This window comes from Vibrio sp. V01_P9A10T6 (genome assembly GCF_963877065.1).
Lineage (GTDB): Bacteria > Pseudomonadota > Gammaproteobacteria > Enterobacterales > Vibrionaceae > Vibrio > Vibrio anguillarum.
Map to the genome: position 1 here is coordinate 1 of NZ_CAWNTB010000044.1, position 44,289 is coordinate 44,289.

At 45.0% G+C, this 44,289-nt stretch carries 41 protein-coding genes, 14 tRNA genes and 3 pseudogenes; 30 read left to right on the forward strand and 28 right to left on the reverse strand.

Annotation, left to right across the window (positions count from 1 at the left end):
- The 4 genes and pseudogenes from AACQ21_RS02570 to arsJ all read left to right on the forward strand — a co-directional run.
- Positions 1-149, forward strand: a pseudogene (locus AACQ21_RS02570) (metalloregulator ArsR/SmtB family transcription factor); the annotation flags it as partial.
- Between the two features lie 21 nt (positions 150-170).
- Complete coding sequence (locus AACQ21_RS02575; protein ID WP_094132668.1) at positions 171-1,172, forward strand: ArsJ-associated glyceraldehyde-3-phosphate dehydrogenase; 1,002 nt, start codon at positions 171-173, stop codon at positions 1,170-1,172.
- Positions 1,173-1,184: 12 nt separating this feature from the next.
- Positions 1,185-1,682 carry a cyclin-dependent kinase inhibitor 3 family protein gene (locus AACQ21_RS02580; RefSeq protein ID WP_094132670.1) on the forward strand — a complete coding sequence of 166 codons (498 nt, stop codon included), beginning with the start codon at positions 1,185-1,187 and terminating at the stop codon, positions 1,680-1,682.
- 49 nt (positions 1,683-1,731) lie between these two features.
- Positions 1,732-2,958 (forward strand): organoarsenical effux MFS transporter ArsJ, encoded by a 1,227-nt coding sequence (gene arsJ / locus AACQ21_RS02585; RefSeq protein WP_176429049.1) that lies wholly within the window; start codon positions 1,732-1,734, stop codon positions 2,956-2,958.
- 134 nt (positions 2,959-3,092) lie between these two features.
- Here the strand turns inward: arsJ and AACQ21_RS02590 are convergent, their stop codons facing one another.
- A complete protein-coding gene (locus AACQ21_RS02590; protein ID WP_094129690.1) occupies positions 3,093-3,563 on the reverse strand; it encodes an arsenate-mycothiol transferase ArsC in 471 nt (156 codons plus the stop codon).
- A 488-nt stretch (positions 3,564-4,051) separates the two neighbouring features.
- Here AACQ21_RS02590 and AACQ21_RS02595 point away from each other — a divergent pair.
- Positions 4,052-4,189 (forward strand): annotated as a pseudogene (locus AACQ21_RS02595) (thioredoxin-dependent thiol peroxidase); the annotation flags it as partial.
- Positions 4,190-4,270: 81 nt separating this feature from the next.
- Here AACQ21_RS02595 and AACQ21_RS02600 read toward each other — a convergent pair.
- The 3 genes from AACQ21_RS02600 to AACQ21_RS02610 form a co-directional block, all read right to left on the reverse strand.
- Positions 4,271-6,142, reverse strand: a complete 1,872-nt coding sequence (locus AACQ21_RS02600; protein WP_017045754.1) for a methyl-accepting chemotaxis protein — start codon at positions 6,140-6,142, stop codon at positions 4,271-4,273.
- A 213-nt stretch (positions 6,143-6,355) separates the two neighbouring features.
- Positions 6,356-7,432, reverse strand: coding sequence for an AI-2E family transporter (locus AACQ21_RS02605; protein ID WP_017042765.1), 1,077 nt, complete (start codon positions 7,430-7,432; stop codon positions 6,356-6,358).
- On the reverse strand, positions 7,433-7,660 hold the full coding sequence (locus AACQ21_RS02610) for a sulfurtransferase TusA family protein (protein WP_017042766.1): 228 nt from the start codon (positions 7,658-7,660) through the stop codon (positions 7,433-7,435).
- Between the two features lie 194 nt (positions 7,661-7,854).
- Between AACQ21_RS02610 and AACQ21_RS02615 the strand changes: the two genes are divergently transcribed.
- Genes AACQ21_RS02615 through AACQ21_RS02630 form a run of 4 tightly spaced genes read left to right on the forward strand, consistent with a single transcriptional unit; the run spans position 7,855 to position 10,689 of the window.
- Positions 7,855-9,312, forward strand: a complete 1,458-nt coding sequence (locus AACQ21_RS02615; protein WP_105977202.1) for a beta-barrel assembly-enhancing protease — start codon at positions 7,855-7,857, stop codon at positions 9,310-9,312.
- 23 nt (positions 9,313-9,335) lie between these two features.
- On the forward strand, positions 9,336-9,686 hold the full coding sequence (arsC, locus tag AACQ21_RS02620; protein WP_017042768.1) for an arsenate reductase (glutaredoxin): 351 nt from the start codon (positions 9,336-9,338) through the stop codon (positions 9,684-9,686).
- Positions 9,683-10,255 carry an NAD(P)H:quinone oxidoreductase gene (gene wrbA, locus AACQ21_RS02625; protein WP_105977203.1) on the forward strand — a complete coding sequence of 191 codons (573 nt, stop codon included), beginning with the start codon at positions 9,683-9,685 and terminating at the stop codon, positions 10,253-10,255. Before arsC ends, wrbA begins: the two co-directional genes overlap by 4 nt.
- 8 nt (positions 10,256-10,263) lie before the next feature.
- Positions 10,264-10,689, forward strand: coding sequence for a DUF2069 domain-containing protein (locus AACQ21_RS02630; protein WP_374956406.1), 426 nt, complete (start codon positions 10,264-10,266; stop codon positions 10,687-10,689).
- Positions 10,690-10,790: 101 nt separating this feature from the next.
- Here the strand turns inward: AACQ21_RS02630 and AACQ21_RS02635 are convergent, their stop codons facing one another.
- Positions 10,791-11,936 carry a DUF2066 domain-containing protein gene (locus tag AACQ21_RS02635; protein WP_041769128.1) on the reverse strand — a complete coding sequence of 382 codons (1,146 nt, stop codon included), beginning with the start codon at positions 11,934-11,936 and terminating at the stop codon, positions 10,791-10,793.
- Positions 11,937-12,125: 189 nt separating this feature from the next.
- Here AACQ21_RS02635 and AACQ21_RS02640 point away from each other — a divergent pair, with 189 nt between their 5' ends.
- Positions 12,126-13,385 carry a uracil-xanthine permease family protein gene (locus AACQ21_RS02640; RefSeq protein WP_010320498.1) on the forward strand — a complete coding sequence of 420 codons (1,260 nt, stop codon included), beginning with the start codon at positions 12,126-12,128 and terminating at the stop codon, positions 13,383-13,385.
- A gap of 45 nt (positions 13,386-13,430) precedes the next feature.
- On the opposite strand, the gene ybaK is transcribed toward AACQ21_RS02640, so the two are convergent.
- From ybaK to hemA, 8 genes are all read right to left on the reverse strand, one after another.
- A complete protein-coding gene (gene ybaK / locus AACQ21_RS02645; RefSeq protein WP_026027304.1) occupies positions 13,431-13,907 on the reverse strand; it encodes a Cys-tRNA(Pro) deacylase in 477 nt (158 codons plus the stop codon).
- A gap of 106 nt (positions 13,908-14,013) precedes the next feature.
- Entirely contained in the window at positions 14,014-15,675 is a 1,662-nt protein-coding gene (gene ushA, locus AACQ21_RS02650; protein ID WP_105977205.1) for a bifunctional UDP-sugar hydrolase/5'-nucleotidase UshA, read from the reverse strand.
- Between the two features lie 360 nt (positions 15,676-16,035).
- Positions 16,036-16,887, reverse strand: coding sequence for a 3-deoxy-8-phosphooctulonate synthase (gene kdsA, locus AACQ21_RS02655; protein WP_026028071.1), 852 nt, complete (start codon positions 16,885-16,887; stop codon positions 16,036-16,038).
- Between the two features lie 22 nt (positions 16,888-16,909).
- Positions 16,910-17,719 carry a SirB1 family protein gene (locus AACQ21_RS02660; protein ID WP_088732768.1) on the reverse strand — a complete coding sequence of 270 codons (810 nt, stop codon included), beginning with the start codon at positions 17,717-17,719 and terminating at the stop codon, positions 16,910-16,912.
- Positions 17,720-17,737: 18 nt separating this feature from the next.
- A complete protein-coding gene (locus AACQ21_RS02665) occupies positions 17,738-18,121 on the reverse strand; it encodes a SirB2 family protein (RefSeq protein ID WP_094127687.1) in 384 nt (127 codons plus the stop codon).
- Positions 18,106-18,987, reverse strand: coding sequence for a peptide chain release factor N(5)-glutamine methyltransferase (prmC, locus tag AACQ21_RS02670; RefSeq protein WP_105977206.1), 882 nt, complete (start codon positions 18,985-18,987; stop codon positions 18,106-18,108). Before prmC ends, AACQ21_RS02665 begins: the two co-directional genes overlap by 16 nt.
- A 4-nt stretch (positions 18,988-18,991) precedes the next feature.
- Positions 18,992-20,080, reverse strand: a complete 1,089-nt coding sequence (gene prfA, locus AACQ21_RS02675; RefSeq protein WP_013856266.1) for a peptide chain release factor 1 — start codon at positions 20,078-20,080, stop codon at positions 18,992-18,994.
- A gap of 30 nt (positions 20,081-20,110) precedes the next feature.
- Positions 20,111-21,370, reverse strand: a complete 1,260-nt coding sequence (gene hemA / locus AACQ21_RS02680; RefSeq protein WP_105977207.1) for a glutamyl-tRNA reductase — start codon at positions 21,368-21,370, stop codon at positions 20,111-20,113.
- 161 nt (positions 21,371-21,531) lie between these two features.
- On the opposite strand from hemA, the gene lolB reads away from it, so the two are divergent.
- The 19 genes from lolB (at position 21,532) to AACQ21_RS02775 (ending at position 27,832) form a co-directional block, all read left to right on the forward strand.
- A complete protein-coding gene (gene lolB, locus AACQ21_RS02685) occupies positions 21,532-22,164 on the forward strand; it encodes a lipoprotein insertase outer membrane protein LolB (protein ID WP_017045762.1) in 633 nt (210 codons plus the stop codon).
- Positions 22,161-23,033: a 4-(cytidine 5'-diphospho)-2-C-methyl-D-erythritol kinase gene (gene ispE / locus AACQ21_RS02690; RefSeq protein WP_019280893.1), complete on the forward strand. Its 873-nt coding sequence runs from the start codon at positions 22,161-22,163 to the stop codon at positions 23,031-23,033. The genes lolB and ispE overlap by 4 nt, the downstream gene beginning before the upstream one ends.
- 29 nt (positions 23,034-23,062) lie before the next feature.
- Positions 23,063-24,007: a ribose-phosphate pyrophosphokinase gene (locus AACQ21_RS02695; protein ID WP_010320509.1), complete on the forward strand. Its 945-nt coding sequence runs from the start codon at positions 23,063-23,065 to the stop codon at positions 24,005-24,007.
- Positions 24,008-24,156: 149 nt separating this feature from the next.
- On the forward strand, positions 24,157-24,747 hold the full coding sequence (pth, locus tag AACQ21_RS02700; protein ID WP_105977208.1) for an aminoacyl-tRNA hydrolase: 591 nt from the start codon (positions 24,157-24,159) through the stop codon (positions 24,745-24,747).
- Between the two features lie 10 nt (positions 24,748-24,757).
- A complete protein-coding gene (gene ychF, locus AACQ21_RS02705; RefSeq protein ID WP_013857965.1) occupies positions 24,758-25,849 on the forward strand; it encodes a redox-regulated ATPase YchF in 1,092 nt (363 codons plus the stop codon).
- Between the two features lie 282 nt (positions 25,850-26,131).
- A tRNA-Met gene (locus AACQ21_RS02710) sits at positions 26,132-26,208 on the forward strand.
- Positions 26,209-26,248: 40 nt separating this feature from the next.
- A tRNA-Leu gene (locus AACQ21_RS02715) sits at positions 26,249-26,333 on the forward strand.
- A gap of 25 nt (positions 26,334-26,358) precedes the next feature.
- Positions 26,359-26,433 (forward strand) — tRNA-Gln (locus AACQ21_RS02720).
- A gap of 81 nt (positions 26,434-26,514) precedes the next feature.
- Positions 26,515-26,599, forward strand: a tRNA-Leu gene (locus tag AACQ21_RS02725).
- A gap of 25 nt (positions 26,600-26,624) precedes the next feature.
- Positions 26,625-26,699, forward strand: a tRNA-Gln gene (locus AACQ21_RS02730).
- Positions 26,700-26,777: 78 nt separating this feature from the next.
- Positions 26,778-26,854: transfer RNA gene (locus tag AACQ21_RS02735), tRNA-Met, on the forward strand.
- A gap of 45 nt (positions 26,855-26,899) precedes the next feature.
- Positions 26,900-26,984: transfer RNA gene (locus AACQ21_RS02740), tRNA-Leu, on the forward strand.
- A 19-nt stretch (positions 26,985-27,003) separates the two neighbouring features.
- Positions 27,004-27,088 (forward strand) — tRNA-Leu (locus AACQ21_RS02745).
- A 24-nt stretch (positions 27,089-27,112) separates the two neighbouring features.
- Positions 27,113-27,187: transfer RNA gene (locus AACQ21_RS02750), tRNA-Gln, on the forward strand.
- A 63-nt stretch (positions 27,188-27,250) separates the two neighbouring features.
- Positions 27,251-27,335, forward strand: a tRNA-Leu gene (locus tag AACQ21_RS02755).
- Between the two features lie 25 nt (positions 27,336-27,360).
- Positions 27,361-27,435, forward strand: a tRNA-Gln gene (locus tag AACQ21_RS02760).
- 80 nt (positions 27,436-27,515) lie between these two features.
- Positions 27,516-27,600: transfer RNA gene (locus AACQ21_RS02765), tRNA-Leu, on the forward strand.
- 19 nt (positions 27,601-27,619) lie between these two features.
- Positions 27,620-27,696, forward strand: a tRNA-Met gene (locus AACQ21_RS02770).
- A gap of 51 nt (positions 27,697-27,747) precedes the next feature.
- Positions 27,748-27,832, forward strand: a tRNA-Leu gene (locus AACQ21_RS02775).
- Positions 27,833-28,003: 171 nt separating this feature from the next.
- Here the strand turns inward: AACQ21_RS02775 and AACQ21_RS02780 are convergent.
- The 15 genes from AACQ21_RS02780 to AACQ21_RS02850 form a co-directional block, all read right to left on the reverse strand.
- Positions 28,004-29,137 (reverse strand): flagellin, encoded by a 1,134-nt coding sequence (locus AACQ21_RS02780; RefSeq protein ID WP_026029038.1) that lies wholly within the window; start codon positions 29,135-29,137, stop codon positions 28,004-28,006.
- 506 nt (positions 29,138-29,643) lie between these two features.
- Positions 29,644-30,783: a flagellin gene (locus AACQ21_RS02785; RefSeq protein WP_017045944.1), complete on the reverse strand. Its 1,140-nt coding sequence runs from the start codon at positions 30,781-30,783 to the stop codon at positions 29,644-29,646.
- Between the two features lie 395 nt (positions 30,784-31,178).
- Entirely contained in the window at positions 31,179-32,372 is a 1,194-nt protein-coding gene (gene flgL / locus AACQ21_RS02790) for a flagellar hook-associated protein FlgL (protein WP_013856259.1), read from the reverse strand.
- Positions 32,373-32,382: 10 nt separating this feature from the next.
- Positions 32,383-34,257: a flagellar hook-associated protein FlgK gene (gene flgK, locus AACQ21_RS02795; protein ID WP_017045945.1), complete on the reverse strand. Its 1,875-nt coding sequence runs from the start codon at positions 34,255-34,257 to the stop codon at positions 32,383-32,385.
- A gap of 142 nt (positions 34,258-34,399) precedes the next feature.
- Positions 34,400-35,323 carry a flagellar assembly peptidoglycan hydrolase FlgJ gene (gene flgJ / locus AACQ21_RS02800; RefSeq protein WP_013856257.1) on the reverse strand — a complete coding sequence of 308 codons (924 nt, stop codon included), beginning with the start codon at positions 35,321-35,323 and terminating at the stop codon, positions 34,400-34,402.
- A 9-nt stretch (positions 35,324-35,332) separates the two neighbouring features.
- Positions 35,333-36,424, reverse strand: a complete 1,092-nt coding sequence (locus AACQ21_RS02805; RefSeq protein WP_013856256.1) for a flagellar basal body P-ring protein FlgI — start codon at positions 36,422-36,424, stop codon at positions 35,333-35,335.
- A 47-nt stretch (positions 36,425-36,471) separates the two neighbouring features.
- Positions 36,472-37,251 (reverse strand): flagellar basal body L-ring protein FlgH, encoded by a 780-nt coding sequence (gene flgH, locus AACQ21_RS02810; protein ID WP_017045947.1) that lies wholly within the window; start codon positions 37,249-37,251, stop codon positions 36,472-36,474.
- Between the two features lie 23 nt (positions 37,252-37,274).
- Positions 37,275-38,063, reverse strand: coding sequence for a flagellar basal-body rod protein FlgG (gene flgG, locus AACQ21_RS02815; RefSeq protein WP_010319379.1), 789 nt, complete (start codon positions 38,061-38,063; stop codon positions 37,275-37,277).
- A 21-nt stretch (positions 38,064-38,084) separates the two neighbouring features.
- Positions 38,085-38,834, reverse strand: a complete 750-nt coding sequence (flgF, locus tag AACQ21_RS02820) for a flagellar basal-body rod protein FlgF (RefSeq protein WP_026027903.1) — start codon at positions 38,832-38,834, stop codon at positions 38,085-38,087.
- A 197-nt stretch (positions 38,835-39,031) separates the two neighbouring features.
- Positions 39,032-40,336 carry a flagellar hook protein FlgE gene (gene flgE, locus AACQ21_RS02825; protein ID WP_026027395.1) on the reverse strand — a complete coding sequence of 435 codons (1,305 nt, stop codon included), beginning with the start codon at positions 40,334-40,336 and terminating at the stop codon, positions 39,032-39,034.
- A 43-nt stretch (positions 40,337-40,379) separates the two neighbouring features.
- Positions 40,380-41,087: a flagellar hook assembly protein FlgD gene (gene flgD, locus AACQ21_RS02830; RefSeq protein WP_013856252.1), complete on the reverse strand. Its 708-nt coding sequence runs from the start codon at positions 41,085-41,087 to the stop codon at positions 40,380-40,382.
- 16 nt (positions 41,088-41,103) lie between these two features.
- Positions 41,104-41,520, reverse strand: a complete 417-nt coding sequence (gene flgC / locus AACQ21_RS02835; protein ID WP_010319383.1) for a flagellar basal body rod protein FlgC — start codon at positions 41,518-41,520, stop codon at positions 41,104-41,106.
- Positions 41,521-41,524: 4 nt separating this feature from the next.
- Entirely contained in the window at positions 41,525-41,920 is a 396-nt protein-coding gene (gene flgB / locus AACQ21_RS02840; protein ID WP_013856251.1) for a flagellar basal body rod protein FlgB, read from the reverse strand.
- Positions 41,921-42,185: 265 nt separating this feature from the next.
- Positions 42,186-43,013: a protein-glutamate O-methyltransferase gene (locus tag AACQ21_RS02845; RefSeq protein WP_013856250.1), complete on the reverse strand. Its 828-nt coding sequence runs from the start codon at positions 43,011-43,013 to the stop codon at positions 42,186-42,188.
- Positions 43,014-43,023: 10 nt separating this feature from the next.
- On the reverse strand, positions 43,024-43,950 hold the full coding sequence (locus AACQ21_RS02850; RefSeq protein WP_013856249.1) for a chemotaxis protein CheV: 927 nt from the start codon (positions 43,948-43,950) through the stop codon (positions 43,024-43,026).
- A gap of 77 nt (positions 43,951-44,027) precedes the next feature.
- Here AACQ21_RS02850 and AACQ21_RS02855 point away from each other — a divergent pair.
- Positions 44,028-44,289: pseudogene (locus tag AACQ21_RS02855) on the forward strand (flagellar basal body P-ring formation chaperone FlgA); the annotation flags it as partial.

The window sequence follows — 44,289 nt, forward strand, 5'->3', positions numbered from 1 at the left end:
GGGTGTTTTATCGGCTCTCGGACCAACTGCCCGGATGGATGAGAAAACAAATTCAAGGGCTGGTGGAGTCCAACTGCCTGAAACAAGAATACCAACAGGATATGCAAAGGCTGGCAGAGATGAAATCTCGCCCAGAATGCTGTGTTTAGAATGGATAAAAGGAAATAAAAATGTCTATTAAAGTCGGAATTAACGGGTTTGGTCGTATTGGTCGTTTAGCATTAAGAGCCTCATTTGATTGGCCTGAGATCGAATTTATCCAGATTAACGATGTTGCGGGTGACGCGGCGACCTTGGCTCATTTGCTCGAATTTGATTCAATACAAGGCCGTTGGCATCATGAAGTGACAAGCGACGGTAATGCGATCATTGCCAACGGTCAGGTTATTCGTACCTCACAACAAAAAGCGATCAGTGATGTCGATTGGTCTGGTTGTGATGTGGTCATCGAAGCAACAGGCAAACACCGCAAATCTGAGTTTTTGAATCAGTATTTAGCGCAAGGTGTTAAACGCGTGGTTGTTTCCGCGCCAGTCAAAGAAGATGGGATTGCTAACATTGTGGTTGGTGTGAACGATCACATTTTTGATCCAGAGAAACACCAGATTGTGACCGCTGCGTCTTGTACTACCAACTGCATTGCGCCTATCGTCAAAGTGATTCACGAGCAACTTGGTATTGAACACTCATCGTTTACGACCATTCACGACTTGACCAACACGCAAACCATTTTGGATGCACCGCATAAAGACCTTCGCCGTGCGCGTGCTTGTGGTATGAGTTTGATCCCAACGACCACAGGTTCTGCGAAAGCGATTATCGAAATTTTTCCTGAACTTAAAGGAAAAATTGATGGTCATGCAGTGCGTGTGCCGTTAGCTAACGCCTCATTAACCGATATTATTTTTGATGTTAAGCGTGACACCACGGCTGAAGAGGTGAACGATTTACTTAAAGAAGCGTCGCAGAATGAGCTGAAAGGCATACTTGGTTTCGAAGAGCGCCCTCTTGTTTCTATTGATTACAAAAGCGACCAACGTTCAACGATTGTCGATGCGCTTTCGACTATGGTTGTTGGCAAGCGTATGGTGAAAATCTATGCGTGGTATGACAACGAAATGGGTTACGCAACACGTACCGCAGAACTTGTTCGTAAAGTCGGCCTAGCATAAGGAATCAAACCAATGACACATCCTACGTGGGAACTGCCTGTTGAAGACAATAACGCAGCGTTAATACTGACTCCTTGTCCTGGCACTAAAGAAGCGTCGCTGAGTGACAGTATTGATCAACTAAAGTCTCAAGGTGTAACCATCGTTGTTACGGCACTGAGCACTCATGAGATGCAAGAAAAAGGCGTTGGCGATCTGCCTAATATTGTCGAAAAAGCAGGTTTGCAATGGTTTCACACACCGATAGAAGATGACTGTGCTCCAGGTGAAGATTTTCAGGCTCGCTGGAAACATATATCCCCTTCGCTACACAAAGCTATAGAACATGGCGAAAAGATAGCGATGCATTGCATGGGGGGATCGGGACGGACAGGTTTGCTTGCTGCCCATCTTTTGCTAGAGAAAGGTTGGGAGCTGCAAGAAATCATCACCCATGTCCAGTCGTTAAGACCTGGCGCATTTACCAAAGATGTACAAGTTGAGTACATCCACCAATTTGCTAATCAATAGAAGCCTTGAAGAGCTGCCTTAGGCGGCTCTTTTTTTAAAGAGAGTGAATATGTTGTCTAAACTCAACCAAAATGTCCGCCAGTACATGTTGGTCACATTTAACTATTGGAACTTCACTGTTACCGATGGCGCATTACGCATGTTGGTGGTGCTCTATTTTTATGATTTGGGGTATTCAACCTTAGAGATCGCCTCCCTGTTTCTTTTTTATGAATTCTTTGGCGTCGTCACTAACCTCATCGGTGGCTGGCTAGGTGCTCGTCTTGGGTTGAACCGAACGATGAATATCGGTTTGGGAGTGCAAATCATCGCTCTGTCAATGCTGGCTGTCCCTGCAAGTTGGCTCTCGATTCCATGGGTCATGGCGGCACAAGCCTTGTCAGGTATTGCCAAAGACCTAAACAAAATGAGTGCGAAAAGCTCCATCAAAACCTTAGTGCCAGAGAATGCGCAAGGAGCATTGTATAAGTGGATCGCCATACTTACAGGCTCTAAAAACGCGCTAAAAGGTGCAGGATTTTTCTTAGGTGGTGCGTTGTTATCGATGATTGGCTTCCAATATGCGGTAGCTGCGATGGCTGGTGTTCTTTTACTGGTCTTTATCGGCAGTGTGATTAGCCTTAAATCCGACCTGGGCAAAGCGAAAAATAAACCTAAGTTCTCTGAAATTTTTTCCAAATCTAGCAGCGTAAACATTCTATCCGCTGCTCGTATGTTCCTGTTTGGTGCGCGTGATGTTTGGTTTGTGATTGCACTGCCTATCTATCTGGGATCTGTGTTTGGATGGGATCATAGCGCCGTAGGTGGATTCCTGGCTATTTGGGTGATCGGTTACGGAATCATTCAAGGAATTGCACCAAAGATAACAGGCAGTAAATCGGGGTATACTCCAGATGGTAAAGCCGCGATAGTGTGGGCGTTGGTATTGTCTATAGTGACTGGCGTAATTGCTTACAGTGTTCAGCAGCAATGGCACCCAGAAGTGGTTATTGTCGTTGGATTGATGATTTTTGGTGCTGTGTTTGCTGTGAACTCATCACTGCACTCATACTTAATTGTCAGCTATGCCAAGGGCGATGGTGTGTCTCTGGACGTCGGTTTCTACTACATGGCAAACGCAATGGGGCGCTTGATAGGGACGATTCTATCTGGATGGGTGTTCCAAATGTGGGGGTTCTCAGCCTGTCTATGGGTATCCTTTGCCTTCTTAGCATTAACGACCATTATTTCGTTTTGGCTGCCTATAGGTACAAATCAAAAACTGGCTCAGCAATAAATAAAACTAAGCAGATTTGTTCACCAATGCCAGCTACGATTGCTGGCATTATTTTTTAACCTCAAGTCATCGAATAAGCGAGAGCTGTAAAAAACGTTAATGAAGTAGTATCAGTTCGTTACGTATACACTTATCTACATTGATTTCAGATCGAGCACATGCTGTTTTATTTCTTCAGAATCGAGATTTTGAAAATCGATGTTTGCAAGAGCTCCAATTCTTCGTTTTAGAGAGGAGTATACTTTATCGCACTGCTTGTTAAATTCGGAGACTGAAGCTTCATCATTAGGCAATGGCTCAAGATCCCAAGCAACACGAATACCAGCAGATAACCAGTTTGGGCAAGTTTCATTGTGCATTGTGTCACACACAGTAATTATTAGATCTGGATGGAAGCTAAGCCTTTCTTCCCATGACGTACTGTGAAACTCAGAGGCATCAAAGCCATGCATTTCAAGGTATTGTGCAATACGAGGATTGATCTGACCCTTAGGATGGCTACCACCACTTGCGATTTGGAAATTTTCAGGCAGGTATTTTTTTGCAATTGCTTCAGCCAAAATGCTTCTGCTTGCATTATGTTTGCACACAAATAATATTTTCATCAATTGCCCTGTAGATGTTTAGGATTACTAAATTCGACATTTATCATGCTTTCATTACAGTTTGTTGACTATTGAAAATAGGCATGAGCTAACTCATGGAAATACGCAGAGAAAGCGAGTCGTCTGCACTATCAATCAATATTGCGCAATAAATTTTGCCATACTTTAGATAATTGATGGTTCAGTAAATTAGCAGGAAGTATAAAACAGTTCTGTCCACAAATGAGTTACAGGCTCAGAGTCATGTGTGTGATCACCGAGCGATTCTGTCGCAATGAAAATCAGCTTCATCTTATAAAATCGCCTAAACTTTTTATGACAAGTTCCCGCTTCGAAAAGCGTCAAAAATAGCCCAATTTACAAAAAAATATGACAACTGCTATAATTAGGGTTTAAACAAGAAATTTATTAACTTAACTCATTGTTAAAGATAGACTTTATTAAGAATCGTCAAAATTTATGTCTTAGCATATTTCCAAGGGTGCGTTTTCATGGGCAAAGTTTATGATGGTCTACACCGGATTAGCTTTTTAATTAACGAGCAAGGTATCATTGAACAGGTTTTTGATAAATTCAAAACCAAAGATCACCATGAAGTGGTACTTGGTTATCTAAACGCCCAATAATCAAAACTCGACTGAAATAAAAAATGCCAGTTCTTAATACTGGCATTTTTGTAACGCGACTAATCAAAAGTTGATGTGTAATTACACAATGAACTTATTGAGCAGGGCATCTTGCTCACGAACGTTTTCCGTTTGAACCTGCATTGCGATATTGGCTTCTTCAGCAGATTGTGCCACTTGCGTCGACAAATCTTTAATCTTCACTGTATTGGTGTTGATCTCTTCAGCCACAAGGCTTTGCTCTTCTGCCGCAGATGCAATTTGGATATTCATGTCCGAAATCACTTGTATCGCATCACGAATACGGTTCAATGCCGAATTTGCCGTTTTCGCTTTATTCACCGCATCAACAGCCGTCGTTTTACTTTCATTCATAGCCGAAGAAACCGAACTCGCTCCTGCTTGTAATTGCTCAATCATACTACGAATTTCGGTGGTCGATTGCTGAGTGCGCTGAGCTAGTGTACGCACTTCATCAGCAACAACGGCAAAGCCACGGCCAGATTCACCCGCTCGAGCCGCTTCAATCGCCGCGTTTAAGGCAAGCAAGTTAGTTTGATCAGCAATGTCATTAATCACTTTCAAAATAGTTTCAATATTTGCCGTCGCGGACTCTAGGCCTTTCACCTCTTCCACCGCTTGGTCAATACGGGCCGATAAATTGTCGATCGACAATGTCGTTTCACTGACCACACTGGAACCATCTTGCGTTGCTTCATCGGCTTCTTTCGCCGCTGCTGCTGCACCTTGCGCATTATTGGCAACTTCTGTCGATGTCACTGCCATTTCGTGCATTGCAGTGGCTAGTTGCTCTAACTCTTGTAACTGAGTGCGCATCGCTTCTGCTGACTCATGAGCACCTTGCACCGTGAGCTCTGTGCCACGCATGATCTCTTCACCAATCGCTTTTGATTGCGTGATCTGCTTTTGCAGCGTCTCAGTAAAGGTATTAAACCCTGATGCGAGTTGAGCAAACTCTTGGTCCGTATTGGTATCCAAGCGTTTGGTTAAATCCCCCTGCCCTGAGGCGACATCTTGAATCGCTTCATTGAGCACACCTAATGGACGCATTAACACTTTAATCAGTAGCGTCAAGCCAATCACACTCAACACAAGCCCAATTAACGTATAGATAATAGAGCTATTGCGTAATACGCCAATCGCATTGAAGGCGATGGATTCATCAACAATCGCACCGATGTACCAGTTCTCACTTGGAATATGAGTGAAGCTGACGAGATAACGGGTACCATCAATTTCAATCTGTTGGTCCCCCTCTTTCAGAGTCACTTGCGGTAAATAAGTCGATAACTTCTCACCATTATTTTTGGTATCAGGGTGGGCAATCGTCGCTCCGTCACCTGAAACAATAAAGAGGTAACCCGCATCGAATAAATTAATAGAGTTCACCAATTCAGCTAAACCCGTCAATTCCATATCGTAGAACATGGCACCAGAGAATCGACCTTGATCGTAAATAGGCGTACCAATAGAAATGATCACATTTTTGGTAGAAATATCGACATACGGCGCTGTAACGATAAGCTTTTTCGATGCTTTAGCATCCACAAACCAAGGGCGCTTGCGAGGATCGTAATCGGCGCTTGGCTCCCAACCGTCATCATTCTCCACCACTTTGCCATCGGATTCATACCCTAACCCTATGGCTAAAAAGCTTTTTTTCAACTTCGGTTTTTCAAGAATGTTTTTAACGTAATCCCGGTTGAGCGGATCAAGCTCAATCACCTCAGTCATTGACTGAGCCAAGGATTTTTTGCTTTCCATTTCAGAAACAATGGTGTTTTTAACCCCTGCTTCCATTTCATTCAGACTTTTTGTAACTAGGGATTCTATTTCCGAGCGAACAATGCTCAGTTGCTGAATGGAAATAAGCGAGACGGTAACAAGCAGAAGTGCAGAAGAAGCTGCAACTATTTTTTGGCTAAACTTCATAAGTATCCCTCATTGATGCCAAATTAATTATCATTTTTGTGGTTATAGTTAGTTATCGCCAAGTTACAAAAAATCTATAGCTTTTTTACACATCCACTTAGTTCAGTCTAATCAATATTTACTATTTGGCAAAAAAAAGCCTAAAACGATTACGGTTTAGGCTTCCTTAGAGATTCTGTTTACTCTCTATTTTTTATTTATAATTCAGTGATTTTAGGGTGATTCAGCCTCAACAACAGGTTCATCAGTGCTGGGCAAAGCATGCCATACTGCTTTTACTAGAGTGGCAAGAGGAATTGCAAAAAATACGCCCCAAAACCCCCATAGCCCACCAAAGACTAACACCGCGACAATGATAGCAACGGGATGTAGATTAACGGCTTCAGAAAATAGAACGGGAACCAATACGTTGCCATCCAAAGCTTGGATGATGCCATAAGCAATTAATAATGTGTAAAACGGCGGAGTCATGCCCCATTGGAAGAGACCGACGATGGCAACTGGCACCGTCACAGCGGCCGCGCCAATATAAGGGATCAAAACCGATAGACCCACAGCCACAGCAAGTAGCACCGAATAACGTAAATCAAGAATGGCGAAAGTGACGTAACTGATACTACCAACAATCAGTATTTCTAACACTTTTCCACGGATGTAGTTTGAGATTTGTTGGTTCATCTCTTGCCATACTTTAGCCGCGAGTTTACGGTTGCGTGGCAACAACCCACTGGTCATTCGCAGCATTTCATTCTTATCTTTCAATAAAAAGAAGACCAGCAACGGCACTAAAATGAGATAGACACCCAAGGTAGCCAAACTCACAAGAGAAGCAAGTGACCCTTTAACGACACTTTCCCCCATACCTAAAGCCTGGTTCTTCGCATTGCTTATCACCGACTCAACAATCTGTAAGTTATCGAGTTCAGGGTAACGTTCAGGAATACTCAAAATGAAGCTTTGCAACCCTGCATACATGTTAGGAATGTCATTGATTAAATTACCAACCTGTTTCCAAATGGTTGGTACTAAACCAAAGATAGCCAGCAGCATCAAACCGACAAACAGCAAAATCACCAAAATTACGGAAACGGACCTAGGAAGCCCAAAACGGCGCAATTGCATTACTGGCCACTCAAGTAAATACGCCAACACAATGGCCACAAGCAGCGGCGCAATCAAATGGCCGAAGAAATATATCGTTACAAAACCAAAAAACAGAATAGCAACCAGACTAACGGCATGAGGATCAGAAAAGCGTCTTTGATACCAACGAGTTACCATTTCAAACATTTAATCGAGTTCCTTAATTACTTTTAGCCAAAAATAGCCGGGTGACGTGTTCCACTGGCAACGAAAGCCATGCGCAGACAAATATTTTTCTATATCCTGTCCTGAGCTGACGTCGTTAAGCCAAATGTCTAATACCTCACCCAAAACCAATTGAACAGTGTGACGCTTCGCAAGTAATAAAGCCATCGGACAACGCTGCTGGCGTAAATCCAGAATATTTGGTTCCATTCTTCTGCTCAATGCTTAATATAGGCCTGCCATTGTATCGAGTTTTGACTGGCATGCCAGTGTTTATCGATACTCAAACACCGGCTAGCTTACTCTTCTCTCTCTACAATTTTTGGCCGTTATTTTGAGTTGGAAACCAATTCACACATTCAATGTCATACAGACAAGAAGATCACGGAATATCACTGACAAATATGAAGTTTAAACGCGCTCGATCCTTACTTTTCCTCTGTATTACTGTGGCGATAAACGCCCCTTCCTTGAGCTATGCCGACACCATAGAGCTACCGGACATTGGGACAGTAGCAGGTTCGACCTTGACGATTGATCAAGAGCTTATTTATGGTGATGCTTATATGCGCATGCTGCGTAACAGCCAGCCTATCGTCAATGATCCGGTGATCAACGAGTACATTGATAGCCTAGGGCACAAATTGGTTGCCAATGCCAACGATGTAAAAACGCCGTTTACCTTTTTTATGATCCGCGATCGCAACATCAATGCGTTTGCCTTCTTTGGCGGTTATGTTGCGTTGCACTCTGGGCTGTTTTTGCATGCACAAACAGAAAGCGAACTCGCTTCGGTTCTTTCGCACGAAATTGCCCACGTCACGCAGCGCCATTTAGCACGCAGTATGGAAGACCAAGCCAGACGCTCACCAGCAACAATCGCCGCATTGGCGGGCTCTTTGTTACTGGCCATTGCGGCACCTGAAGTGGGCATTGCCGCCATTACCGCCACCACTGCAGGCAGTATGCAAAGCCAAATAAACTATACGCGCAGTAATGAAAAAGAGGCTGACCGATTTGGTATTGCAACGCTAGCCAAAGCGGGGTTTGATGCCCAAGCCATGCCAAGGTTTTTTGGCCGCCTCGCTGATGAATATCGTTACGCTAGTAAACCGCCACCGATGTTACTAACCCATCCGCTGCCAGAAGATCGTATTACCGACAGCCGTGAGCGCGCCCAACACTACCCGCCTATGCGCCTTCAACCTTCATTGGATTACCATTTAACACGCTCGCGAATTGTTGCTCGCTATGCTGGGATTGATAATGAAGCCGCTCTTGATTGGTTTAAGCGTGCGGAGAAAAAAGAGAGTGCGACTCTCGCGCCAGCCTTCCAATATGGCAAAGCCTTGGTTTATCTCGATAGCAAGCAATTTGATAAATCAGAGGCGATTTTATCAAAGCTGGTTGCACAAGACCCAACAAACAATTTCTATCTTGATGCGATGGCCGATCTCGATATCGCTCTAAATCAAGCGGCCAAAGCCCAAACCTTGCTCGAAAAGGCGCTAAAACAGAAACCGAACAATCCAACCTTAACAATTAACTACGCCAACAGCTTGTTAAAACAAGATAAATTGTCTGATGCCATTCGGGTATTGCAGCGCTACACCCATGACAACCCTAATGATACCAACGGCTGGCATTTGCTATCAGAAGCGAATATCGGCATTGGCAATAGCCAAGAAGATCTCGCCGCGCGAGCGGAGCTTTTAGCGCTCAAAGCTAATTGGAATAAAGCGATTCAATATTACACTCAAGCAAGTCAACTCGCCGAACTTGGCAGCTTAGAACAAGCTCGCTACGATGCACGCATTGACCAATTGATGGTGCAACGAGACCGATTCTTATCACTCCAATAATCACAATACAACGAGGAGAAGTTATGTCAGTCGTGATTTATCACAACCCTAAATGCTCAAAAAGTCGTGAAACTCTGGCACTACTAGAAGACCGCCAGTTAAAGCCACAGATCATCAAATATTTAGACCAAGCGCCAACCATCGAACAGTTGAAAACCTTGTACGCTCAACTCGGGCTACAACAGGTTCGTGATATGATGCGCACCAAAGAAGATCTCTATAAAGAACTTGGCCTAAGTGATGATGCACTTACTGATGATCAACTATTTTCAGCCATGGCCGCGCACCCTAAGTTGATTGAGCGTCCCATTGTTGTCGCCAATGGTAAAGCGCGCCACGGCCGTCCACCAGAGCAAGTACTTGAGATTTTATGAGTATTAAAGTCGTCGTACTTTATTACAGCAGGCACGGTTCAACGCAAGCACTGGCAAGGCAAATCGCACGCGGAATTGAAGCACAAGGCGCGACAGCGCTCTTGCGCACCGTTCCGGCGCTAGACAATCATGCAGAGCAAACGACCGATCCCTACCTGACTCTGGATGAGTTAAAGCAATGTGCTGGTTTGGCTTTTGGCAGCCCAGTCTGGTTTGGCAATATGGCCGCGCCACTGAAGCATTTTTGGGACCAAACGACCCCTTTATGGATTAGCGGCGCATTAATTGATAAACCCGCTTGCGTGTTTACTTCTTCATCCTCTTTGCATGGCGGCCAAGAGAGTACGCAACAGAGTATGATGCTGCCACTGATGCATCATGGCATGTTAATCGTTGGCATCCCTTATTCAGAGCCTGCACTGCATACCACAACCTCTGGAGGCACGCCATATGGTGCAAGCCATGTCGCAACACACTCGCCACAACTCACTACGCACGAAAGTGAACTGGCTAAAAATTTAGGAAAACGGCTGGCAATGCTAGCCAGCCGATTAAAGGACAGATTATGACGGCAGAAATGATGCCAAGCACCAAGCAGTACCGATGGCTAGCTTTACTGAGTAACTTATCCCTAATTATATGGGTGGTTTTATGGCAATTCTCGCTCTCTCCTCACCCTCATCTTAATCATGTTGCATTGGCCATTGCATGGGTTATCCCACTGCTTTTACCATTACCGGGAATTTTGGCCGGAAAACCCTACACTCACGCCTGGGCCAACTTTGTTTTAATGCTCTACTTTCTACACGCATTGACGCTGATTTATGTTGATGGAGAGGAGCGCTGGTTAGCGGTAGTGGAACTGCTACTTACATTTGCCGCTTTTGTCGGTAATACCTTGTATGCTCGCCATCGCGGTAAAGAGCTCGGACTGAAACTCAAGCGTCTATCTGAAGTAGAAAAACAAGAGAAAGCCAATTTTACCCACGATAATCAACCATAGAGTCAATCCATGACAGGATTGCCTATTCTTCTCATACAAAAAGAGCCCTGATGGGCTCTTTTTGATTATCTCAGCATTTGTTCAAGAGGTGACTGAGTACTTTACGCTTGCCACTCAAAAGAGAGCACTCGCTTCACTGGTTCAGTGATGGCCTGAGATAATGACGGTTCAGGTGTGACTTGCAAAGAGCCTGACTCCACAGCAGAATCATCAACCTCTGCTGCTGGGGTAAGCTGTGTTGGCACACTCTCTGGCTGTGGGTCATCAATTTTAGCGACTTTGCCCATGCGTAGCACTTCTTGCTCAAACTCGGACTCTGAAGCCAACAAATGCACTTCGAAAGTGATTTCCTCACCTTGAATCTTGAGAATGTCCAAAGAAGCAACAGAACTTAAGCGCTTCAACTTATTCTCCAAGGTAAAGAAATCCATTGCATCATCAATCGGGCTAAAACGAGCAAGCAGCGAAGAAGAGGATTCACTGGCCACGATAACCGAGCTCTTTCTTGCATAGTAATCACTCAATTGATCGACCATTTGTTCAATGGCATCGTCACCAGACGCTTGACCAGACAGTGGCGCTTTCGTGGCTTGTGCCATTTGAGCGGCGGGTTGATCATACAAACTCCAACGCACACCATTACTTTGCACTCTGACCACCAATACAGCATCGGTTGGATAACGTTGGCTAGCCATGCTGATAGGCTGTACGAAACCGCCCCACAAATCCGATACTTCCACACCGGTAATATCATCAAAATCACCCACAGGCACTGTGATAGGCAAACCGCGAGTTTGAGTCGCGCCTTTAAGCTGTTTTAGCGTACTCGTGTCAGAATGTTCCCAAGCGATACTGCGGTCATAACCTGACTCTTCAATCAACCAGACTAAAACATTAGCTCGGTTTTCAGGCCAAAATGGTAATTGAGCTTGAGTTAATAATGTGCGGATATGCGGTGCGCTAAACCCCATGACAATCGAAGATTGCGCCCCATTTTGACCATAACTGATTTGCGCTAAATATTGCGAATTCTGCCTTAAGGCTTTTTTAATCACCTCATTGTTCACCGCATTCCTATCACCCGAAGCTCGAACAATCACTTCGCTCATCCCTTTGATACGAGCATTCGCGTCGGCATTGTCTTGCTGTTGATCAATCACGACTTCGGTATGGTATAAGTCGACCTTGGTTAAGGCATAAGCAGGGAGAGTGAGTAAGCTCATCACCAACATAGCTAAATAGCGCATACTGTTCCTATGATCTGTTTTGTGAACGTCGATGATAAGCAACTATCCGGTCCGCGGCAAGGAATCCACGGCAGAGTTCGGTGATAATTTCATCAACATTTGTGACTTTATTTGATCTAGTTTCAATGGCAATCGTTTGCAAAAGTGATAGAATCCCGCGAATTTTTATTTTGCTTCAGGGAAATCATGATGAAAAATGCCATCCAAGGCGCACAGATGCTCTTCGTCGCATTTGGTGCGCTGGTTCTTGTCCCGCTGTTAACTGGGCTTGATCCTAACGTTGCACTATTTGGCGCCGGTGTCGGTACCCTTTTATTCCAACTTATTACTCGCCGCTCTGTCCCCATCTTTCTTGCTTCTTCTTTTGCCTTTATTGCACCGATTATGTTTGGCATCCAAACTTGGGGCGTTGCCTCGACGATGGGCGGTTTAGTGGCCGCTGGTTTTGTCTACATACTACTGGGAGCGATCATCAAAGTCCGTGGCGTAGAAATCATCCACAAAATTTTACCTCCTGTGGTCGTTGGCCCGGTGATCATGGTGATTGGCTTAGGCCTTGCGCCTGTTGCTGTAAACATGGCGCTAGGTAAAACTGGAGATGGTTCGGTACAACTGATTAGCTCAGATGTAGCGATGTGGATCTCTTGCGTTTCACTGTTAACCACCATCACGATTAGCGTTTTTGCCAAAGGTTTTCTCAAACTGTTGCCGATCTGCGGCGGTATTTTTGCAGGCTATCTTTTGGGCCTCTATTTTGGTGTAGTGGATTTTACTCCTGTTACGCAAGCGGCTTGGCTGTCAATGCCGAACTTCACTTTCCCTGAGTTCAACATCAACGCGATCTTGTTCATGATCCCGGTTGCAATTGCTCCGGCAGTCGAACACGTGGGCGATATGCTCGCAATCTCAAACGTCACTGGAAAAGATTACATCAAGAAACCTGGGCTACATCGCACCATTGCGGGTGACGGTGTTGCCACCATCGCAGCCTCGATGCTGGGTGCGCCACCAAACACTACGTACAGCGAAGTGACGGGTGCCGTAATGCTGACGAAAGCCTTTAATCCAGTAATCATGACTTGGGCTGCGATCACCGCGATTGTATTAGCATTGGTTGGTAAGCTGGGCGCGCTACTGCAAACCATTCCAATTCCAGTAATGGGCGGCATTATGATTTTGCTGTTCGGTTCAATTGCAACGGTTGGCCTAAACACACTGATTAAAAATCATGTCGATCTTCACAAGTCTCGTAACTTAGTGATTGTGGCAGTGACATTAGTGTTTGGTATCGGCGGCATGGCCTTTGGTATCGGAGAGTTTAGCCTACAAGGTGTCAGCTTATGCGGTATCGTAGCCATTATTCTAAACTTGATCCTTCCTAATGACTTAGGAGAAAACCATGTGGTGGATAACGCCCAGATGGAAGAAGAGATCAAACTGAAGAACTAATTTTGCCAGTCAATCCGGCCTCACTCGAGGCCGGATTTTCATTCTCTATTCTTGACACAATTCAACAAACTCACCTCGCGTTAATAACGCAAGATCGCTCGGTGCCAATTCAATCTCTAAACCGCGCTTACCTGCACTGACACAGATGGTCGATTGATCTTCTGCGCTGAGATGAATGAAAGTCGGTAGTGCTTTTTTCTGCCCAAGCGGGCTAATACCACCGACCACATAACCTGTGGTTTTTTGCGCTATGTCTGGATTAGCCATTTCCGCTTTTTTCGACTTAGCCGCTTTGGCCGCACGCTTTAAGTTTAATTTTTGATCAACAGGAATAATCGCGACAGCGAGATTTTTCGGCTCGCCATTTAAGCAAAACAGCAGTGTTTTAAACACTTTTTTCGGATCTTGTCCCAAAACCTCAGCCGCTTCTAAACCATAACTGCTGTGATTAGGATCATGTTGATATTGATGGAGAGTGTGAGGAATTTTTTTCTTTTTCGCCAAATCAATCGCAGGTGTCATCGTGCTTATCTCAAAGTAACCGTTAGTGCCAATAAAAAAGCGATGCCTAAGCACCGCCTTTAGTTAAAATGATTGCTCACAATGAGTCAAACTCTTTATCGCGCTATCACTTATAGACAATTTCGCCCGCTGGCGCATATTGGTTCACATCAATTGGACTGTGTGCTTCGAGGTAATCTTTCAATACTTCCGCGTCCACAAAGCCTGTATTGACATAACCTGGGTGATCGGAGATTTTTGGATAACCATCACCACCAGCTGCATTGTAGCTAGGCACGGTGAAGCGATACGTTTCGTCCAAACGGAGCTGCTTATCACCAATAAAGACGTTCGATACCTTACCATTGGCCACTGTCATCGAAATCCCCGCGAATTGTACATAAGCGCCAGAATCAACAGGTTTGGTCGCCACTTCATTGAGGTAATCCAACACTTCAGCCCCGGTCATATCGGTATAAGTGAGAATATTGGCAAAAGGTTGTACTTTAAGCACATCTTTATAAGTGATTTTTCCTGCATCAATCGAATCACGCACGCCACCAGAATTCATCACCGCAAAGTCGGCTTTTGCGCGTTCCATATGAGAAAGTGCAATCAAACGACCTAAATTGGTTTGTTGGAAACGCACAACGTTGCGATCCCCTTCTAACTTGCCATTACTTTGTGCAATGACCACATTCAGTTTCTCTTGACCTTGTTCTTGATATGGGCGCAAAAAGTTAAGCATTTCTGGATCTTCAGCGATTTGATCTTGAATCAGTACGCGCTTACTCTCGCCATTCACGTTCACTTTTTTCTTCAGGTTTACGGGGATCAGGTTGTAGCTCACCATGTTCAGTTCACCATTACGGAATTCATAATCCGCACGGCCAACATACTTACCCCATTCATGCGCTTGCACTATGTAAGTACCGTTTTGCATATCAGGCTTACATTCATCTCCCGGATGGAAGTTTTTCTTCACCACGTTAGGGCCTTCCATGCAGACAGGCTCTTGAGAGTGGCCGCCGACGATCATATCGAGAGAACCTTCATCCAAGTATCGTGCAAGCGCAACATCACCCGGTGCATTCACACCACGTTGACCATTTTCATAATGGCCCATGTGGGTAACGGCAAAAATAAGGTCCGGCTTTTCCGTTTTCTCAATTTCTGCGATCAGTTTTTTCGCTTCTTCTTTTGGATCTCTAAACTCAATACCACCAATGTATTCAGGGTTGCCGATTTTAGCGGTATCTTCAGTCGTTAAACCGATAACCGCTATTTTCACGCCCTGTTTATCAAACATTTGGTAGGCTTGGAATAGACGTTTTCCGGTCGCTTTATCGTAAATGTTGGCCGACAGCATTGGGAAATTCGCCCACTCTTTTTGCTTAAACAACACCTCGAGCGGGTTATCGAATTCATGGTTACCTAACGCCATTGCATCATAACCAATCTTGCTCATGCCTTTAAAATCAGGCTCTGCATCTTGTAGATCAGATTCAGGAACTCCGGTATTAATATCGCCACCAGAAAGAAGCAGTACGCTGCCGCCTTCAGCTTCAATATCAGAGCGAAGATCGTCGATCAGCGTTTTACGTGCCGCCATACCATACTCGCCATATTTGTTTTGCCAGAAACGACCGTGGTGGTCATTAGTGTGTAACACGGTGAGTTTATAAGTCGTATCTTCTTTCCACTCATGAGTGGGTTGAGTTGCGCAACCCATAAGGGCTGTAAGAATAGCCGCGCTGAGCGCTGTTTTTAGAATAAGACGTTGTTTCATTATCATACCTTTGAACTTGAAAAATCCGCTGCTTGTGAGGGGGAGGTTATGGTCAACGTTGCAAACACAAAATCAAGCCATACCGATAAACTTGACCCAGTTTAAATTAACATCTCAAAGGTGACAGATTGATTTCATATTTATGTAGAATTGATCACTATAAAATCAATTCAAAAATGTAACGGTTGCCACAGGTTACACGTGAAATTTTAATGGATCACAGGCAATCGTTTCCTTTCCTAAACACGAAAAAATAAGGAAAAGTGAGCACTTAGACAAGATAAACAGGTTTGGGAAACATTCGATAAAATTTGACCACCTTGCGGTGGCCAAATTATGAGTGGTAGATCCAACAAAAAATCAGCGGATATCGATATGAGCAAAGCTCTTGATCAAATCATCTAACGCTTTCATTTGTGCAAGGAAAGGTTCAAGTTTATCCAAAGGCAGTGCCGATGGACCATCGCAACGCGCTTTATCTGGGTTTGGATGCGCTTCAATAAAAAGGCCCGCAATCCCGGCAGCAAGACCTGATTTTGCTAACTCAACTGTCTGCTCACGACGCCCACCAGAAGCTGCGCCAGAAGGGTCGCGCATTTGCAGTGAATGGGTCACATCAAAAATAATTGGGCTGCCGTTTGATACTTTTTTCATCACACCAAAACCCAACATATCAACGACCAGATTATCATAGCCATGGCAAGCACCACGTTCACACAAAATCACTTTGTCGTTGCCGCACTCTGCAAATTTTTCCACGATATTGCCCACTTGACCAGGGCTCATAAATTGTGGTTTTTTCACGTTGATCACTGCACCTGTTTTCGCCATCGCTTCGACAAGGTCAGTTTGACGAGCAAGAAACGCTGGCAGTTGAATCACATCAACCACCTCAGACACAGGCTGAGCTTGAGCTTCCGTGTGCACGTCAGTGATGATTTTGACGCCAAAGGTCTCTTTTAGCTCTTGGAAAATTTTCATTCCCTCTTCCAAGCCAGGGCCACGATAAGAGTGAACAGAGCTGCGGTTGGCTTTATCAAAAGAAGCTTTAAACACATAAGGGATACCGAGTTTATCGGTCACTTTCACGTAATGCTCACAGATTTGCATCGCTAAATCACGGGATTCAAGGACGTTCATTCCAGCAAACAGAGTAAACGGTTTGTCGTTGGCAACGGGAATATCACCCACGTGGACGATTTTTTGTTCCATTTTATTCTCTCTCATTTAGCGGTTAATGCAGCGTAATAGCTTCAAAGCTTAATGCATTAACTTGATTTTTTAATAACTCAGCCGCCGGATCATTCGGACAATGATCAATAAAGTATTGATAATCGGATAAGGCAATTTGGTGACAATCCAGTTGCTGATAGATAAAACCGCGATCGCGGATCTCATACGGATCATCAGGAACAAAAGTCAGCGCTAAATCAGTACAACGCAGCGCTAAGGTATAACGCTCTTCTCTTAATAGTGCGCTCTTTAGTAGTGCCAGCCAACGACCGATCACCGTCGGATTATCTGTCACTTCCAAATGACTCGATTTCAGCTTAGACAAGACCCCTTTATGCCCAACTAACCACGCTTGTAGTATATGTAATGAGACGATTTCACCAGTAAAAGGGTTAATATAAATCGGTGATTCATCGCACCAATGCAACTGCAATAAAAACTGTGTGGGAAAGGTAATACCTTGTAAAGGAAAGCCTAGCTTGCGCGCAAAATAGAGCAACAGCGCACCTAAACTGACGGGAATACCTTTGCGGTGCTGCAACACTTTATCGATGAAGGCATTACGTGAATCAAAATAAGCCTCTCTGTCACCGCGAAAACCCCATTGTTGGTAAAACAGATGCAACAACGCTTCGAAACGCTGTTTTTCATCCTGTTCATTAGCTAACTCGTGTTTTGCTTGTGTAAGCAAACGGGCCAACTCTTGGCGTGCCCATTCATCCTCAGTTTCAGGATTGACGGCCTTGTTTAAGATCAGCGCCCCTTCCACCAATTCCATTGCATCAAAATCTTCATCGAACCATTCAAACATAATGCCGCTCGGATGCTGTTAGCCTAAAAACATAGCCGTTTTTACGATGGCGATTTTTCCCGCCATAGCAAGCCAACCTAATGCGCCCAAAAAAGCAAAGGTACGCAACATCTTATTCCGACCCAGTTTGAGCGCAAAGAAGCCCAGTGCAATGTACGCCATCACACAGGTCAGCTTCTCAGTTAACCAAGGTGCGGCTGGGGTAAATGGGATAAAACCAGACATCACAATCAACGCGATACCCGATAACAACAACAGCGAATCGTTAATGTGAGGAAAACGTTTCAAAAAAGGGTGTTGCAGCCATTTGGAATCCATCATCATCAAGGCATAACGTACCGACAACAATAGTGCACTGATCGCAATGGTCAGTAGATGAAAATGTTTTAATCCTTCGTACATGATGCTCTCTCTTCTGAGTGCGAATATTGACCCAGTGTCACTCGGTCATTACCCGCATAATCCTTTTCTGTCACTACGTGGTGATAGCCGAGTGACTCAAATAACGCTCTGACTGCCGCCCCTTGATCATAACCATGTTCAAACAGCAGCCAGCCTTGTTGCTGCAAATAGTGACGCGCATTCTCTGCAATGTGTTTAATGTCAGCCAAACCTTTGTCTTTGGCCACCAGCGCACTTAAAGGCTCAAAACGTACATCCCCCTGCGTGAGATGGGGATCATTCTCTTCAATATACGGTGGATTGGAGACAATTAAAGCAAACTTTGTACCGAGCTTTAAAGGTTCAAACCAACTGCCTTGTAAAAATGTGACATTGGTAATAGTTAAACGCTGCGCGTTTTCCAACGCTAAGGCTTGCGCTTCTGGGCGTAAGTCGATACCAACCACATGACGTTCAGGTAGCTCGGACGCTAACGCTAATGCTATCGCGCCAGTTCCTGTGCCTAAGTCCAAAATATCCCCTTGCGTCTGCTGGCTTTTTTCTAACGCAATTTCAACCAAGCGTTCAGTATCCGGCCGAGGAATTAATGTCGAAGGCGAAACTTTCAGTGGCAGCGACCAAAACTCACGTTCCCCAACCAAATAGGCCACAGGCTCCCCCGTCACTCGACGCGTAATCAGCGAGCAAAATTGCCGCGACTGCGTTTCGCTTAAGGTCTTTTCAGGCCAAGTCAGCAGATAAGAACGTGGTTTATCCAGTACATAGCAAAGCAGCACCGCTGCATCCACAGAAGGCGAATCACTGCCGCCTTCTTGGAGTTGAGCAATCGCGGCTTTCAACGCATCATCAATACGAGATAACGTCATGGGATCAGTGTTGATCGGCAAGAGCGGCAAGTTGGTCTGCTTGATATTCTTGAATGATTGGATCAATCAAGCTTTGCAGATCCCCTTCCATCACTTCATTAAGGCGATAGATGGTTAAGTTAATACGATGATCGGAAACTCGACCTTGCGGGTAGTTGTAAGTACGAATACGGTCGCTACGATCACCAGAACCCAGTAGGTTACGACGAGTATCGGACACTTCGGCTGCGCGCTTCGCTTCTTCCGCTTGTGCAATACGAGCGGCCAATACGGCCATCGCTTTGGCTTTGTTTTTGTGCTGTGAACGCTCGTCCTGACACTCAACTACCGTGCCTGTTGGTAAGTGGGTAATACGGATCGCAGAGTCGGTGGTGTTTACGTGCTGACCACCCGCGCCCGATGAGCGGAAAGTATCAATTTTCAGATCGCTAGCTTTAATTTCTGGAATTTCGGCTTCAGGAATTTCGGGCATGATCGCGACGGTACAAGCGGAAGTATGCACACGGCCTTGAGATTCCGTGGCCGGAACACGCTGTACGCGGTGACCGCCTGATTCAAACTTAAGCACACCGTAAGCGCCATCACCACTCACTTTAGCAATCACTTCTTTATAGCCGCCATGCTCAGCATAACTAGCGGACATAATTTCGATACGCCAGCTCATTTTCTCAGCATAACGGCTGTACATACGGAACAGATCGCCAGCAAAAATACCCGCCTCATCACCGCCCGCCCCTGCACGAATTTCTAAGAAGCAGTTGCGATCATCGTTCGGATCTTTTGGTAGCAACAGAATTTGCAATTCATCAGTGAGACGTTCAATCGTCGCTTTGGCTATTTTGATTTCCTCTTGAGCCATCTCACGCATCTCGGCGTCTTCTTCTTTGGTCATCTCTTCCGCGGCAACCAAATCCTCTTGCGCTTGTTGGTAAGCTTGGAAGCATTTAGTGACTTCCTCAAGCTGAGAGTACTCTTTTGACAAAGTACGGAATTTGTTTTGATCACTAATTACGGTAGGCTCGCCAAGCAGGCGCTGAACCTCTTCGTAACGCTCAACAAGGGATTCAAGCTTAACTAAAATCGACGCTTTCATAGTTTCTTCTTTAATTCGGAGTGACGGATATTATCGAGGGTCGTCAAGACCCAAACTTTGTCTAATCACGGCCAATTTAGCCGGTTCACCTAACTCGGCAGCGCTTTGCAATGCTCGGGTTGGTGTGTGGATCAATCGATTGGTGAGTTTGTTACTTAACTCAAGTAACACTTTTTCAGGATCGCCCCCTGCAGCCAGTGCCTGCAAGCTTTTACTGAGCAATTCTTGACGAATTTCGTTGGCCGATTGACGGTATTCTCGGATGCTGTCTACCGCTTGCAAGGAACGCATCCAGCTCATAAAGGCTGCGCTCTCTTCACTGACAATCGCTTCAGCTTGAATGGCTTCAACTTTACGCTGTTCCATATTGCTGTCTACAATCGACTGAAGATCATCAACCGTATACAGATAGGCATCGTTTAAATCACCGACCTGCGATTCAATATCACGAGGCACGGCAATATCAATCAATAACATGGGTTGATGGCGACGCACTTTAATCGCACTTTCTACCATCCCTTTGCCAATAATCGGCAGTGGGCTAGCGGTGGAACTGATGACGATATCCGCGTGGGCGAGATAGTCAGGTATCTCATTGAGTGCAATCACTTCAGCGCCAAACTGCTGTGCAAGCCCCATCGCTCGCTCGCGGGTTCGGTTGGCAACTATCATGCGTTTACATCGATGGCTGGCTAAATGCTTCGCAACCAGTTCGATGGTTTCACCCGCTCCAACCAACATTACCGTTGAATCAGAGAGTGATTCAAAGATCTGCTTTGCCAGCGTACAAGCAGCATAAGCCACCGACACCGCACTGCCGCCTATTTCGGTTTCGGTGCGCACACGTTTAGCTACCGAGAATGCTTTTTGAAACAGTTTTTCAATCGCTGAATCAGCCGCGTTATGCTCGCGAGCATCCGCATAGGCTTGTTTCACCTGCCCTAAAATCTGCGGCTCACCCAATACCAGTGAATCCAGCCCACAAGCCACTCGCATCAAATGACGAATAGCGGCTTGTTCTTCATGTACATACAAACTCGGTTTAAGATCTTCAGGATTCACATGATGGAACTGAGACAACCAATCGATTAACTTACTTTTGCTCGATGATTTTACATCACAATAAATTTCCGTGCGATTACAGGTAGAGACAATAACGCTACCTTGAACGCTGGAACTGGACGCAAGTTGTCGCAAGGCTTCTGATAATTTATCAGGACCAAACGCCACTTTCTCTCGCAGTTCTACCGACGCTGTATTGTGATTTATTCCAATAGCAAGCAAGGACATCTATAGAGGTTTCTCGGTTCAGGAAATGTAAATAGGAGCAGAATTTTACTTGATGCCCTGTTTTAATGAAAGGGCAACAGGGATTTGTTTTCCCGACTTCGTGATATCAATGATATAGTGAGGCGTTTTTACGGCCTTCACTGTGTAAATAATGGGCAGATATGACACGCGCGAATAGACTGATTTTAACTCTCCTCACTCTGCTAACACTCTTTGGTTGCACAAACTTACCCTCAACAAGGGTCGAGAGCGTCGGCTGGCAGCAACACCAACAGCAATTGCAAACGATCCGCGAGTACCAAGCCAGCGGAAAACTCGGCTATATATCACCACAACAGCGCCAATCCCTCAATTTTCATTGGCAAAAAAACGCCGACCATAGCCAGCTTCGTCTCTCAACCTTTTTAGGGCAGACCGTTTTAAATCTCTCCATCTCGCCTCAGGGCGCCCAGGTCAAAACGTATGATGATCAAATTATCGATGCGCAGAATGCGGATGCTTTAGTTTACGAGTTAACTGGGTTATCGATCCCCATTGAGCAGCTACAAGATTGGCTGCTTGGGCTGCCAACCGAGGCGGATGGTTTTCAATTGAATCAAAATAATTTGTTGGCATCGTTAGATAAACAGCTAGGGCTTAGCCGCTGGCACTTGGAATATTTGAACTACCAAGCTTATCCCTTCGTCTCAACATCCGCTTCTTCCACTTCAGTGCCACTTCCGGCCAAACTGAAGCTGACTCAAGATCAAGTTTCATTAAACCTCGTCATTTCAAAGTGGACCCTAACGCCATGATTTGCACCCCAACCCACTGGCCATCACCCGCTAAGCTCAACCTGTTTCTGTACATCACCGGGCAAAGAGCCGACGGATATCATGAATTACAGACACTGTTTCAATTTCTCGATTTTGGTGATGAGTTAACCATTACCGCCAATCAGTCTGGCGAAATAACTCTCACACCAGCCATTGCTGGCGTTGCGCTACAAGACAACTTGATTTGGAAAGCGGCCATCGCCTTACAAAAGGCAAGTGGATGCCGCTATGGCGCGAGCATTGAATTAAATAAAGTTTTGCCAATGGGCGGTGGCATCGGTGGCGGCTCTTCCAATGCTGCAACCGTGCTTGTTGCACTGAACTACTTATGGCAAACCAATTTATCACAGCAAGAACTCGCTACGCTCGGTTTAACACTCGGGGCGGATGTTCCCGTTTTTGTCCATGGCTTTGCCGCATTTGCTGAAGGCGTAGGTGAAAAACTGACCCAAACCGAACCAAAGCAAAAATGGTATTTGGTGGTTCGGCCTAATGTGAGCATTGCAACGAAAGATATTTTCACTCATCCCCAATTGATAAGGAACACGCCAAAACGAGCGCTAGCAACGCTTCTCGAACACCCTTACGAAAACGATTGCGAAAAAATTGTCCGAATGCTGTACCCAGAGGTTGATAAGCAACTTTCATGGCTGCTACAATACGCGCCGTCAAGATTGACTGGGACGGGATCTTGCGTTTTTGCCGAATTTTCTAGCAAAGTAGAAGCGGAAGCTGTCCTTGCCAAGCTCCCTGACACAGTCTTCGCGTTTGTCGCCTTAGGGTGTAACATTTCGCCACTGAAAAAGACTCTGGCTGAATACCAATTCGCCAACACCCGACCTATTTAAAAACTGGACGCAACCCTGAGGTTTCCACCGTGCCTGATATGAAGCTATTTGCTGGTAACGCCACACCTGAACTAGCCCAACGTATTGCTGAACGTCTATACATCTCTCTTGGTGATGCTACTGTTTCTCGTTTCTCCGACGGTGAAGTTGCAGTGCAAATCAACGAAAATGTTCGTGGTAGCGATGTATTTATTATTCAATCTACTTGTGCTCCTACTAATGACAACTTAATGGAATTAGTAGTGATGATTGATGCAATGCGCCGTGCTTCAGCAGGCCGTATTACTGCTGTCATCCCATATTTTGGTTATGCCCGTCAAGACCGCCGAGTGCGCTCTGCTCGTGTACCGATTACTGCAAAAGTTGTTGCAGATTTCCTTTCAAACGTTGGTGTTGACCGCGTTTTGACCATCGACCTTCACGCAGAACAAATCCAAGGCTTCTTTGACGTCCCAGTAGATAACATCTTTGGTACGCCAGTGTTGCTTGAAGATATGAAAGCGCGTGGGTTAGAAGATCCTGTTGTGGTTTCACCTGACCTTGGTGGCGTGGTTCGTGCTCGTGCGACTGCAAAAGCATTAGGTGATATCGACATCGCAATCGTTGATAAACGTCGTCCACGCGCCAACGTGTCTGAAGTTATGAACCTGATTGGCGATGTTGATGGTCGCGATTGTGTGATCGTGGATGACATGATCGACACTGGCGGCACTTTGTGTAAAGCCGCTGAAGCGTTGAAAGAACGTGGTGCAAAACGTGTGTTTGCTTACGCAACGCACGCGGTATTCTCAGGTAACGCAGCGAAAAATATCAAAAACTCAGTACTAGACCAAGTTATCGTCACAGACTCGATCACCCTATCTAAAGAGATGGCGGCAACCGGCAAAGTGACACAATTAACCTTGTCTAGCATGCTTGCTGAAGCGATTCGTCGCATTAGCAACGAAGAGTCTATTTCTGCCATGTTTAATTAAAACTCAGTTTATTTACTGATTTTTAAATACTTTTAAAGCACTTCATTGAAAAATGAGGTGCTTTTTCCTTTGTTATTTTAGCGCCTCGCACCCTTTCCCTTTTGTGTGCTATCATACCGCGCTTTTGATATTGCAAAGAGATCCTAACCTTGAGCCAACCAATCAAACTTCTTGTCGGGCTAGCGAATCCTGGTCCTGAATACGCCAAAACGAGGCACAATGCCGGCGCTTGGGTAGTAGAAGAATTAGCCCGAGTTCATAACGTCACCTTGAAAAACGAAGCCAAATTCTTCGGTTTCACCGGACGTATCGTGGTTAATGGTGAAGATCTGCGTTTATTGATCCCAACAACTTTTATGAATTTATCCGGTAAAGCCGTGGCGGCCATCGCCAAGTTTTACCAGATAAAACCAGAAGAGATCATGGTGGCACATGATGAACTAGACTTACCTCCCGGGGTCGCTAAGTTCAAAATGGGCGGTGGTCATGGCGGGCATAATGGCCTTAAAGACACCATCAGCAAACTCGGCAATAACAAAGAATTCTACCGCCTGCGGATTGGTATCGGCCATCCGGGGCACAAAGATAAAGTAGCAGGCTATGTTTTAGGTAAAGCACCCGCCAAAGAGCAAGAGTGCCTAGATGCCGCGGTTAACGAATCGGTTCGTTGCTTCGACATTTTACTAAAAGATGGTCTAACTAAAGCACAAAATCGCTTACATACGTTCAAAGCTGAATAAGGTTACAGTCATGGGTTTTAAATGTGGCATCGTGGGTTTACCAAATGTGGGTAAATCAACATTATTTAATGCACTAACTAAAGCGGGCATCGAAGCAGCAAACTTCCCGTTTTGCACTATCGAACCAAACACGGGTGTGGTTCCTGTTCCAGACCTTCGTCTCGATGCGTTAGCAGAAATTGTAAACCCTCAACGTATCCTTCCGACGACAATGGAATTTGTCGATATCGCAGGCCTAGTGGCTGGCGCGTCAAAAGGTGAAGGTTTAGGCAACAAATTCCTTGCAAATATCCGTGAAACAGATGCGATTGGTCACGTTGTTCGCTGCTTCGAGAACGAAAATATCGTTCACGTAGCAGGCAAAGTATCGCCAATTGAAGATATTGAAGTAATCAATCTAGAGCTTGCCCTTGCCGACCTTGATAGCTGTGAACGCGCCATTCAACGTCAAGCAAAACGTGCCAAAGGTGGCGATAAAGACGCTAAATTTGAAATCACCGTATTAGAGAAGCTACTCCCTGTATTAACGGAAGGTGGTATGGCTCGCACGGTTGAACTCTCAAAAGAAGAGCTAGCCGCCGTAGATTATCTCAACTTCTTAACGTTGAAACCGACCATGTATATCGCCAACGTGAGCGAAGATGGCTTTGAAAATAACCCGTACCTTGATGCTGTCAGAGAGTTTGCAGAAAAAGAGAACAATTCTGTGGTTGCTGTTTGCGCAGCCATTGAAGCTGAACTATCTGAACTTGAAGAAGAAGATCGCGCCGAGTTTTTAGCCGATTTAGGCATTGAAGAACCCGGTCTAAACCGCGTGATTCGTACCGGTTACGAACTGCTAACGCTACAAACCTACTTCACCGCAGGCGTAAAAGAAGTGCGTGCCTGGACGATTCCGGTCGGTGCGACGGCTCCGCAAGCGGCGGGTAAAATCCATACCGACTTTGAACGTGGTTTCATTCGCGCTGAAGTTGTGGGTTATGATGATTTCATTCAATATCGCGGCGAAAATGGAGCCAAAGAAGCGGGCAAATGGCGCTTGGAAGGTAAAGAATACATCGTAAAAGATGGCGATGTTATCCACTTCCGCTTCAACGTGTAAATAACTCGTTAATCAGCTATTAATACACCATTAAAGCCGACAGATTCTGTTGGCTTTTTTGTTTTTTTCTCAAAATCAACCTTAGCGACAAGCAAGGAAAAATCAATAAGCTTAATGATTTATTAACCGTTTTTGATCACAAACACGTCTCTTTGTTCAAAAAAAGTTCGAACGGTTGGTTTCAAAGAATTTATTCAAAAAAACTATTGACGCTCTAGAGCCATATCCGCATAATGCGCTCCGTTCTCGACATTAAGGCAAACTTAAAGAGAGAATAAAAATGGCTACGTAGCTCAGTTGGTTAGAGCACATCACTCATAATGATGGGGTCACAGGTTCGAATCCCGTCGTAGCCACCATTTCCTAAGTGTTTTTCTTATAAAAATATTTAGGAAAGTTGCGGAAATGGCGAAATTGGTAGACGCACCAGATTTAGGTTCTGGCGCCGCAAGGTGTGAGAGTTCAAGTCTCTCTTTCCGCACCATTATTTAGATGAGCAATCATCTTGTAGGGCTATCGCCAAGCGGTAAGGCAGCGGCTTTTGATGCCGCCATCCCCTGGTTCGAATCCAGGTAGCCCTGCCAATATTGAGATGACTAGCGAATAAACTGGTCATAACAACGATTCAATGAATACCAATATTCACTGAATCTACAGGTTAAGTTGCGGAAGTGGCGAAATTGGTAGACGCACCAGATTTAGGTTCTGGCGCCGCAAGGTGTGAGAGTTCAAGTCTCTCCTTCCGCACCATTATTTGGATGAGCAATCATCTTGTAGGGCTATCGCCAAGCGGTAAGGCAGCGGCTTTTGATGCCGCCATCCCCTGGTTCGAATCCAGGTAGCCCTGCCATTATTCAAATGGGTCAGTGTTTAAAAAACCATTGGCACATGAGTGTGGATTGTATTATATTGTCTCGCTCAAAAAGATGGCTACGTAGCTCAGCTGGTTAGAGCACATCACTCATAATGATGGGGTCACAGGTTCAAATCCCGTCGTAGCCACCATAATTTAGTTGTTAGCAAAAGTTGGCAACACATAGATATCGAGCTGCGGAAGTGGCGAAATTGGTAGACGCACCAGATTTAGGTTCTGGCGCCGTAAGGTGTGAGAGTTCAAGTCTCTCCTTCCGCACCATCTCGATAACTAAAAATTTGCGGAAATGGCGAAATTGGTAGACGCACCAGATTTAGGTTCTGGCGCCGCAAGGTGTGAGAGTTCAAGTCTCTCTTTCCGCACCATATTTAGATGAGCAATCATCGTGTAGGGCTATCGCCAAGCGGTAAGGCAGCGGCTTTTGATGCCGCCATTCCCTGGTTCGAATCCAGGTAGCCCTGCCATTATTGACACGATAAGCCAAGCGCTTGTTGTGAAAAAGATTCGTTGAATCGAAAAATTAAATTGCGGAAGTGGCGAAATTGGTAGACGCACCAGATTTAGGTTCTGGCGCCGTAAGGTGTGAGAGTTCAAGTCTCTCCTTCCGCACCATTATTTAGATGAGCAATCATCTTGTAGGGCTATCGCCAAGCGGTAAGGCAGCGGCTTTTGATGCCGCCATCCCCTGGTTCGAATCCAGGTAGCCCTGCCATTATTTGTAGGATTAGCGATAAGCTGACCGTAAAAAGATAAGCTGAATCAATAACATTCGGTTTATTTAAAGAATACGCTGCGGAAATGGCGAAATTGGTAGACGCACCAGATTTAGGTTCTGGCGCCGCAAGGTGTGAGAGTTCAAGTCTCTCTTTCCGCACCATGATTTAAGATTGTCAAATGGCTACGTAGCTCAGTTGGTTAGAGCACATCACTCATAATGATGGGGTCACAGGTTCGAATCCCGTCGTAGCCACCATTTACAACGATAGTTTGAATAACCAATGTCAATCTATCTACAGTACAAGTTGCGGAAGTGGCGAAATTGGTAGACGCACCAGATTTAGGTTCTGGCGCCGCAAGGTGTGAGAGTTCAAGTCTCTCCTTCCGCACCATCAATTCAAACCCAGCTTAGGCTGGGTTTTGTTTTATTAGCCTCATAACAATATATCCTTTCCTCCCGTTTAACCGTTGATTCATTTTTCAGATCCATTCTTTGATCACGTGAAAAGTGAGGCATAAAAAAATCCAGCCGAAGCTGGATTTTTAATTTAAAAGTTAACGACTTAACCAAGCAAACCAAGAGCAGCATTAGGCGCTTGTTTAGCTTGTGCCAACACTGAGCTTGATGCTTGAGAAAGGATCTGCGATTTAGTCAAGGCAGTGGTTTCTTTCGCAAAATCAGTGTCTTTGATTCGGCTCTTAGAAGCATTTACGTTTTCGTTGATGTTATCTAAGTTGTTAATCGCATGGTTGAAACGGTTTTGGAATGCACCCAGTTGAGCACGATGGCTGTCTACAAATTGCAGTGCCGCATCAACAATGGCAACTGATTCTTGCGAACCACCTACAGAGGTGACATCAATGGTATCGACTGTCACATCTTTTGCCGCTTGGAAACTCAGTTCACCCGCTAAGCTGCCACCAAAGGTTGCTACGCCATCAATACGGTTGCTATCAGTAAAGATTTGCAGTTTGCCTTCATCGTCAACAGAAGCTTTTAACATGTCGGTTTGACCATTGATGTAAGTGGCCAACTCTTCGATGTCATCGCCATCTTTTGCACTTAGGTTGATGGTTTGCTCGCCAGTACGTTTGTCAGTCAACGTAATGGTAAGGTCATTAGCACCCGCTTTAACGGTCCAATCTTTATCTTGTCCATTTGCCGCTTGGTAACTCTTACCACCCATCATTGCGTTGTCGCTGCGCATATTATTTAGGCTTAGCATGACCGCTTCACCGTTATCCGCACCGATTTGGAATGATTTCGTCTCAAAAGTACCATTGAGCAACTTATTACCACCAAACGATGTAGTTTCAGCAATACGGTTGAGTTCGTCATTCAGCGCGGTGATCTCTTCTTGAATCGCTACGCGGTCGGCTTTCGAGTTCGAACCATTTGACGATTGTAGAGATAAGTCACGCATACGTTGCAAAATGTTGGTAGTTTCGTTCATTGCACCTTCAGCTGTCTGCGCAATTGAAATGCCATCATTTGCGTTGCGCACGGCAACATCTAAGCCTCTGCTTTGAACGTTCAAACGGTTAGAGATTTGCAAACCTGCTGCGTCATCTTTTGCGTTATTAATTTTGAAGCCTGATGATAAACGTTCCATTGATAACTGTTGCGCATTGCTAGCACTGTTTAGGTAGCGTTGTGCTGTCATAGCTGAAACGTTAGTGTTTACATTAACCGCCATAGTGGTTCTCCTATTGATTTTCCGACTTAGCGTCATAGACAAACGGTTTCCGACGTCTCGGAAAACCAAGTAGTTCTCTCAAAGTACTATTATTAGCGACTGCGGTTAGGAATCCTTTAACGGGAAAACGACGATTTCGTAAAAAATAACCAATATCGATTAAAAGTGGGATAAACGCTGCAAAACTGGCTGAAATACAAAAATAGCATTAAAGATTTGACGTGATTGGTCGGCTTCACGGGCGATTGAGGAGCATTGATGAGAGCAAGAAGTTATAGATAAAGAAAAGCCCCTTTTCCTTTGAGAGAACCGGGGCTAGTTGGTAGCCAGAGCCAATGTGGAGATCAGAGAAATGAACACATTACCGACTGACCGGGGCGCATGATTATCTATGACTATAAAGCAGGGTACATCTTGAGAGAGCTTTATATTCGGCCATAATCATACTTTGCCAAGGATTCCTTCACCTAACCCACGTCTGAGCTGTTGGATGAAGGGTCCTAACATTACTGCAATAGTGACATTGCAGAATTTGGCAACTGTTTTGCTTGAGCGAGAATCGAGGTACCCGCTTGTTGCAGAATCTGTGCTTTCGTCATTTGCGTGGTTTCTTTCGCAAAATCTGTATCTTTAATTCGACTGTTGGATGCTTCAACATTCTCTTGGATATTGGCCAAGTTGTTGATGCTATGGCTTAAACGGTTTTGCTTCGCACCGAGCTCTGCCCGTTGTGAATCCACATATCTCAACGCAGCATCCAGAACGCCCACTGCATTTTGAGAACCACCAACTGAGGTGATATCAATATCTTGAACCGTCGTCTTAACGCCCGGCCCACCGTTTAGGCCAAGTTCGGTTGCCAAACCACCAGAGATGGCAAGGTCACCTTGTAAATTCGGTTCTGCGGCAAAAATTTGCAGTTTACCGTCTTGATCAACCGATGCTTTAAGCTTGTCGGTTTGACCATTAATGTAAGTCGCTAGCTCTTCAATATCATCGCCATCTTTGGCTAACACATCGAGAGTAACAAGCTCACCTGCCTGGGTGGTGAATTCAAATTTCAAATCACGCGCGCCCGCTGGCACTCCCCAATCCTTGTCCTTTCCTTGCTCTGCAAGGAACGATTGGCCGCCCATACGGAAGTCATCAGCACGTATGCTGGTAAGCCCCATAATGATCGCCTCACCTGAGCTCGCACCAATCTGGAATGATGCTTCACCAAACGAGCCGTTGAGCAGTTTACGTCCACCGAATGAGGTCGTTTCTGCAATACGGTTTAACTCATCTTGCAATGCGGTCGACTCTTCATCCAAAGCTTGTCGTTCTGACGCCGAGTTGGTGCCGTTTGCTGATTGAAGAGCAAGATCACGCATACGTTGCAAGATACTGGTCGACTCATTCATTGCCCCTTCCGCGGTCTGAGCAATCGAAATACCGTCGTTGGCATTACGCATTGCCACATCTAGGCCACGAGACTGAGCGGTTAAGCGGTTTGAAATTTGTAAGCCTGCCGCATCATCTTTAGCGCTGTTGATTTTATTACCTGATGATAAACGTTCCATCGAGGTATTTAATTCACCCGTCGCTTTATTAAGGTAACGCTGAGCAGTCATTGCTGAGACGTTAGTATTTACTGTAATGGTCATAGTTTGCTCTCCTAGTGAGTTCGCAAGCTTTTTGCGAAGCGGCCAGCTTTACTCTCATTTGGAAGCACTGACCGTGAACTTGCTAAATCCGCTATTTGCCGATTTAAAAACTTGTTGTATCAACTCTGATATAGACAATTCAATTAGTATGCCAACTTTTAAAACATCTGATATTAAAATTAATATTCTTTGTTTTTTAATCACTTAGAAGAAATTCATTCATTCTATCTTTGTGAGTGAGCATCCAGTTTTTTCTCGTTAGCAACAGAGTTGCCACTTTCGTTTGCCGCTCTATTGCCTCTTTATCTCTCGATAATAGATGAGCAATTTCCAGGCCAATTTTTCAACACATTCCACTCTTCGCGCATATGGCTTAGCACATAAGGCATTGAAGATTAGATATAGTTGAAAAGGGTCAAATCTTTCGTTTTACCAAAAGCCAGTTGTGAAGCCTGCAACGCACGTGAATTCTCATTAAATTCAATCACCGCTTCTGCGTAATCGAGATCTTCAAAGTTACTTTTTGATTTCGCTAAACTGATTTTGAAATCTTCATGCTGTTCTTGTTGAATATCTAAAGTGCTCAAGCGTGCACCGACATCAGTACGCACTTTATTGAGATGAATAAAGGCGGCATGAAACTCTTCCGTAATTTGATGCAGTTTCGCTGTCGTCGACGCATCCGATACGGAGCCTTGCGAGAGCTCAATCGCGTCTTTATAGCTATCAAATAAGGTAAAGGTTGAACGCGGCTCTAGGCTTAACACATCACCTTTCGAGATTTGCCCTTTTACGTGCACCGTCAGATCTTGATATCGAATGCCTTTTTGTGGATCAAACTCATCGGCCTGTACCACGCTGCCATCTTTCTCTAATTGGTAACCATATTTGCCGTTAGCCATATCAACAAACGTCACGGTATAGCGTGATGTATCATTCGAGTCTAAATTGGTTGCACGCTCGAGCAGTAACTCTGAACCTTCGTTTAATTGATAGTTTGGTTCGTAGTTACCAAACGGGTTATCAATCTCCATAAACACTTTATTACCCGGATTATTGAACGGGATCTCTAAGCTGTTGGAGATACGCATTTTGCGCTGATAATCATCGCCGGAATAAGTCACGTTACTGGCATTATCTCTAAAAAATGGCTGATTCTTCGGCTTGGTGCCGGCAAACATGTAGTTACCAGACTCATCTTGCGTATTTGCTAGTTCAATTAAGTTGTTGAACATCTCTTGCAGCTCACGCGCTTTCGCTTCTCTATCTTCTGGAGAGAATGAACCGTTAATCATTTCCATAACAGTACGCTTTGCCTCATCGGTCGAGCTTTCCGCATTGGCAATGATTACTTCTTGATGCTCTAAGCGGTTTCGAACCAGCACGATTGCATCAAGATATTGGCGTAATTGCTCTTCTTGCTGCCCTACTTTTTGGATGTAATGAGTGGCTAATGGGCTATCACTGGCCGAAAGCAACTTCTTACCCGACGCTAGCTGCGCTTGGTTATGATGGATCTTTGATTCTTGACGGCGCATATCGTTTTGCACCGATTGATAGTTATGGAAGCTCGATATTCTGGTTAACATTTATCGCCTCCTATCTCAGCTGCAAAATCGTGTTGAAAGTATCATTAGCCACCTGCATGATGCGTGAGGAAGCCATATAAGCTTGTTGGAACTTCATCATGTTCGCGGCTTCCTCATCAAGGTTGACTCCGGAAATGGACGCAATGCGCTCCTGCGCTGACTCTTTTTCAAGCCTGGCCACGTCACTTAAGCGTGACGCGGTGGCCAGCTGCAAACCAAAATCCGTATTGAGATCGTGATAAACCCCGAGCACGGTCGTTTCACCGTCGTTGAGTTTTTTCTCCGTTTGAATTTGCTGCATCTTACGTAAATTGCCGTTATCACCTTCTGAGGGGACAAGGTTTGCCGTAAATTTATCATTGGGTAGCGCGCCAGCCGTCAATTCAAACGTTGTACCAAGCACAGTAATCGAATTCGATGGTGGGTAGGCCTGTGGTTCTAGCAGCACGTTGCCTTTGGTATCCGTGACCGCAAATTGATCGCCCGTTGGTGAGATCACCACTTCAAATTCACGCAACCCACCTGCCGATAAAATATTAAATTTTGCCTGCCCTTGGGCAAAAGTGGTGGAGGCTTCATAACTTTGTGCGGCAATGGCTGTCGGATCGTTGGTCGCCATTTTCATAATAGCGGCACCATTACGCGTTGGACGCAGCAATATGCGCTCCCCTGCTTGAGGGGCGTTGCGAATCTCAACTCGCATTCCATCTAAAAATAAACTGCTGCCAACGACCGGAACGTTAACCCGCTCGCCCGTTGGCTTTAATACGGTATAATTGCTGCCGTTGTACTGTAGGGAGTATTCACCACTTTTCAACGCTGAAGTATCTTCGATATAGACCGCCATATCGGCTTTTGAATTGCCAGCGATGATCGCTCGCGAGCGGGCATTGACTTCAGAGTTCACATCCGTAAACAACGCTCTTCCTACATTGCCACGTAAGTCCAAGCCTTGTGATTGCAATTTGTTAACTTCATAAGAGAAAGATGTTGCCATGCGGCCAAGTTCATCCATTAGGTAAGGAATGTGCTTATCTCGCATCGTAAACAGCGCACTTAACTTACCGCCAATATCCTCAGTGGTAATGGTCTTGATCCCTTTGCCTTCAATCATGGCCAAGCGGCGCTGACTCACATCAGGATAACCATCAACCATCTTCATTTGGCTGGCTTCTGTACCTGAGACGAGCGTGTGCCCGCTCCCGATATGGATGTTAAACCCTTCAGCATTTTTACGTGGCGTCACGGTGACCTTGGTGTATTCAGACAACTCAGCCACCAATTTTTCATGCTGGTCCATTAAGTCATTGTGAGGACCAGGAGTACGCATCATTAAGCGTTGTAAATCTCGCAGCTCAAGCGCCAATTGGTTAATACGCTCAACGGCAACATCTAGCCCTTTGTTGGTCGCATCAGATTGGCGGCGAATATTTTCGTGAAAATCATTCATGTTTTGAGTGATCAGATCCGCTTTCTCAAGTACAACTTTACGCGCACCTACATCATTCGGGCTGTCGGCGAGGGTTTTAATCGCATCAAACCATTCGTTTAAGTTTTCAGGGATTTTTTTCGAGGCCACTGACGACAATAACTTTGAAAGCATGTCTAAATTTTCTTCGTCGTCACGCTTAAAGGAAAAGCTGGTGGTAGATAGGTTTAATTCATTAACGGCAAATTGATCCCATGAGCGGCGAACTTTTTCCACATGTACGCCCATACCGTAGGTTTCACCACCGTATTGGCGAGGTGTATTGGTCCCTTGGATCACAGACTGACGGCTGTAACCTTCTGTATTAACATTAGAAATGTTATGACCTGTGGTGCTGAGTTGTCTCTGAGCGGTAAGTACACTTTGGGTACCTAGATTCAGAAGATCCGACGCCATACTGCCCCCGAAAACCTAATCAAATCAGTGGTTACTGAATATCTAAGTTAATAATTGCAATATGTATGCCAAAGGAGTTTCAAAGAAGAGATTAGACAAAATAAAGGAAAGATAAAAGCCAGCAAGGCTGGCTTTAGAGGGGTTATTCCATTGCTTCAATTTGAGATTTTACTCTCAGCACTTTTTCAGCATAGTACGGGTCTGTCGCGTAACCAGCAGCGTGCAGGCCACGAATGAAAGATTCATCGCTGCCATTATGGTTCAGCGCCACGGTGTAGCGCGGATTGTCATTGAGAAAACGAACATAGTCATTAAAACTGTCTTGATAATTTCCATAAGAACGGAACGCAGCTTTTTCCATCACGGGTGTATTATCATGATATTCAAGAGTTTGCGTCGCCACTTTCTCACCTAACCAACTTTTATCCGCTTTGATGTTGAATAAGTTATTACTGCTACCACGAGCATTTTGAACAACTTTTTGTCCCCATCCGGTTTCTAATGCCGCTTGAGCAAGTAGCAGTGAAGAGTCAACACCTAATGCCCGAGCTGCTTTTTCAGCATAAGGTTTCATTGAAGCCACAAACGCTTGCGGCGAATCAAATCGACTCGATTCGACCTTGCTAGGTTCGATCGTTTCTTGCGTTGAGAGGCGGCGGTTGTTACTGCGTTCGATACGGCGCATGGCTTCTTGGAAACCATCTTGCGTCGGGTCGGTTATTGCTGGATCGTTTTTCGAGGTGCCGTTAGCCTGACTGAGCTGCGCCACAATCATATCGGCAAGCCCTAAAGAACCGGAGGCACTGAGCTCGCTCGACATTTGTTCATCAAGCATTTGTCGATAGAAATCTTCGTTTTGGCTGTTGAACATCTCAGATTTAAAATCGGCATTGGCGTCTCGCATCGATTTGAACAACATTGAGGTAAAAATCGCTTCAAACTGTTTGGCTGCGGCCTTGAGCGCCGCTGACTCGCCTTCTTTATCACCGGTTTTTGCTTGCTGACGTAGCTTATCTAAGCTAGCAATATCATGAATAAAGCCAATATCATTGGGATTATTAATCATCTTCCTCTCCTAGATAATGATCAGTTGGCCTTCAATCGCGCCAGCTTGTTTCAATGCTTGCAAAATCGCCATCAAATCTGAAGGAGCTGCTCCCACTTCGTTGACCGCGCGCACTAAATCATCCAAGGTCAAACCCGGTTCAAATTTAAACATTTTACCTTGTGCTTCAGACACTTCTATTTGGCTATTAGGCACCACAGCTGTCTGACCACCCGCTAACGCATTGGGCTGACTGACATTCAAATTCTCTTTAATGGCAACAGTCATACCACCGTGCGTCACCGCAGCAGGTTTTAAGCGCACATGCTGGCCGACAACAATAGTTCCCGTTCGTGAATTAACGATAATTTTGGCTGAGCCATCCGCTGGATCAAACTCAACATTTTCGATTGCAGAAAGAAACGCGACGCGCTGCCCTACATCTCGCGGTGCACGGATACGTACTGACGTTGCATCAACCGCGGTCGCCATCTCTGGGCCTAAGAAGTTATTCACTGCATCTGCCATACGTTGCGCTGTGGTGAAGTCAGATTCAAGCAAATTGAAGGTAATAAAATCGCCACGGCTAAAAGGTGTTGGTACTTCGCGTTCCACCATAGCGCCGCCTGAAATCAGGCCAACCGTTGGGTTATTGCCGACAATTTTAGAACCATCAGCACCGGTGGCACTAAAACCACTGACCACTAAATTACCTTGGGCCACGGCGTAAATTTGACCATCCAACCCCTTAAGGAAGGTTTGCATTAGAGTGCCGCCACGTAAACTTTTAGCAGAGCCGATCGAAGAAACGGTGACATCGACACTTTGACCTTGCTTGGAAAACGCCGGCAATTCGGCCGTCACAATCACGGCGGCAACGTTCTTTGTTTTCGGTTTAGTGCCCGGCGGCAATTGAATGCCGAAATTTTGCAACATGGCGTTAAAACTTTGGTCGGTGAACGGTGTCGATTCGCCCGTTCCCGGTAGCCCAGTGACTAGACCATAACCCACTAATTGGTTACTCCGCACGCCCGCAACTTGAGAGACATCTTTGATACGGGCCGCTTGTGCATGGGTTGCGATGAGCAACAGACTTAAAACAAGCAGGGTGAATTTTTTCATGGTCTAGTACCTTAATTTCTACGTTTCTTTACGCCAGAACTCCGGCGTTACAGAGAGACATTAAAGAATCGTGCCAAGAATCCAGGTTCTTGCATATCTTGATTGGTGCCTGTACCTGAATATTGGATGCGTGCATTAGAAATACGAGTAGAAGCAATGGTGTTGTCAAAGTCGATATCATCGGGACGAATGGTACCGCTTAAGCGAATGTATTCATCGCCAGTGTTCAGTGTGAGCCATTTTTCACCACGGATGACTAAGTTGCCGTTGGCGAGTACTTCAATCACTTCAACCGTGATCGAACCAGAAATACTGTTACTTTGGTTGGCTGCAGAACTGCCATTGAACTTGTTGTCATTTTTCAACGCATAAGAGAAATTGTAATCACCCACGGTGAGATCTTTACCGCCGACAGCGAGTGGGTCCATAGACGCATCATTGGATTTGGATAGATCCGCATCAGCACTCTTGGCCGCTTTAGTACTTTCATCAAGATTGACGGTAATAATATCGCCAATGCCACGCGGTTTTGAATCATCATAAAGACTGTTCATTTGTGCCAAATTAAACAGTGAACCGGTTTCCGCGGCATAATGTTCTGGTTTCTGTTTTGGATGAATGGGGGCCCAAGCGGGATCACCGGCTACGGGATCGGAACGCTTACGCATTGAGTCCAGTAAACCAGAACCTTCTTCTGCAGACTTATCCCCTTCAACCGCGTCCACCACGGTTGTACCTTGAACCACTTCAGGAGTATCGACGGGTGGCGGCATTAACGAGCAACCAGACAAAGCAGTAACCAATACAAGACTCAATAGACGTTTCATCGCAGCATTCTCTTAGTTAATGATTAGAGTTGTTGGTTCACAAAACTCATCATCTTATCGACTGCTGAGATGACTTTTGAGTTCATTTCGTAAACGCGTTGCGCTTCAATCATGTTGACCAACTCTTCTGTGACGTTCACGTTAGAGGTTTCAAGCATGGATTGACGAACATCACCGAGGCCGTCAAGCCCTGGCACCCCTTCTTGTGGATCACCACTAGCACCGGTCGGTAGATACAAGTTTTGACCAATCGGCTCTAGACCGCCTGGGTTGATAAAATCAACCGTGGTAATTTGTCCAACCACTTGGTTATTTTGCTGACCACGAAGCCTGACGGACACTTCACCATCATTACCCACAGTAATAGAGATTGCATCAGGTGGAATAACAATTTCCGGCTCTAAATTATATCCAGCACCGGACGTCACTATCGCCCCTTCGTCGTTGAGGGTAAATTGACCATTTCGGCTATAAGCGATATTGCCATCTGGCATCAGGATTTGGAAAAAGCCGTCACCTTCAATCATCATATCGAGGCTATTGGTCGTGGTTTGTACGTTGCCGTGGGTATGCACTTTTTGTGTTGCCACGACTTTAGAACCCGCACCAAGCATCAAACCGCTTGGCAGTTTGGTATTTTGCGAAGATTGACCGCCCGGTTGATTAATATTTTGATAAAACAGATCTTCAAATACCGCACGACCCTTTTTAAAACCAATAGTCGAGGCGTTCGCTAGGTTGTTTGAGATAGTGGCAATATTGGTTTGTTGGGCATCAAGCCCGGTTTTACTTACCCATAATGCAGGTTGCATAGTAATCTCCTTTAACGCTTATCAGCTCATACGAAGTAATGAGTCGGACGATTTGTCCATCTCTTCTGCGGTGCTCATCATTTTGACTTGCATTTCAAATTGACGTTGTAGCTCAATCAAGCTAGTCATCTCACCCACCGCATTGACATTACTGCCTTCCAGCGCACCTTTTAATAGCTTTACGCTAGCATCTGCTTCGAATGCTGCATTAGGATCTTTAGCACGAAATAAACCATTCGTATCTTTGTATAGGGATTGATTATTGGGTCGAACCAGTTTAATTCGGCCTACCACTTCCATCGCATCGGCTGGAGCGCCTTGCGGACGAACGGAAATAGTACCGTCATTACCGATTTCTACTTTACTCAATGGAATAGGTAGAGTGATTGGCGCGCCCGTTCCATCTAGCACTAGATGGCCGCTACCATTTATGAGCATGCCATTTTGGTCAATGCTTAGGTTGCCACTGCGGGTTAACCCCTCTTTGCCGGTTTTATCCATCATGGAAATCCAACCGTCACCTTGAATGGTGATATCGAGATCGCGCCCTGTGGTAATGACACTGCCTTGCGCAAAATTATGTCCCGGACGTTCTGTCATGCTAAACACGCGGCTCGGTAACCCTTCGCCATAAGCTTGCATTGAGCGAGCTTGCGCCAAATCAGCACGGAACCCCGTGGTACTGACGTTTGCTAAATTGTTCGCTCTTAATTGCATGGCTTGCATGTTTTGCTTTGCGCCACTCATGGCGAGAAACAGTGCGCGATCCATAATCTGCTCCAATAATCATCGTTCGATCATTAAAAGCAATTGACGTGCCAACTTATATTTAAACTAAAAATCAATAGGTTAAATGTAATTGCACAAAAAATAGGGAGGATATAACGAAGATTGCCGCAAACAGATGGCAACAATACCAAGCTAACATTGCCGCTAACTTGGTATTGCCATTGATGACGTTAAAGGAATTAACGGATCTGCAGTATGTTTTGTTGTAGCTGGTTGTGAACTTCAAGCGCACGCGAGTTCGCTTGGAAGTTGCGCTGAGCAGAGATAAGATCCACCAGCTCTTGAGTCATATCAATGTTGGATTGTTCAATAACACCATTGCTGATGGTACCAAATGAGCCTTTGTTTGATTCACCCCAAATTTTATCACCGGAGAATTGAGTCGAATCCCACTGCGTACCGCCTTTTTTATCTAAGCCTTGTTCATTGGCTACGCGGACAAGCCCCACACGTCCTAGAATGGTATTTTGACCATTTGAGTAAGTGGCTAGCACACTGCCATTTTCATCGAAATCGATCTTCGTCAAAAAGCCCGTGGTTGCACCATCTTGTACAAATTTAGTCAACTCAAATGGAGCGGCAAATTGCGTAGCCGAATCGAGACTGAACGACAATGTTTGGTTGGCATCAGCACCGTTGAGTTCAACTGGGTTTGCCCCCAAACCTAAAGGCTCGGTTACAATTTGCTGACCATTATTCATGCTGGCTAGCGTACCATCATTATTAAACTTCATGGTATGCCCAATATGACCCGTCGGCGTAGTAGCATCACCACCAACTACATTGATTGGTTTCTCACCAGTTTTATCCGTCACGGTGTAATAGGTTTGCCATGTGTTAGCTTGCGTCTGATCTTTGAGGTAATAGGATGTCAACTTATAAGGCTGACCCATCGAATCGTAGATCGTAGATGAGGTGGTACGGTTGTACGTCTCAGGATCAGTAATATCAAATAAGGTTGGGTCTTTTAACTTGCCATTAGCTGGCAAGTTCGCGCCAAGTTCAACATTGGCTGTCTGTTTAGGTTTACCAAACTGAGCAGGAATATTGATAGGTTTTGGCTCATACGAAAGAACATCACCAGTATCAGGGTTAACATCATAGCCAAGCAAAAACTCGTCATTTGACGTTACCATGTAATCATTTTTATCGAGGTGGAAAGCACCATTTCTGGTCAACTCATTTTGTTGAGGCGTCAGCTTATCTTTCGCAACCGCAAAGAACCCCGTTCCCGCAACGCGCAAGTCCATCGGGTTATTAGTATAAATACTGGAACCTTCGTGGAATTGTTGTGCCACTTTGTTCGCCTGAACACCTTGACCAGGAGTCGTTTTGGAGTTGGTAAACAATGAGGTTGAGTAAACATCACCAAACTCAGCTCGCGACTCTTTAAAACCAAAGGTATTCGCGTTAGCAATGTTGTTACTGGTGGTGTTCAGATCTAACTGAGCTGCGGATAAACCGCTTAATGATATATACGACATTCCAAAATCTCCTATCTAGCTAGCATATCTACTCTATAAAGAGTTACGCTTTGCCAACTTCTAGTACTTCAGCAAGTTTAACTGGCGATGTAAATCCAGCCAGATTGAGCAGTACGTTACCATCACCTTTACCCAGCAGAACGCTATTGACGTTTGCGTAAGTCGATACCGCAAACTCCTTGCTTTCTCCATCGAGCAAACCCGAAGCTTTCACTTGGTATTTGCCGCCCGGCAATGGATTACCGTTTTGATCGTTACCGTCCCATTCAACGCGATTATCACCGGCTGATTTAGCCCCGACATCAAAGGTACGAACCAATTGTCCAGCTTCATTCTCTATTCGGACAAACAAGTTCTCTAAACTTTGAGGAAGTTTGACCATCGCAGCCATCCCAGCACCCTCTTTTTTGATCCCTGCCGCTCCCGGTACTAACACATCACGGCCAACCAGTGATGAAGCCTGTAGAGCTTGGTTGGATGTCATCGACGAGTTGAGACTCTCAAACTGAGTGTTCATTTTGCCGATACCATCAACTGTGGCAAATGACGCCATTTGGGCGATCATCTGATCATTACTGACCGGTTTAAAAGGATCTTGCTGAGCCAGTTGTTTGGTGAGTAACGATAGGAAGTCTTCTTGTTTAAGATCTTGCTTCCCCGTAGTCTCTTCTGTTTTCTTTTGGTCTTGAAGACTTTTCAGCTGGTCAATATAAGACAAGCCGCTTTGACCAATGTTATTTATTCCGGCCATACGCTACCTCCTTATCCTATTGACCCATCTGCAGCGTGCGCAGCAGCATTTGTTTACTTGCATCAGCCACCTGCACGTTCGTTTGATAAGAACGAGAAGCCGAAATCATGTTAGCCATCTCTTCCATCACATTGACATTAGGCTTGTAAATATAGCCTTCATCATTAGCAAGTGGGTGATCTGGGTTATATTCTGCGTTAAGCGGTTTATCGCTTTCAACAATACCTAATACTTTTACAGGTACATTATGATCACGGTTATAACGCGCTTTACTTAACTCTGCACCAAACACCGCGTGACGCGCTTTGTAAGTATCTTTCGCCGAACTACTCACACTATCCGCATTGGCTAAGTTACTTGAGGTCGTATTTAGACGAACAGATTCAGCACTCATTGCAGAACCAGTCACATTGAACACATTAAATAAGCTCATCTACTTATTCCCCTTTGATTGCTTTCGTTAAGTTCTTGAATTTACTTCCTAAGAAGTCCAGTGAGGCTTGGTGTCTGATCTGGTTTTGCATAAACAAGTTACGCTCTAAATCTACGTCCACCGTGTTGCCATCACCCGTATCAGGTTGAGTCGGAATTCGATAGAGACTCTCGCCAGTTACTTTCGTGGAGGCAGATATATGCCGACCATCCGTACGGCTAAGACCAATGCTTGCCCCTGAACTTGCCGCCTGCAATGCTTTTTGAAAGTCCATTCCTTTTGCTTTAAAGCCCGGTGTGTTCGCCTGTGCAATATTGGTGGAAATCACCTCAGCATTGCGCTCACGTACACCAACCGTGTGTTGGTGAATACCTAATGCGTTATCAAAAGAAATAGCCATGTTTGCCTCTACACTAAAAACTGACTGTTACTACTCATATTAAAAGCAATTAACGTACCAACTTAAAAAACGAACCGTGTTTACAACAATTTTATCTAAATAAGAATCCGTCGAAATGTAAGCAAAATATACGCCGCTTTATCCACTTGTCGCCCACAACTTCAGTAAATCTCACCAATCAAAACGAAATTAAGGGAAAGAAAAAGCCCAGCCAAAGCTGGGCAAGTAACTAAAAGTAAGCAAGTAACTCAACGTAAGAATGTGGCTATTTGAGTTTATAAATGATGCCAGGGTTACAACGAACCATTTCAAACTTATCGGTCAATCCTGTCAGTGACTCCGATGCGCCGAGCAATAAGTAGCCACCGGGGTTTAAGCTACTAGCCATTTGATTTAATACTTTCGACTTCATATCAGGTGAGAAATAAATCAAAACGTTACGACAGAAAATAATATCGAATTTACCCAATAAGGCATAGCTCTCCATTAAGTTCTGAGGACGGAAGTTAACTAAACGCTTAACGTTATCTTTGATTTTCATTCGGCCATCACCAGCATCCTCAAAAAAGATTTTACGACGCTCCGGTGATAACCCTCTGCCAAGTGCTAAATTGTCATAGATCCCCGCTTTACACATATCCAGCATGCTGGCAGAAATATCCGTCGCGGTGATGGCTACGCTCGGCAACATACCCGGCTTGCGCTGTTGAGTTTCCAGCACCGTCATCGCCATTGAGTAAGGCTCTTGACCTGAAGAGCTTGCCGCTGACCAAATTTTTATAGGGCGTTTATTTGCAGCGACCTCGGGTAATAGACGTTCCGCTAAAACGGTGAATGGATAAGCATCACGGAACCACAGTGTTTCGTTGGTGGTCATGGCATCGACCGCTGCAACTCGTAGCTCACGGTTTCGCCCCGTAACCACATCACGTAACAAGTCAGAAAGAGAGGTTAACTTGAATTTAGCAACCAGTGGACTTAAGCGACTTCTCACTAAGTACTGTTTGCTATCTCCAAGTACAATCCCGCACTGAGATTCCAAAAAACGGCTGAAATCGCGATATTCTTGATCGCTTATAGTTATAGCAGTCATTAATTTCTCTTTAGTTAACTAGTGCAGCTTTCACCGCATTCCCAAGCTCATCAGGGTTGAATTTAGCAATGAATGAGTTTGCACCCACTCGCTCAACCATGGCTTGGTTAAAAACGCCGCTCAGTGAAGAGTGAAGAATAACGTATAGATCTTTCAAATCTGAATTTCTACGTATCTCTGCTGTTAATGTATAGCCGTCCATTTCAGGCATTTCAATATCAGAGATCACTAAAGATATTTGATTGTAAATTGGCCCTTCTGCTGCCATCTCGATCAATTTTTCATACGCTTCTTTACCATCTTTAACCGCAACGACTTCAAAACCTATTGATTCTACTGCTCTTTGAACCTGTTTACGCGCAACGGTTGAGTCATCGGCAATTAAAATTCGACGGATGATCTCTTTTTCTGTTTCTACTTGGGCGATCGATTCACCAATCGATGAATCCATTGTCTCATTAACCGGAGAAATCTCTGCCAAAATTTTCTCTACATCGAGAATTTCCACCAATTCGTTATCAATATTGGTGACTGCGGTTAAGTAGTTATCTTTGCCTGAGCCATCTGGTGGAGGAAGAATGGCTTCCCAGTGCATGTTTACAATTCGATCCACCGAGCTGACCAAGAAAGCTTGGATAGATCGGTTGAATTCAGCAATGACCACAAAACACTTATCAAGGTCCGCTGTGGGACGTCCACCCACGGCCAAACTCAAATCAATGACAGAAACGGTTTGACCACGAATATGAGCAACACCTTTGACTAGGCGATGTAAATTGGGCATCAAAGTTAACTTCGGGCACTGGAGCACCTCTTTAACTTTAAATACGTTGATACCATAACGTTGCCGTCCCATTAGACGAAACGTTAAGAGTTCTAATCGGTTTTGACCAACGAGTTGCGTACGCTGATTCACAGAATCAAGAATACCCGTCATAAGCTCATCTCCATCTCAAACTTTTATGCAAAAAAGTGGTAGTCTACTACAGGCTATGAAGAAACCAGAGAAACAGAATGATGCATACAAAAATATGTTTACATCTACTTTCCATAACTAAGTGTAGAGCTTTCTATAGAAATTTTTATCTCTCTATCGGCTTTTTATTGTTTTTCTTTAATTTTTCTCTTCATTCTGCCACTTTGCCGCAAGTTGAAGCCATTCAACAAGCTGCGGAACAACATGTTTTAGAAACTATTGAGTGGCCTCCCAGCGGGGAGTTAAACGTAAAAGCGGCAAATGTTGATGACCGAATTTATGCCACCGACTGCCCCACAC

Coding starts and splice junctions, on each gene's coding strand:
- AACQ21_RS02575 (WP_094132668.1), top strand. CDS start 171: ATGTCTATTAAAGTCGGAATTAACGGGTTTGGTCGTATTGGTCGTTTA.
- AACQ21_RS02580 (WP_094132670.1), top strand. CDS start 1,185: ATGACACATCCTACGTGGGAACTGCCTGTTGAAGACAATAACGCAGCG.
- arsJ (WP_176429049.1), top strand. CDS start 1,732: ATGTTGTCTAAACTCAACCAAAATGTCCGCCAGTACATGTTGGTCACA.
- AACQ21_RS02590 (WP_094129690.1), bottom strand. CDS start 3,563: ATGAAAATATTATTTGTGTGCAAACATAATGCAAGCAGAAGCATTTTG.
- AACQ21_RS02600 (WP_017045754.1), bottom strand. CDS start 6,142: ATGAAGTTTAGCCAAAAAATAGTTGCAGCTTCTTCTGCACTTCTGCTT.
- AACQ21_RS02605 (WP_017042765.1), bottom strand. CDS start 7,432: ATGTTTGAAATGGTAACTCGTTGGTATCAAAGACGCTTTTCTGATCCT.
- AACQ21_RS02610 (WP_017042766.1), bottom strand. CDS start 7,660: ATGGAACCAAATATTCTGGATTTACGCCAGCAGCGTTGTCCGATGGCT.
- AACQ21_RS02615 (WP_105977202.1), top strand. CDS start 7,855: ATGAAGTTTAAACGCGCTCGATCCTTACTTTTCCTCTGTATTACTGTG.
- arsC (WP_017042768.1), top strand. CDS start 9,336: ATGTCAGTCGTGATTTATCACAACCCTAAATGCTCAAAAAGTCGTGAA.
- wrbA (WP_105977203.1), top strand. CDS start 9,683: ATGAGTATTAAAGTCGTCGTACTTTATTACAGCAGGCACGGTTCAACG.
- AACQ21_RS02630 (WP_374956406.1), top strand. CDS start 10,264: ATGATGCCAAGCACCAAGCAGTACCGATGGCTAGCTTTACTGAGTAAC.
- AACQ21_RS02635 (WP_041769128.1), bottom strand. CDS start 11,936: ATGCGCTATTTAGCTATGTTGGTGATGAGCTTACTCACTCTCCCTGCT.
- AACQ21_RS02640 (WP_010320498.1), top strand. CDS start 12,126: ATGAAAAATGCCATCCAAGGCGCACAGATGCTCTTCGTCGCATTTGGT.
- ybaK (WP_026027304.1), bottom strand. CDS start 13,907: ATGACACCTGCGATTGATTTGGCGAAAAAGAAAAAAATTCCTCACACT.
- ushA (WP_105977205.1), bottom strand. CDS start 15,675: ATGAAACAACGTCTTATTCTAAAAACAGCGCTCAGCGCGGCTATTCTT.
- kdsA (WP_026028071.1), bottom strand. CDS start 16,887: ATGGAACAAAAAATCGTCCACGTGGGTGATATTCCCGTTGCCAACGAC.
- AACQ21_RS02660 (WP_088732768.1), bottom strand. CDS start 17,719: ATGTTTGAATGGTTCGATGAAGATTTTGATGCAATGGAATTGGTGGAA.
- AACQ21_RS02665 (WP_094127687.1), bottom strand. CDS start 18,121: ATGTACGAAGGATTAAAACATTTTCATCTACTGACCATTGCGATCAGT.
- prmC (WP_105977206.1), bottom strand. CDS start 18,987: ATGACGTTATCTCGTATTGATGATGCGTTGAAAGCCGCGATTGCTCAA.
- prfA (WP_013856266.1), bottom strand. CDS start 20,080: ATGAAAGCGTCGATTTTAGTTAAGCTTGAATCCCTTGTTGAGCGTTAC.
- hemA (WP_105977207.1), bottom strand. CDS start 21,370: ATGTCCTTGCTTGCTATTGGAATAAATCACAATACAGCGTCGGTAGAA.
- lolB (WP_017045762.1), top strand. CDS start 21,532: ATGACACGCGCGAATAGACTGATTTTAACTCTCCTCACTCTGCTAACA.
- ispE (WP_019280893.1), top strand. CDS start 22,161: ATGATTTGCACCCCAACCCACTGGCCATCACCCGCTAAGCTCAACCTG.
- ychF (WP_013857965.1), top strand. CDS start 24,758: ATGGGTTTTAAATGTGGCATCGTGGGTTTACCAAATGTGGGTAAATCA.
- AACQ21_RS02780 (WP_026029038.1), bottom strand. CDS start 29,137: ATGGCGGTTAATGTAAACACTAACGTTTCAGCTATGACAGCACAACGC.
- AACQ21_RS02785 (WP_017045944.1), bottom strand. CDS start 30,783: ATGACCATTACAGTAAATACTAACGTCTCAGCAATGACTGCTCAGCGT.
- flgL (WP_013856259.1), bottom strand. CDS start 32,372: ATGTTAACCAGAATATCGAGCTTCCATAACTATCAATCGGTGCAAAAC.
- flgK (WP_017045945.1), bottom strand. CDS start 34,257: ATGGCGTCGGATCTTCTGAATCTAGGTACCCAAAGTGTACTTACCGCT.
- flgJ (WP_013856257.1), bottom strand. CDS start 35,323: ATGATTAATAATCCCAATGATATTGGCTTTATTCATGATATTGCTAGC.
- AACQ21_RS02805 (WP_013856256.1), bottom strand. CDS start 36,424: ATGAAAAAATTCACCCTGCTTGTTTTAAGTCTGTTGCTCATCGCAACC.
- flgH (WP_017045947.1), bottom strand. CDS start 37,251: ATGAAACGTCTATTGAGTCTTGTATTGGTTACTGCTTTGTCTGGTTGC.
- flgG (WP_010319379.1), bottom strand. CDS start 38,063: ATGCAACCTGCATTATGGGTAAGTAAAACCGGGCTTGATGCCCAACAA.
- flgF (WP_026027903.1), bottom strand. CDS start 38,834: ATGGATCGCGCACTGTTTCTCGCCATGAGTGGCGCAAAGCAAAACATG.
- flgE (WP_026027395.1), bottom strand. CDS start 40,336: ATGTCGTATATATCATTAAGCGGTTTATCCGCAGCTCAGTTAGATCTG.
- flgD (WP_013856252.1), bottom strand. CDS start 41,087: ATGGCCGGAATAAATAACATTGGTCAAAGCGGCTTGTCTTATATTGAC.
- flgC (WP_010319383.1), bottom strand. CDS start 41,520: ATGAGCTTATTTAATGTGTTCAATGTGACTGGTTCTGCAATGAGTGCT.
- flgB (WP_013856251.1), bottom strand. CDS start 41,920: ATGGCTATTTCTTTTGATAACGCATTAGGTATTCACCAACACACGGTT.
- AACQ21_RS02845 (WP_013856250.1), bottom strand. CDS start 43,013: ATGACTGCTATAACTATAAGCGATCAAGAATATCGCGATTTCAGCCGT.
- AACQ21_RS02850 (WP_013856249.1), bottom strand. CDS start 43,950: ATGACGGGTATTCTTGATTCTGTGAATCAGCGTACGCAACTCGTTGGT.